Here is a 53,420-nt window from a genome sequence, read left to right on the forward strand (position 1 = left end):
AGACTCCAGCAGGTGCGCGGTCCAGCGTTCACGGCCGAGCCACGGCGTGTGAAGCAGGATCTCGTCGGCCAGCGCGGCCTTCAGGTAGCGCGCGTCGGCCACGTTTTCCAGCTCGAAGCGGGTGCTGTCGCGGCGCGATTCCAGCGACTGCAGCTCCAGCAGGTTTTCCAGGTGGCGGGCCAGTGCCTGCGCCACCAGGTCGGGGTCGGTCTCGCGCGAATCGGCGGTGCGGTCGCGGGCCTTCACGATCTCGTCGTAGAAGGCGCGGAACTGCTTGGTGATGTGGTCGTCGACCGCAAGGTCGGGAAGGGTGCGTGCCATGGTGGTCAGTCCTTGATGAACAGCACGACTTCCTGCGGAGGCTGCGCGGTGGCGCCTTCGTTGGCGTTGGCGATCACCAGCAGTTCGCCGGGCACGGTCAGCGCCGCGCTGGTCTGGATGGCATAGAGCAGGTAGCCCGAGCCGGGGCGCAGGCCCAGCTCGTCGGCCGATTCGATGGAGCGGCGCACCGCGCCCAGCACGCGGCGTTCGCGCAGCGACGGATAGGCCGACTGCGAGCCGACGATGGCGCTGTCCATCCAGGCCAGCAGGTCCTTGTCCGACTGGCCGCGCAGGCCGACCACGATGCGCGCACCCGACAGCCACTGCGGCTGCAGCGTGGTCTCGAAGGCGCCGTGGCGGAAATCGAACTTGTGCTCGCGGTACTCCTGGCTCACTTCGGACACCGCGTCGCGCAGCGCCAGCAGCAGCGGCTGGAACACGAGCGAAGGGTTGGCATGGTCGTAGTCCATCGGCACCGACGGCAGTCCGCCGGGCCGCAGCAGGCTCAGCGAGGCCAGCAGCGCGCACAGCGACCAATACATCGGCAGCGGATGCAGGTGCGGCGTGCGCAGCACGGCTTCCGCATGCGGCAGGCCCGACAAGAGGCTGCGCAGCCGGTCTTTCAGCTCCAGGTGCGCGAGCCGGTCGTCCACGCGCGAGGAAGGCACGGCCGTCTGCTTCGCCACGAAGGCGGCCTTGCCGCGCAACTGGCCCAGCAGGCCGGAAGCCGCTGTCCACAGCGGGTTGTCGCGTGCCACTTCCAGCAGCGGCGGCTGCGCGTCGCCGAGCTTCACCACCTCGTTGTCCTTGAAGACCTGGCCCAGCCGCAGGTGCACGTGCGTGCCGGGCGGCACAGCGCCCGCGCTCAGCGCCAGGCGCGGCAGCATGCGCGGAATGTTCGCGGGCTCGGCGTCGGACACGGCATCTTCCACCGGCGCGCCGGCCACCGAGCGAAAGCGCACGGTCGCGGAGCGGTGCCGTGCGGGCGCGGTCACGGGCAGCGTGAGGTAGATGTCGAGCGGCTCGTTGGCCAGCTGCTCCTGGTGCGGCGCGAGCGAAAGCTCGAGCACGCCGTGCGTGGCTTCGGCGGCCGAGTACTGCACGGCGGTGCCGTCCGGCAGGATGGCTTCTAGCGCGAGCACGCGCAGCATGCCGGCGGGCAGCAGGCCGTGGTCGAACACCAGCCGGCGCACGCCCCAGCTGAAGGGCGCGGCGGCCAGCGTCTGCCAGGCCACGAGGGAATCCATGCGCGCGGAAAACTGCTGGAAGTGCTGCGGCGACAGCAGCATGCCTTCATGCCACTCGACGCGGTCGGTGATGGGGACGGTGTTCACTGTTGAGAGGTCCGGGTTGCTCAACGCGTGGTCGACACGTCGAAGCTTTGGATGTCGAAGCGGGCGATGACGGCGCCCTTGAGGTCTTCCACCCGCACGCGGTTGGCGCCGGGCGTGGTGTAGTTCGCGAAGACGAGCACGGCCGCCACGCGCGGCGAGCCGATGGCGCTGGCAGGCACGCGAATCGTCTGGCCCGGCACCAGCTCCCAGGAGAGGTACGACAGGCTCTGCGGGAAGGTCTTCTGCAGGTCGGCGCGCGCGCCGAACCACTTGGCGGCGGTGAGTTCGGTGACGCGGGCGAGCATGGCCTCGTCCAGCACCATCACCACGTCGACCGCCACCGGGCTGTTCTGGTTGGCGTTGGGCGCGGCAGACAGCGTGAGTTCGCTCCAGTCCACGCGCGTGCCCTTGGGAAAGAGGCTGCCGCATGCGGCCAGCTGCGCGAGCAGCAGCGCGGCGGCGATCCATCTGAAAAGAGTCGAAGTCCGGTTCATCGCGAAATTCCAGGGTTCGCCGCGGCGGAAGTCGCGTATGCGGCGGAGGGCTGCACGGCCTGCCGCGCACCCACGGCAATGCCCATCAGCAGGATCAGCAGGGAAGCCAGCACGCTGCAGCCCGCCAGCAGATAGACGTTGCCGCGCGTGAGCACGAAGCGCAGCGGCTGCGCGGGCGCCGCGTGGGCGGCGGGCGCGGCCACGCGCTCCGACGGCAGGCCGGCCGACACGATGGCGATCAGCGCGCAACTGGCCAGCAGCGTCAGCAGATTGCGCGGGCCTTCGCAGATCAGGTCGATGGCCAGGAACAGCGCCAGCGCCGCCTCGATGGGCAACTGCAGCAGCGACAGCACGATGCCCGCGTAGCCCACGTTGGTCAGGCTGTTGTTGCCGGCCGAGGCAAAGGCCGCCACCGTGGCGCCGGTGCCGATCATTCCGATGTCGGCCGCGCTCAGCGTGCGGTCGTACAGATTGGCCACGAACAGCGCCAGCAGCACGTAGTAGAGCGCCGAGCCCGCGCGCAGGAACACCGAGGCGGTGGGCACCACCAGCTCCACGATGCCGCGGCTGAAGCCCAGGCGCGCGCTCATCGCCTCGATGGTGTGCGGAATGCTGGCGGTGGTGCTCGACGACACAAGGCTCACCAGCATCGGCGTCTTCAGGTGCTGCAGCACCTCGACCAGCGGCTGGTTGCCGCGCCGGTGGATCACCGCGATGGCGGCCATGCCCAGCAGCGCCACCAGCACCACGAAGTGCAGCAGGAAGCCGCTCATGGCGCGGATCGTCACCGCGTCGGTCTGCGAGAACACATGCGCCGACATGCCGAAGGCCACCACCGGCAGCAGGATGTTGGCGCGCGCGATGATGAGTTCGAGCGTGCGGTAGATGCCCTCGAACATGTGGTTGAGCGCGTTGTGCTGCGTGCGCGCCAGCGCCGCGAAGGCCAGGCCGAACAGCAGCGCGCACGACAGGATGCCCAGCGAGCGCCCCTCCACCAGCACGCGGAAGAAGTTGTCGGGCAGCAGCGTGGCGCGCGGGCGCTCCACCGGCGTGGCCTGCACGCCGCTGTCGTACAGCCGCATTTCCATGTCGCCGCCGTCGCCGGCCTTCTGCACCAGTTCGCCGAGGTGCTCGCGCAGGTCGGCGTCGAGATGCGCGCCCGGCGATTTGACCCAGCCCAGCGCCAGGCCCGTGCCCGCGCAGCTCGCCACCAGCAGCAGCGCCAGGCCCGCGATCATGGCGATGCGCCGCCCCGGAAAGGGCAGCCCCATGGTCTGGCGCAGGCCGAAGAAGGTGGCCACCACCAGCAGCGGAATGGCCGCCATGCTCACGATCGACAGGTACACCTGCGCCGCCGTGTACGCCACGTCGCCCAGGGCGGGCACGTAGATGCCCGCGACGCCGCCTGCCGCCATGCACAGCAGCAGGGCGAGCAGGCTGTGGGACATGCGCGTCAGGAAACCCATGTCGGCTTGTTCCATCCCTTGTCGAGCGCGAAGGCTACGGTGGCGCGGGCCAGCTCCAGCGAGCTGTCGATCAGGGTGAGGGCGCTGTGCTCGGCGGCATGCGCGGCATGGGCTGCGATGGGCAGCTCGGTGCAACCCATGATCACCGCCGTGGCACCGGTGGCGGCCAGTGCTTCCAGCGCCAGCTCGAAGGCGGCCGCGCCGGCCTGCACGTCGCCGGCCTTCACGGCGCGGATGCAGGCGTCCACATGGTCCTGGCCGGTCGCGGCGTCGGGCACGAGGAAGTCGATGCCGCGCTCGCGCAGCGCCTCCTGGTAGAAGCCCGAGGCCAGCGCGCCGCGCGTGGCGAGCACCGCCACCCGCACCGCCCGGCCGGCCGGCGCCGTGGCGATGGCGGCCACGCACGACTGCGCGATGTGGATCACCGGCGCCCGGCTGTGCGCCACCATCTGCGCATACCAGTGGTGCGACGAGTTGCAGGGAATCGCGACCACGCCCACGCCGATGCTGTTGAGCACGTCGATGCCCGCGAGCAGCGCGGCCAGCGGGTCGGGCCCGGTGCCCAGAATGGCGCTGGAGCGGTCGGGCACGTGCGGCAGGTTGGCCACGATCACCGGCAGGTGCTCCTGGTCGCGCGTGGCGGGCGTGAGCTGGATGATCTTTTCCATGAAGTCCACCGTGGCCGATGGACCCATGCCGCCTAGAACGCCGATGCGTGACATGAGGCCGTGCTCCCTAGATCTTCAACGGCCGGGGGCACACCACCGCCACGGCCGCGGTGTTGCCGATGACCAGCACCAGCGTGCGCAGCATGTCGCACACCGGGTCCACCGCCAGGAACAGGATGAACGCCGCCTCGAAGGGCAGGCCCAGGTAGGTGCAGGTCATGCCGATGAGCGACACCGTCACCAGCCCCGTCATGCCCGCCGAGGCAAAGCCCGCGAGCACCGACGAGGTGAGCACGATGCCGATTTCCACCGGAGACAGCGAGCGCCCGTAGATCTGCGCGATGAAGAGCGTGGCGCACACGTAGTACACGACCGGCCCGATGCGCAGCAGCGACACCGTGAGCGGCACCAGCAGCTCCACCCGCGAGCGCGCGAAGCCCAGCCGCGTGACCAGGCTCTCGATCATGATCGGCATGCAGGTGGCGCTGCTGCGCGTGGCCAGCGCCAGCGCGAAGGGGCCGCGCAGCGCATTGAGCGTCTGCCCCAGCGTGCCGTTGGAGCGCTTCCAGATGATCACCGCGGCCACCACCAGCAGCAGCACCGACACCACCAGGAAGGCCACCACGAAGGCGCCCATCGCCTTCAGCGGCTCAATGCCCGTCTTGCCAAGCTGCGCCGCGCTCATGCAGAACAGCACCACCGGCAGCGGAAAGCTCAGCCAGCGCATCAGCGTCTGGCAGGCGTGGTAGACCGTCTCCAGCGCCTGCGTCAGGCCGTCGGAGATGCGCGTGGGCACATGCCCCACCGCCAGGCCGAACAGCAGCGCGAACACCAGCGTCTTCAGCGTGTCGCCGTTGGCCAGCGCCGAGAAGATATTGGCCGGCACCAGGCTCACCAGCAGGTCGGCGAAGCTGGCGGTCTTCTTCACTTCGTCCACGCCGCGCAGGTTCATGGCCGTGTCGCTGGCGCTCAGGTCGCCGCCGACGATCTGGCCGAAGGTCTGCATGGTGGTGCTCGGCAGGTTCTCGCCGGGGCGAAGAATCAGCAGCGTGGCAGCGCCGGCAATGGCCACGAAGGCCGAGAACGCCAGGAACACCAGCGCCACGCGCCCCAGCAGGCTGGCGGTGCCGCCGTCGCGGAACAGCCGCTGCAGGCTGAAGATCACGGCCGAGACCATGAAGGGCAGCGTGATCATCTTCAGCAGGTCGACGTAGATGTCGCCCACGAAGCCCAGCGTGGTTGCCAGCGCGGGCGCGAGCATGCCGAAGGCGACGCCTGCGCCCAGGCTGATGATCACGACCCAGGGGTTGAGGACGAAGGCGTAGAACTTGGAGGAATTCATGATGGGTGCGAGTGCGTTGCGGCGGCTCAGCGGTCGAGCGCCTGCAGCACTTTCTGGATGTCCAGCTTTTCTGTGCGCTGGGCGAGGAACTGGTTGACGTAGGCCAGCAGGGTGGTGTCGGTCACGGCCACGCCGATGCCCAGCGTGTCTTCCAGGTCCTTCAGCGTGACGGTGCGCAGCACCAGCGACACGGTCGGGTCGGCCTTGAGCACGCGCTTGACCTCGAACTCGTCGCGGTAGGCGCTCACGATCTCGCCCTTGTACAGGGCCGCGAGCACCTCGTTCCAGGTCGCGAACTCCTGAATCTTGGCATGCGGGAAGTTGGTGCGCGCGTAGTCCGCGAAGGACGATTTCGCGATCACGCCGATGCTGCCGTCGAAGTTGCGGATGACCTCCGGAAGCGGCCGCCCGCGCGAGAGCTGCGCGAACTTCACACGGTTCAGGATCAGCGAGTGGTTCAGCGTGAGGTAAGCGTCGCTGAAAGCGATGGTCTGCGTGCGCGCGAGCGTGCGAGAGAGCTTGCTGATGGCCAGGTCGGCCTGGCCGTTGGCCAGCAGATCGACCACCGCGTTGAAGGTGCCGGCGTCGCGGTTGAAGCGCAGCTTGACGCCCAGCTCCTTGGCCAGCGACTGCGCCAGGCCCACTTCGAGCCCGGTCCACTGGCCGCTGTCGTCGAAGAAGAAGAACGGCGGCGTGTCGACCTTGAGCATGGCGACCACCAGTTCGCCGCGCATCACGATGCGCGCGATGTCGGGCGCCAGCAGCCGGCCGTCGGGCACGCGCACGAGGCCGTTGGTGAGCACCGGCGCGGGGGGCGCGGCTGGCGCGTCGGCCGCGGGCGCCGCAGGCGCCGCCACCGGCGCTGCAACTGCCGCAGCGGTGAGCACGCCCTGCGCCACGGGGCGTTCGCCCGCGGCGCCGGCGGCGCTGCTCGCGCAGAGCCCGGCGAACGCCAGCAAGGCGGGAAGGGCAAGGCGCCGCAGCGCGACGTGCATGCCCGTGAGTTGTCGTGTGTTGTTCGACATGCTTGGAATCACTTTGGTCATTGGGTGGGGGCGGCGGGAGCCGGCGCGGGCGAAGGCGAGGAAGAAGGCAGTGGCGCGGGCGCCGCGAGGGCGGCAGCAGCGGGAGCGGAAGCGGGCGCAGGCGCCAGCAGCTTGCCGATCTCGATGCCCATCAGGAACAGGAGGACGCACAGCAGCACCAGGCAGACCGCCGTGATGGCGACCATGCGGGAGCTCATCGTGAAAACGTATTGCGACATGGGGTGGGGCAGAGATAAGCAGTGGCCGCTTCAGGGAACCATGGAAGTGAATTGCCCCGGCACGACGACCTGGATCACGCCGCCCCAGTTGCAGGCGAGCTTGGAGCTGTCCTGCAGGGCGGGCATGCTGCCCAGCAGCACCGTGGGCGAGCCCGGCGCCCACGGCGCGGCGGGCACCGGAATGCAGGGCATCGGCGTGAAGGCGCCGAGCGCGGCGGCCGTGGCGGCCGCCACCATCGGGTTTGCCATGCTGTTGCAGGTGCCGAAGGGCAGGATGTTGACGAAGGGCTTGTTGTCCATGATGGTGGCCGCCGGCACGCTGCTGGTGACCACGCCGGCCACCGGCAGCACGCAGAGGGAGGAAGGCGCGGCACCGAAGCTGCACTGCAGCGTGGCGCCCATGCACACATGCATTCCCATGGCTCAGCTCCCCCTCACGAGTTTTTCCAGGCTCTTCATGAAGCCCGGTGGCGCGGTGGCGGCCACGATCTCGCGGCCGGCGTCGTCGAAGCGGCGCGGGCTGCCCCAGGGCTTGCCCTGGCGGTAGGCGATTTCTTCCATCAGCTGGCCGTTGGGCCAGAAGCGCCGCAGCGGTCCGTGCAGCACGTTGGCCACGTAGGTGGACGACTGCGCCACGCCGCCGCCCGGCATGTAGTCGAGCACTTCGCCGTCGAGCAGGCCGGCGCGGTAGTTCTCGCGCCGCACCATGCGGCCTTCGTGGAAGTAGCGGGCCTCGCCGTCGAGCCGGCCGGCCACGTAGCGCAACCGCGCGGTGACGTCGCCCGACTCGGCATGGGACACGGCCTCGCCGTGCAGCGCGCCGCGCACATGCGTCTGCGTCTGCATCAGCTTGCCGCTGGGGTAGTAGCCGCGCGTGACGCCTTCGGCCACGCCACCCACGCGCCGGGTTTCCTGCAGCAGCTGGCCGCGCTCGTCGAACAGGCGCATGGCGCCGTGCGGAAGGCCGGCCTGGTAGGCGGCATCCATCGCCGGCTTGCCAGGGGCCGAGAACACCTGCATCGGACCGTGCGGCACGTCGCCCAGGAAGGAAGCGCGCACCACCGTGCGGCCCGCATCGTCCAGGGCCTCGCGCACCACCGCATCGGGCGCGGATGGCAGAGAAGAGGAAGAAGGAATGGCCATGGCGTTCAATTGATCTTCACCAGCCCGCCCTTGAGCGTGACCATGCCGCCGCCTTCGACGGCGTTCATGCCCGATGCCTTGCTGCTGATCGACGGCGCCTCGTTCGACAGCGAGGCGCCGCCCTTGGCCGACAGCGCCACGCCGGCCTCGGCCTTGAAGTTGACGCCGGCATTGGCGCCCAGGTCGGTGCCGGCCTTCAGGTCCAGCGTCTGTGCCGACTTGATGAGCAGCGTGCCCGTCACGTCGATCACCAGGTTGCCGGTGACCTTGAGTTCGTAGTTGCCGGTGACCGTCTGTGTGAAGTCGGCCTTGTTGTCGTGCGTCTCGTTGCCGGTGACTTCCAGCGCGCGCGTGCCCTTGACCGAGTGGGTTTCGTTGCCCGTGTCGACCTTGACGGTGCGATTGCCCTTGGTGACTGTGTGGAGCTCGTTGCCGGCCATCACCGTGGTGGTCAGGTCGTTCTCGATTTCCGCCAGCATGTCTTTCTGCGCATGCAGGTAGAACTGTTCGGAGTCCTTCTTGTCCTCGAAGCGCATCTCGTTGCCTGCTTCGCCGTTCTTGGTCGAGCGCGAGCGGATGGTGCTTTGCGTCGACATGCCCGGCAGGCTTACCGGCGTGGGATTCGTGCCGTTGTAGACGCCGCCCGAGACCAGCGGCCGGTCGGGGTCGCCGTCGACATAGCTCACGATCACCTCCTGCCCGATGCGCGGCAGGAAGAGGGCGCCCCAGCCCTTGCCGGCCCACATCTGCGAGACGCGGATCCAGCAAGAACTCTTGTCGTCCTTCTTGCCCAGCTGGTCCCACGGAAACTGCACCTTGATGCGGCCGTGTTCGTCGGTCCAGATTTCTTCGCCGGGCGGGCCCACCACCTGCGCCGTGTGGTTGCCCGCCACCACCGGACGCGGCGTGAGGCGCTGCGGACGAAAGGGCAGGTCGGGCGGCAGGGTCTCGAAGCTGTTGCTGTAGTGCTCGCGGTCGGCATGGTGCTGCACGCTGTACACCACGTGCTCCACGTTGAAGTCCGCTCGCGGATGCTCCTGCAGCGTGAAGGTGGTGCCCGGCGTCAGGTAGTGGCAACGGCTGTCGCCGCGGCCCGACTGGCTGCCGGCCTGGCGCGCTTCCAGGCGGATGCGCGCACGCGCAGCGCCGGCGGCGGCCGCCACGCGCGAGGGGTATTCGTAGTCGAGGCCCTGGCCGGCCTTGCCGTCCTGCTGTACACGCAGGCTGGTGTCGGGCGTGAGGAAGTCGTAGTCGTCCACCGCCTGGGACTTGGTGACCAGACGGGCGTCGGATTCGAAGCGGGTCACCGTGTGGGTGTGGGCCAGGCCCTCCGCGCCGCTGCGCAACAAGAGCGTGTCGGCGTGGGGGCAGGGCGCATACGCCACCTTGCTGTCGGCCAGCACGAGCTTGTGCTCGCCGTCCGCGAAGGTGAAGAAATAGAAGATGCCTTCCTCTTCCATCAGGCGGGAGACGAAGTCGAAGGCCGTCTCGTCGTAGCGCACGCAGTACTCGCGCTTGGCATAGGTGCCGCCTAACTGAGAGCTGTAGGCCACGCTGAACTCGGTGAACACCTTCTCCATGATCTCCACCGTGCTCAGGTTCTGGTAGATCACGCGGTCGCGGCCCAGCGTGAGCAGCCACATGCGCGGAACGAGCTCGAGCGAGTAGGTCGCGAAATCGCCGTGGCTGCCCAGGTACGAGAAGCGCGAGACGATGCCGTTGAAGAAGCGTGTTTCCTTCTCGGGCCGCTGCATCGCCACAGTGGCCGAGGTGCCGATCAGGTCGGCGCCCTGCAGCGTGCTCAAGGGCGAACGCATGGTGAGCGAGCAGGCGAACAGCCGCGACATCCCCTCGGTGGCCTGGAAGGTGTCGAGCAGCAGGTCGTTAGGCCCGAGCACGGTCTTCACCGTGAGGAACGCGGCGTGCTGGGTGAAGCCTTCGCGCATGTTCATCTGTCAGCTCAGCGTTGCCGGCTCGAAGCCGAAGGCGAAGGCGCCGCCGCCGTCCACGCCCATGTGCACGGCGGTGAACGCGGCGGCCATCGAGATGCGTTCAAGCACCTGGCGCGACAGCTCGGGCAGCACCGCATGGGCCAGGATGTGGTCGATGTTGCGCGCGCCGCTGTCCACCTCGGTGCAGCGCGCGGTAATGGCGTCTTCCACCTGCGCGTCCCAGGTGAAGGCGGCGTGGTGGTTCAGCGCGAAGCGCCGTGCCAGCTTGCCGAGCTTGAGGTTCACGATCGAGCGGATCTGCTCGTCGCCCAGGTGGTGGTAGGGCACCAGCGCCAGCCGGCCAAGGAACGCCGGGCTGAACTGCTTGAGCAGCTCGGGGCGAAGCCGCTCCACCAGCTCCTCGGGGTCGGGCCTGCGGCCGCCTTGCGAAGCCTGCGTGATCACGTCCTGCGCGGCGTTCGAGGTCAGCAGGATCAGCGTGTTCTTGAAGTCGATCTGCACGCCTTCGCCGTCTTCCATGGTGCCCTTGTCGAACACCTGGAAGAACAGCTCCAGCACGTCGGGGTGGGCCTTCTCCATTTCGTCGAGCAGCACCACGCTGTAGGGGCGTCGGCGCACGGCCTCGGTCAGCACGCCGCCGCGCCCGTAGCCCACGTAGCCGGGCGGCGCGCCCTTGAGGCTGGAGACGGTGTGCGCCTCCTGGAACTCCGACATGTTCACGGTGATGACGTTGCGCTCGCCGCCGTACAGCAGGTCGGCCAGCGCGAAGGCGGTCTCTGTCTTGCCCACGCCGCTGGGCCCCACCAGCATGAACACGCCCACGGGCTTGCCCGGGTCGTCGAGGTCGGCGCGGAAGGTGCGCACGCGCCGCGCGATGGCGTCGAGCGCATCGTCTTGTCCGACCACGCGCTCGGCCAGCTTTTCCTTCAGGTTGAGCACCGTGTGCAGCTCGTCGGTCATCATCTTGCCGACCGGAATGCCGGTCCAGCCGGAGATGACTTCGGCCACCATCACGCCGTCGACGCACACGGGCACCATGGGCTCGTCGCTCTGCAGCGCTTCCAGGCCCTTCTCGAGGCGGCGCAGCGCGGCGGTGAGCAGCGCGGGGTCGTTCTCCTCGTCGGGCGGCGGCGCGTCGTCGCGCAGGCTGTCGGCGATCTTGCGGCGCAGCGCGACGATTTCCATCACCGCGTGCTTCTCTTCGTCGAGCTTGTCGGACAGGCGCTTGTGCTTCTGGCGCAGCGTGTCGAGCCGCGCGGTGAGCGTGGCTATGGCGTCCTGATGGTCTTCACCGGTGGCGGTTTCGTGGCGCAGCACGCGCAATTCGCTCTCGGCCGAGGCGATGTCGCGCGCGGCGGATTCGAGCTCGGCCGGCAGCCCGTTCTGCCCGATGGCCACGCGCGCGCAGGCGGTGTCGAGCACGCTGATGGCCTTGTCGGGCAGCTGGCGGCCGGTGATGTAGCGGTGCGATAGCTTGACGGCTTCGCGCACCGCGTCGTCGACGATCTCCACGCCGTGGTGCTTCTCGAGTGTCTCGACCATGCCGCGCAGCATGTCGATGGCCACTTCCTCGCTCGGCTCCTCGACCTTCACCACCTGGAAGCGCCGTGCCAGCGCAGGGTCGCGCTCCACATATTTCTTGTACTCGGCCCAGGTGGTGGCGGCGATGGTGCGCAGTTCGCCGCGCGCGAGCGCAGGCTTGAGCAGGTTGGCCGCGTCGCCCTGGCCTTCGGCACCGCCCGCGCCGATGAGCTGGTGCGCTTCGTCGATGAACAGAATCACCGGCGTGGGCGAGGCCTTGACCTCTGCGATGACCGACTTGAGCCGGTTCTCGAACTCGCCCTTCACCCCCGCGCCGGCCTGCAGCAACGCCAGGTCGAGCGAGCGCACCGACACCTGGCGCAGCGCGGGCGGCACGTCGCCCTGCACCACGCGCTGCGCGAAGCCTTCGACCACGGCCGTCTTGCCGACGCCGGCCTCCCCGGTGAGGATGGGGTTGTTCTGGCGGCGGCGCAGCAGCACGTCGATGATCTGGCGGATCTCGCCGTCGCGCCCGCGAATGGGGTCGATCGCGCCGTCGCGCGCGAGCTGCGTCATGTCGACCGTGTACTGGTCGAGCGAAGGCGTGGCCGAATTGCCGCGTCGCGCGGTGGGCATCTGCAGCGGCGCCGCGCCCGCATCCGCGAGCGATGGCGCGGCCGGCTGGTTCGGTGCGGGTGCCGAAGCTGTCGGCGCGGCGTTCAATGCCGAGGCTGCCGCGTCTTCCGGCGAGGACTGCAGCAGGCCCGCGAGTTCGTCGCGCAGCGCGCCGCGCGGAATCTGCAGCAGCGCGGGCGCGGCGTCGACGAGGCGCCCGCGCAGGCGGTCGACCTCCAGCAGCGCCAGCATCAGCGTGCCCGAGCGGATGTGCTGCTGGCCCAGCAGCATCGAGCTCATGAGCCAGGCTTCCTGGAACAGCGGCGCGAAGTCGGGCGCCAGGCTGGGCGTGCGGCCGTTGCCGCGCTTGAAGGTGTCGAGCGACTTCTGCAGCTGCGCCTGCACCGTGTCGGGCCGGATGCCGAAACGGCCGAACACCAGCCGCAGGTCGGGCGCGTCGTTGTCCACCAGCTTCAGCAGCAGGTGTTCGAGGTCGACGTTGTAGTGCGTCTGCTGCACGCACAGCTCGGCCGCCTGTTCCATGGCGCGCTTGCATTCCGGGTTGAGCCGGCCGAGCAGGGTGCGGATGTCGATGTCCATGAGGAATGTGAGGCTCAGGCGCCGGGCGTGCCGCCGGCATCGCCGGCGTCGCTGGTCAGGGTGTGTTGAACGGGGGGCAGCGCGCCCCGGAAAGAAGGGCCGGCGACCCACGAGGTCCAGCCCAGCCGCATCGGGTTCGCGGCGCCGAGCACGCTGCTGCGCGATTCGGCGGGCGCGAGTTGCAGCTCCATCTCTACCTTCAGGTCCTGCGGGATGAAGCGGCGCACCAGCCATTTGGCGAGCGCATGGTCGGCGCCCCGGGGCAGCAGGTCGCGCAGGCGCTGCTGGCTCAGGTTGCTGAAGGTGAGGCGAATGCCGGCGCCCTGGTCCCACACGCGCTTGCCGAGCACGGCACCGCCGCCCAGCGGCGTGCGCATGTCCAGCCGCGCCGATGCATCGGGCTCCAGCGCCAGCCAGCGGCCACGGAACTGCGTGCCCTGCACCTGCACGCCGAGGCGGTCGCGCAGCAGCGCCAGCAGGGCGGTCATGCCGCGCGGCGCGCCGCCCAGCAGGCCGGCATGGCGCAACCACAGGGCCGAGCCGTCGGGTGCGCGCACGCCGGAGCGCAGGCCCAGCGCGCTGGCGGCATCCAGCGTGGAAGCCAGCGTCGAGCTGGCGGGCGACTGCGGGTTGAGCGCCACATGGTGCTTGCGGCGGCTGCGGTACAGGAAGGCCAGGAAGCGGTGGTTGAAGATGTCGAGAAAGTCGGCCGTCGCATGGTCGCGCCGTTGCCGGCGCTCCAGCAGCATCTCGGTGACGGGCATCGGCAGCGGGCCGCCGCTGCCGCCCAGCGAGAGCGCGGGCGTGGTGAGCGAGAAGGGCTCGCCGGTCGGCGCGTCGGTGCCGACCTCGCGCACGTCGCTGGCCTCGAAGGCCAGCGTGACGAAGGCATGCAGCCGCACCGCCTCGCGTTCGCGCGGGCCCTGCGAGCGGCCCACGGGCACTGCGTCGGGCGCGGCGCGCTCGAGCAGGCTGATGGCCTGGAACAGGTTGAAGTCCTGCGGGCGGGCGCTGAGTTCTTCGATCACAGCACGACCTGCCGGCCCGTCATCGGCGCCCATTGCTTGCGCACCTCGTCGCCGTCGCGCACCACGAGGCGCACGAAGGAGTTCATCGAGGTGTACATGGCGAAGAACCGCGCGAGCACGGCCGACATCATGAGAGGGGAGCCGCCGACGAAGGCGTCGTCGTCGAATTCGAGCGTGACCTGCGTGCCGCGGCAGTAGCCGCGCCAGGCCTCGGTGCCCACGTGGGCGGTGACGCCGCGCGCCGAGAGCCCGGCGATGCCGAGAATCTGGGCGTGGTCGCGCCGGCTGTCGGAGGCGAACAGCGAAAGCATCTCGCGCAGCTGCTTGCGGCCGGTGGAGCCGTCCACCAGCGACTGGTGGTTGAGCGTGAGCAGCGACACCAGCCGCCACAGCGTCTCGCTGCCCAGCGGCGGGTCGCGCTGCGCGGTGGGCTCGTACAGGCAGCGCACGCTGGTGGGCTGCGACGGTCCTTCGGCCACCAGCCGCGCGCCCACCGGCACCTGCTCGGCCAGCCGGCGGTTGGTGCACAGCAGGTGCGCGTAGACCACGGGCTGCGCGGGCCGGCTGTGCGTCTTGCCCTGGTCGACGAAAGACAGGAAGACGTCGGTGCCGGGGATGTTCTGGCGCAGGCAGGGCTCGCGCCGCGCGGCCCAGAACACGGCGCCCTGCGCGCCGTCCACATGGCCGAGCGCGGCGAAGCCCGGCACGTTCACCGGCTTGTCTGCGTCCGGGTCGGAGGCGATCACCGAGACGATGGAATGCACCTCGGTGGTCGCGTCGCGCTGGCGGTCGGGCACCAGCATGTATTCGTAGTGGCGCTGGTCCATCACCAGCGGTTCGCTCACGCGCGGGAACAGGTTGACGATGGGCGTGCAGCCGAGCTTGAAGTTCTCGGCGTCCAGGTGCCGCAGCGCGCGCGTGGGGCGGTCGAGCTGGAACACCAGGTCGCAGCGCTGCCCGCGGCCCAGGCGCGAGCGCAGGTGATGCAGGTCGAAGAAATGGAACTTGCGCGGAAACGCGAAGTACTCCTGCAGCAGGCCGTAGGCGGGCTGCGCGTTGGCGGGCTGCGGCAGCACCTCTTCGCCTTCGGCGAAGCCGACCTCGCGCCAGGCGTCGGGCGGCAGCATCTGCAGCGCGCCGCCTTCGGGCATCACGCCGACCGACTTCACGCCCGACACCAGCGCGTCGTACAGCGGCATGGTGAGCATCCAGTCGCCCTGCAGGTGGATGCGCAGGTTGTCGATCTCGAGTTCGGAGAAGTCGGTGCCGGCCTCGCATTCGAGCGTGAGGCGCAGCACGGCATCGGTGTCGATGGCGGCATGCACGATGCGCAGCGGCCACAGCACCGTGTCCCAGGCGGTGCGGAAGCGGCATTCGCGCGATTGCGGGGCCTGGCCCGGCGCGTGCGAGGAGTGCGCATGCGCGGTGCGCGCATGCAGCATGGTGTGGCGCGGCACGGGAAAGCCGGACGTCACCTTGCCCTGTGCCGGGTCGAGCGCGAACTGCGCCACCGACATCGAGGGCAGCGGCTGCACCAGCGACGGACAGAGGTTGTCGAGCAGCGCGTAGGCGACGTCGGGAAACTCCTGGTCGAGGTCGCGGTGCACGCGCGCGGAAAGAAAGGCGACCGATTCGATCAACCGCTCGGTATGCGGGTCCAGCGATTCGCCGCCGTGCAGCGAGAGCCGGGAGGCGACCTTGGGGTAGCGCTGGGCGAAGTCCGCCCCCTGTCCCCGCAAATAGGACAGTTCGCGCTTGTAGTACTGCAGCAGGTCGCTGTGCTGGATGTCGGACACGTCAGGCGACTTTCATCAGGCTGTCCGGCGTGCCGAGCAGCATTTCGAAGTCGACGCGGCGCAGCGCGAGCCCGGCGCGCGCCTGCGCACCGATGCGCACCCGCGCGACTTCATGCCGGTTGGGCGTGGCGCTCAGCTGCACGCTCACGTCAGACAGGCGCGGCTCGTAGCGCTGCACCGCCTGGCGCAGCACGGCGGCCAGCTGTTGCAGGTCGGCGGCGTTCTGCGCGCTGAGCGAGGAAAAATCGGGAATGCCGTACTCCAGCACCGTGCCGCTGCCCTGCGCGTAGTCGGCAACCGACAGCGGCGAGCGCGTGTTGAACAGCTGGCGCAGCTCACGGCCGATGGAGTCCTGCACGGACTCCATCGTCTCCAGATGAACACCATGGGCGTGCTCGGGCAGCGCCGACGCCAGCCGGTCGAACAGGGGCAGGACGCCCCCTTTGACAAGTTCGGACACGGTGGGCGCCGGACGTCAGCGTCGGGCCGTCACGCGACCGCGGTGTTCTTCGACAGATCCCAGCCGAACGGTGCGACGCCTTCCTGGCCGCCTTCTTCCTTCTGCTTGGTGTATTCGACCTTGATGGCCGCGTAGTTCAGCGAGATGCTTTCCTGCGGCAGGTCGCCGCCGCTGGACACCGAGAAGCCGCTGAGGATCACGTCGGTCAGGGTCACGACCATCAGGGGCAGCAGGCCGCTCTTGTCTTCGCGCGGGAAGGTGATGATGGTGTCGCCCGCGAACACCTCGCCGCCGGCGAGCTTCTGCATCAGCTGGGGCGTGGCGGAGTCGGTGGTGCGGGTCACCGTGATTTCGGAGAAGCTGGGCTTGCCCGCGGTGCGCTCCTGGTTGGAGGTGCCCGAGGTCACGGCGAGGCCGGCGCCGAACTGGAAGCTCTGGACTTCCATTTCGTCCTTGTGGCCCTCGATCTGGGTCTGTCCGGTAACGCCGGGCATCTTGAGGTAGATAGGCATGTGAAAGCTCTTTCAGTCTGTCTGTAGGTAGACGTGGATGTCGGGGTGGTCAGGCGGCCGCGGCCGGCAGGTCGGCCACCAGGCGGATCGAGGCCGAGAGCTCCTCGAGCTGGAAGTGCGGCTTCAGGAAGGCGATGGCGCGGTACGAGCCCGGCTTGCCCGGCACTTCGGTCACGTCCACGCGGGCCTGGCTCAGCGGGTACTTGGCCTTCATGGCCTGCGGCGCCGAGGGGCTCACCAGCACGTAGTTGGCCACCCAGTTGTTCAGGTGCTTCTGCATGTCGGCCTGCGTCTGGAAGCTGCCGATCTTGTCGCGCACGATCACCTTCAGGTAATGCGCGAAACGCGAGGCGGCCAGGATGTAGGGCAGGCGGGCCGAGACGGCCGCGTTGGCGTTGGCCGCGTCCTTGTCGTACACCTTGGGCTTGTTCACGGTCTGGCCGCCGAAGAAGGCGGCGGTGTTCGAACCCTTGGAATTGACGATGGCGATGAAGCCCAGGTCGCTCAGTTCCTTCTCGCGGCGGTCGGTGATGGTCACTTCCGTCGGCGGCTTCAGGGCGATGTCGCCTTCGTCCGTCTTGTAGGCGTGGGCCACCATGCCGTCGACCTTGCCGCCGCCTTCGACGCCGCGGATGGCCGTGGTCCAGCCGTACAGCGAGTGCGCCTGCGTGATGCGAAGGCCCAGCTGGTAGGCCGCGTTGGCCCACAGGTACTTGCCGTGGTCGCTGCCGTCCACGTCTTCTTCGTAGTTGAAGTTCTCGACCGGGTTGGTCTTGGCGCCGTAGGGCAGGCGGGCGGCGTAGCTGGGCAGCACCAGCGACACGTAGCGCGAGTCTTCCGATTCGCGGAAGCTGCGCCACGAGGCGAGCTCGGCGCTCTCGAAGGTCTTGGACAGGTCGCGCGGAATGCCGAGTTCGGTGAACGACTTGAAGTCGAACAGCGCGGGCGCGGCGGCGGCGATGAAGGGCGCGTGCGCGGCGGCGGCCACGCGGGAGACGCGCTCCAGCAGAGCGATGTCCTGCGGGTGGCGGCCGAAGTAGTAGTCGCCGATCAGCAGCGAGTAGGGGTGGCCGCCGTAGGTGCCGTATTCCTCTTCGTAGATCTTCTTGAAGAGCACGCTGGTGTCGTGGTCGACGGCGGTCTCCAGGTCCTTCAGCAGGTCCTTCTTGCTCACGTTGAGCAGGCGCAGCTTCAGGTTGCTGCCGGTCTCGGTGCCGAACACCATGTCGCGCAGGCCGCGCCAGGAGCCTTCGAGGGCCTGGAACTCGGGGGCGTGCAGGATCGCGTTGAGCTGGTCGGTCAGCAGGCGGTCGATTTCGGCGACGCGCTCGTTGATCAGCGTGACCACGCCCTTGTCGGGGCTGGTCTTCATGCCTTCGTCGAGGATCTGCGAGGCGAGCTGACCGATCAGCTTCTTCGCGTAGGCGCCCTGCGACGGCTCGGTCGTCATCTTGCCTTCGTAGACGATCTTGTCGAGCAGGCTCATGTCACTGGTCGTGACGGTGGTCGCTGCGCTGCCGGCTTCGGCGGCTTTGGATTTGTTGGCCATCTCTATCACCATTCAAGAATTGCCGGTTCGCGCCCGTGGGCCGCGGCCGGCGTGGTTGATCACGCAGCCGGTGCTTCGGCTTCGGGGGACGTCTGGGTTTCCGCGGCGGCTGCCTGCGGGGCTGCTGCGGCGGGAGCGGCTTCGGCCTTGGCCTGGCTCTGGACGGCCTTGAGGTCTTCGGTGTTCTTCAGCACGTTCTCGAGCAGGTCGTCGAGTTCGTCGTTGCCGTCGAGCTTGGCCAGCAGGTCGCGCAGTTGCTGGCGGGCTTCGAGCAGCTTGGCCAGGCGGGGCACCTGGCTCACGATGGCTTCGGGGTGGAAGTCGCCGAATTCCTTGAAGTTCAGTTCGATCTTCAGGTTGCCGTCGCCCTTCATGGTGTCTGGCACCGACAGGTCGAGGCGGGGCGAGATGTTGCCGAGCACTTCGTCGAAGTTGTCGCGGTCGACCTCGACGAAGCGGCGCTCCTTGAGCTTCGGCAGGGGCTGCACCGGCTGGCCCGACAGGTCGGCCAGCAGGCCCACGACCAGCGGCAGCTCCTTCTTTTCGACGGCGTCGCCGATCTCGACGTCATAGGTGATCTGGACGCGCGGCGGGCGATTGCGGCCGACCCATTTTTGCAAGCTATTCGACATTTTTCGCTCTCAGAAAAGGTTGAATTGACAGGAACACACGTTGAAGTTTTCGGCGCCCTTCGCCCCGTTCGGCGGCGCGCTGTCCGTTGCCGTTACCGTCCCGGCATGCATCAAAGACGAACGGAAGATACAAATCGAGATATTTGCTAACAATCCCCAGAATTAGGGAGGGGGCCTGTTTCCAAGGGACAAAGCTCAATGAAAACAAGCATGTAGTGCTGGAAAAGTTACATATATGAGAGCTTTGTCACATAAATAAGTGACCAAATGCTAGGCCGCCGGGGCGTGCGGCGCATCGGACCAAAGTCCAATGACAGCCACATGGAAGCGGCGCTATCGCGCGCGGGAGGAAATGGCGTGAAACCGGTTGGCGACCTCTTTTGGGGCGGAAATTGGCCTCGGAGGCATTTCGCGTGCACCTGAAAGGGGTTTTGAGCCTCGAATTGGTTCATGAATCATGCAAAATGCAAGATTCGCATAAGGTTATGCACCAATTTGAAAAGAGAAGGACTGGAATGAAGCACGCATCCGTCGGGGGTTTCCTGGCACATGTCGCCCAACGCAACCCCGGACAGCCCGAGTACCTGCAAGCCGTGACCGAGGTCATGGAAAGCCTCTGGCCCTACATCGAGCAGCACCCGAAGTACACCGCCCACAGCCTGCTGGAGCGGCTGGTCGAACCCGAGCGGGTGGTGATGTTCCGCGTGTCCTGGGTCGACGACCACGGCGAGGTGCAGGTCAACCGGGGCTTCCGCATCCAGCACAGCCTGGCCATCGGCCCGTACAAGGGCGGCCTGCGCTTCCACCCGTCGGTGAACCTGTCGATCCTCAAGTTCCTGGCCTTCGAGCAGACCTTGAAGAACGCGCTGACCACGCTGCCCATGGGCGGCGGCAAGGGCGGCGCCGACTTCGACCCCAAGGGCAAGAGCCAGGGCGAGGTGATGCGCTTCTGCCAGGCTTTCGTGAGCGAGCTGTTCCGCCACATCGGCTCCGACACCGACGTGCCGGCTGGCGACGTGGGCGTGGGCGGCCGCGAGGTCGGCTTCATGGCCGGCATGGTCAAGAAGCTCACCAACCGCGCCGACTGCGTCTTCACCGGCAAGGGCCTGAGCTTCGGCGGCTCGCTGATCCGCCCCGAGGCCACCGGCTACGGCAACGTCTACTTCGCGCAGGAAATGCTCAAGCGCAAGGGCCGCGGCTTCGAGGGCATGCGGGTGAGCGTCTCGGGTGCCGGCAACGTCGCGCAGTACACCATCGAAAAGGCGATGGCGCTGGGCGCCAAGGTGGTGACGGTTTCGGATTCGAGCGGCACCGTGGTCGACGAAGACGGCTTCACGCCCGAGAAGCTCGCGGTGCTGATGGACGTCAAGAACCACCTCTACGGCCGCGTCAGCGACTATGCGCAGCGCACCGGCGCGCGCTTCGTGGCCGGTGCCACGCCGTGGCACGTGCCGGTGGACGTCGCGCTGCCGAGCGCCACGCAGAACGAACTCAATGAGGAAGACGCACGCGTGCTCGTGAAGAACGGCGTGGTCTGCGTGGCCGAAGGCGCCAACATGCCCTCGACCATGGACGCGGTGAAGGTGTTCGAAGGCCACGGCGTGCTGTACGCGCCGGGCAAGGCGAGCAACGCCGGCGGCGTGGCGACCTCGGGGCTGGAGATGAGCCAGAACGCCGCGCGCCTGTCATGGACGCGCGACGAGGTCGACGCCCGCCTGCTGCAGATCATGCAGGGCATCCACGAGTCGTGCCTGCACTACGGCGCGCGCAAGGACGGCAGCGTGAGCTACGTCGACGGGGCGAACATCGCCGGCTTCGTGCGCGTGGCCGACGCGATGCTGGCGCAGGGCGTGGTCTGACGCTACCCTGCCGGCCATGCGTCGGAAGTTGTTGCTTGCCTGTGCCGTGCTCGGGGCGGCGTTCGCCCCGGGCGTTCATGCCGCCGGAGGCGCGGGCAGCTACGAACTGCCCTGGCGCACGCGCGGCGAAGTGCTCGAGTACCGCTCCTGCGGCTGCGCCGATTCATGCTGGGTGGCGGAAGTGCGCGACACCCGCACCAAGGCCCTGAGGGGTCGGCTGCGCTGCGACTGCGAGCGCCTGTTCTACATGCCCGGCCCGCATGGGCCGGAGCGCGTGCAGGCGCAGAGCTGCGAATTCGCGGAAGGTGCTGCAGACAAGCCCCAGGCCATCGCCAAGACGCTGGAGCGCCTCCTGCTCAGAGCTCGATGAATGCCGACGTGGCTTTGTTGAGTGCCAGCTTGCCCTTGGCGGTGATCGATTCGACCTGGGCCAACTGACGGATGGCGCGCGCGTCGGGTGCGCGGTCCGACGGGGGAATGAAGGCAGTTACCAGTTCGGCCGCACGCAGCACGCGCAACCTGTCGATGTCCGCGGGCGTGTGGATGACAAATGGCAATCTCTGTTCGGCGATAACCCGAAGAAATTCCATGGACATGAGCCGTCTCCTTTTGGGTTGAGGCGTTGACCGCACATTTTGCGCACAAACAATTAGCCCTGTCTAAACCCTGCGCCGCGCATGCCTTTCAGTGCGTGTACCGAAGTGTTCCTTTGGTGCGTGGCGTTCGACGAAGGTGCCAGTTTGTTTCCGGCTCGCAACCGCTCGTCAGTTCAGCGCTTGCGCCGGCCATGCCGTGGTGTCGGGCATCACCAGATGCCAGCGCGCCGGATCGATGCCATCGAAGGTCGCGCGATAGCGCTCGCTGGTGTGGCCTTCGCCGGTCACGTCGCGTATCACGATGCTGTCGATGCGTGCCTGGTGCGCGCGAAAAACCTGCGCATAGATCTCGGGGTCGGCCTCGCCCGAGTCGCCCACCAGCACGAAGCGGCGCTGCGGAAACTCCGCCAGCAGCCGCTCGATCGTGCCGAGCTTGTGCGTGCGCGAATCCTCGTCGCCGGGAACCAGCGTGCGCCATGTCGTGCTCTCGCGCAGATGCATGCTGCCTGCGGGAAAGCCGGCGCTGCGGATGAAATCCGAGAGCGCCGGGTAAAGCTGTATCGGGCTTGCCGAGAGATAGTGAAAGCGCGTGTCGGGCTTCTGCGCAAGCGCGCGATACCAGTCGGCCATGCGCGGCGCGGCCTCGAAGCGCCGCGCGAAAGTGTTGAGCAGCATCTCGCGCCGCTCGCGAACCTGCGTGCGCTTGATGGTGTCGTCGATGTCCGAGATGACCGACACGCCTTCTGCCGGCACCACCAGTGCTTCGCCCCGGAAGCGGTGCAGCAGTTCGCCCGGCCCGGTCACGCCGTGAAAGCGCACCCACTCGCGCGATACGCGCGATTCGCGCGGCGCGTCGATCACGATGCGCAGGTTAGTGCGACCGTCCTTGCCCGAAGCCGGCATGGTGACGCGCGTGGGGCTGCCGTCGAAGACGACGTCGATGACCTTGTCTTCTTCCGACTCGGCATGGAACAGCGCGGTGCGCTGGCTGAAGCGCAGCCTTGCCGCCGGCGAGAGCTTTCGCAGGGGCGAGGGCGGCCAGGAGAGCCGCGCCTGCCAACAACGACCGGCGCCGCAAGGCGGGCGTGGCTGTCGTCGGATGCGAGGCGCCGTCGCTCATGTATTGCTGGTGGTGGCGCGTTCGTAGGTGACGAAGTCGAAGGCGATGCCTTCCTTGGCGGAGACCTGCGATTCGCGCTGTGTCTCGCGCCATGCGGCCGCATCGAGCACGGGCGCGTGGGCGTCGCCTTCGTAGTCGCGCGCAAGCTCGGTGACGACCGCGCGTTGTGCCAGCGGCTCGGCCTCGACATAGATCTGCGCGCCGCCGATGACCCAAACCTCGGCGGGCGATGACGCCTCGCAGAGCGCGAATGCATCGCGCAGGCTGCTCGCCTGCAGGGCGCCGTCGGCGCGCCAGCCGGCCTGCCGCGTCACCACGATGTTCTGCCGGCCCGGCAGCGGCCGGAAGCGCGGCGGCAGTGAGTCCCAGGTCTTGCGCCCCATGATCACAGGCGCGCCCGCGGTCTGCTGCTTGAAGTGCGCCATGTCCTCGGGCAGGTGCCAGGGGATGGTGTTGTTCGCGCCGATCACGCCGTTGGCGGCGCGCGCGAAGATGAGGTTGATGCGCGGCTTGCCCATGCCGTTCATACCGCCACAGGCGCCTTGATGGCCGCGTGATGCTGATAGTCCAGCACCTCGAAGTCTTCGTACTGGTAGTCGAAGATCGAATCGGGCTTGCGCTTGATGTGCAGCGTCGGGTACGGGTAGGGCGCGCGGCTCAGTTGCAGCGCCACCTGCTCGGCGTGGTTGTTGTAGATGTGGCAGTCGCCGCCGGTCCAGATGAAGTCGCCCACGTCGAGGTCGCACTGCTGCGCCACCATGTGCGTGAGCAGCGCGTAGCTCGCGATGTTGAAGGGCACGCCCAAGAAGATGTCTGCGCTGCGCTGGTAGAGCTGGCAGCTGAGCTTGCCGCGTTCGCCCTCGGCCTGCGGGGGCGCCACGTAGAACTGGAAGAACGCGTGGCAGGGCATGAGCGCCATCTTCGACAGTTCGGCCACGTTCCATGCGCTCACGATGATGCGGCGCGAATCGGGGTTGGTCTTCAGCGTCTTGATGACGTCGGCGATCTGGTCGATGTGGCCGCCGTCGGGCGTGGGCCAGCTGCGCCATTGCACGCCGTACACCGGGCCCAGGTCGCCGTCTTCGCGCGCCCATTCGTCCCAGATGGTCACGCCGCGTTCCTTGAGCCAGTTGTTGTTGCTCGAGCCGGTCAGGAACCACAGCAGTTCCTGGATGATGGACTTCAGGTGCACCTTCTTGGTGGTGACCAGCGGGAAGCCCTCGTTCAGGTCGAAGCGCATCTGGTGGCCGAACACGCTCTTGGTGCCGGTGCCCGTGCGGTCGCTCTTGAACACGCCGTGGGTGTCCACGTGGCGCATGAAATCTTCGTACTGGGAGCGGACGGGGCGGGTAGGCGAGGTCATGTTGGGAATTTTACGGGGCGGCGCTAGCATTGGCCGATGACCGGTCATGACCACTCCCACGAACACAGCGAACTCGGCGAGATGGACCTGCGCGTGCGCGCGCTCGAAAGCGTGCTGGCGCAGAAGGGCTACATCGACCCCGCCGCGCTCGATGCGCTGATCGACACCTACCAGACCCGCATCGGCCCGCGCAACGGCGCGCGCGTGGTGGCGCGGGCCTGGGTCGATCCGGCCTTTCGCGAATGGCTGCTGGCCGACGCCACCGCGGCCATCGCCTCGCTCGGCTACACGGGCCGGCAGGGCGAGCACATGGTCGCGGTCGAGAACACCGACGAACTGCATCACATGGTGGTCTGCACGCTGTGCAGCTGCTACCCGTGGCCGGTGCTGGGCCTGCCGCCTACCTGGTACAAGAGCGCGCCGTATCGCTCGAGGGTCGTCAAGGACCCGCGCGGCGTGCTCGCCGACTTCGGCGTGACGCTGCCCGGCAGCACACGCATCCGCGTCTGGGATTCGACCGCCGAGGTGCGCTACCTCGTGATTCCGCAGCGACCGCCGGGCACCGACGGGCTCGGCGAAGACGAACTGGCCGCGCTGGTCTCGCGCGATTCGATGATCGGCACGCGGCTGGTCGAGCCGCCTGCCAGGCAGGAGCACGCCGCATGAGCTACGTCACCAGGGCCGACCTGGGTGGGCTGCCGGGCTTCGGGCCGGTGACGCCCGAGCCCGAAGGCGAGTTGTTCCACGCGGCATGGGAGCCGCGCGCGCTGGCGCTCACGCTGGCCATGGGCGCCACAGGATCTTGGAACATCGACGCGAGCCGCGCCGTGCGCGAGACCTTGCCCGACTACCGCAACCTGAGCTACTACCAGATATGGCTTGCCGCGCTCGAACAGCTGATGCTGCAGCGCGGGCAGATCTTTCCGGACGAGATCGCGGCCGGCGAGATGCGCCACGCGCCGACGCCCGTCGCCCGTGTGCTGCAGGCGGCGAACGTGCCGGCCGTCCTGGCCAGGGGCTCGGCGACCGAACGGCCCGCGGCGGGACCGGCGCGCTTTGCAATCGGCCAGCCGGTGCGCATGCGCATGGGCAAGGTCGACCATCACACGCGGCTGCCCGGCTACGTGCAGGGCAAGCAGGGCGTGATCGCGCATCTGCATGGCGCGCACGTCTTCGCCGACGCCAATGCGCAGGGCCTGGGAGAGCAACCGCAGTGGCTGTACACCGTGGCTTTCGACGAAGCCGAACTGTGGGGCGACGAGGCCCCGAGCCAGAACCTCTCGGTGTCCGTCGATGCGTGGGAAAGCTACCTGGAGGCGGTCGCGTGAAGGGCGGCAACATGCCGCTGGCACCCGGCATGCCTCGCGACGCCGACGGCCCGGTGTTCAGCGCGCCCTGGGAGGCGCAGGCCTTTGCAATGACCCTGGCTTTGCATGAAGGCGGCCTGTTCACCTGGCCCGAATGGGCCGAGGCATTGGCCGCGCAGATTTCAGCTGCGCAGGCCGCGGGTGACCCGGACACCGGCGAAACCTACTACCGCCACTGGCTCGCCGCGCTGGAGCATCTGGTCGCGCACAAGGGAGCCAGCTCCGGCGACGAACTTGCGCGCTACCGCCATGCGTGGGACCACGCGGCGGAGCGCACGCCGCACGGGCAGCCCATCGAACTGCGCGGCGAGGATTTTTCCTGACTAGACCCGGATCACGCGTCCCGGGTTGAGCGTGTTCTTGGGATCGAGCCCGCGCTTGATCGCCCGCATCATCTCCAGCGCCACCGGCGACTTGTGCTTCTCCAGCTTGTCGACCTTGAGTGAGCCCACGCCGTGCTCCGCGGAGAACGAGCCGCCGAACTTCTCCACCGCGTCGTACACCAGCGTGTTGATGCGCTCTTCCTCGTTCTTCAGGAACGCCTTGGTGTCGATGTTCTCCGGCGCCTGCACGTTGTAGTGCAGGTTGCCGTCGCCCAGGTGCCCGAAGTTCACGAGGCGCACGCCCTCGATCTCCCGCTTCAGCAAGGCATCGGTTTCTTCCACGAAGGCAGGAATGCGCGACACGGGAATCGAGATGTCGTGCTTGATGTTCAGGCCTTCCTCGGCCTGCGCCAGCGGAATGCTCTCGCGGATGTGCCACAGCTGGTGGGCCTGCGCGAGGTTCTCGGCCACCACCGCGTCGGTGACGCAGCCGTCCTCGAAAGCGGTTTCCAGCAGGGCCTCGAAGCGCGCGCGGGCGTGGTCTTCGGATTCGCTGTCGGAATTTTCCAGCAGCACGCAGTAAGGCACCGCCTCATCCTTGATGAAGGGCACGCGCAGCTGCGGCATGTGCTTGTCGACCAGGCTCAGCGCGAACTTGCCCATCACCTCGAAGCCGGTCAGGCCCGGGCCCAGGTGCTTGTGCGCCAGGCCCAGCAGCGTGACCGCATGGTCCAGCGAAGGCACCGCCGCCCAGGCCGTCAGTTGTGCGGCCGGCAGCGGATACAGCTTCATCGTCGCGGCGGTGATGATGCCCAGCGTGCCCTCGCTGCCGACGAACAGGTCGCGCAGGTCGTAGCCGGTGTTGTCCTTGCGCAGGCCGCTGGTGCCTTCCCAGATCTCGCCTTGTGGCGTGACCACTTCCAGCCCCAGGCACAGTTCGCGCGTATTGCCGTAGCGGACCACCTGGGTGCCGCCGGCATTGGTGGCCAGGTTGCCGCCGATGGTGCAGCTGCCCTCCGCGGCCAGGCTCAGCGGGAACAGGAAGCCGGCCTTCTCGGCGGTTTCCTGCAGGGTCTGCAGGATGCAGCCGGCCTCCACCGTCATGGTGAGGTTGGCGGCGTCGATGGTGCGAATGGCGTTCAGGCGCTGCAGGCTCAGCACCACCTGGGTGCCGCTGTCGTCGGGGATGGAGCCGACCGCCAGGCCGGTGTTGCCGCCCTGCGGCACGATGGCCGTGCCGGCAGCGGCGCAGGCCTTGACCACGTCGGCCACCTGCTGCGTGTTGGCCGGGCGCACCACGGCCAGCGACTTGCCGCGTGCGCGCTTGCGCCAGTCCTGTTCGTAGGCAGTGAGGTCGCCTTCGTTGAGCACGTGCCGGGCGCCGACGATGGCGCGCAATTGTTCGATCAGGTTGGAAGAAGAAGTCATTGGGTGGAAGCCTCCAGTGGGCGCGCGGTGGCGGCAAGGGCCTTGGCGTGGCGCAGGCGCAGCCGCACATGCCATGCGCAGGCCGCGAAGAGCACGAGGCACAGCAGCACCTCGACCAGCGCGAGCACCTGGCCCACGCCGTTGGTGTCGCTCCATGCGCGCACCACGCCCTCGGTGAAATAAAGCCAGATCATCAGGCTGACCCAGCGGTAGGTGTACATGCGGTTCTTCCACAGCCCCGCCAGCGGAATGACCAGCGGCAGTACCTTCAGCGCCAGCAGCGAGCCGCCCGGGCGCAGCGGCGCCAGCCACAGCTCCCAGGCCAGGCCCAGCACGATGAGGCCGACGAGGCTGCCCACGGCGGCCCAGCGGGTCGCGCGAACGGAGGAGGGCGGGAGCGGCAAGTTGGCATTCATTGGCGGGATACCGCGGAACCGGCTTTGCCGGGCCGCTGGTATCGCCCCCGGTGAGGGGGTTGGCGCAGCGACACGAAGTGCGCGGAGACTGGGGGGAGAGTTCAACTCCTATGATACCGGCCATGAATCGTCGGCAGCTTTGGAGGGATCTTTCGCGTTTTCCGTGGCGCAACACCGCGGCAGTGTTGGGCGAGCGTTTCCGCGAAGACAAGCTCGGCCTCACGGCCAGCAGCCTCACCTTCACCACCACCATCGCGATGGTGCCGTTCTTCACGGTTGCGCTGGCGCTGTTCACCGTGTTCCCGATGTTCGCCAAGATGCAGGGCCGGCTGCAGCGCTGGCTGATCGAGAGCCTGATTCCGGACAACATCGCGCGCCAGGTGCTCGGCTACCTCAACCAGTTCGCGAGCAAGGCCAGCGGGCTGGGCATCGCGGGCCTGATCGTGCTGCTGATCACCGCCATCGCGCTGATCCTCACCATCGACAAGACGCTCAACAACATCTGGCGCGTGCGCTCGCCGCGCCCGTTCGCGCAGCGGGTGCTTATTTACTGGGCCACCATCACGCTGGGGCCGCTGATTCTGGCGGTGAGCCTGTCGACCACGTCCTATGTGTTCTCGGCCTCGCGCGACGTGGTGGGCGGCACCATGGTCAAGCTGGCGTTCGACAGCCTCGAGTTCATGCTGCTCGCGGCCGGCATGGCCTCGCTCTACCACTACGTGCCCAACACCAACGTGCGCTGGTCGCATGCATGGGCCGGCGGCATCTTCGTGGCGGCGGCCATCGAGATCGCCAAGCGCGTGCTGGGCTATTACCTGAGCCTGGTGCCGACTTATTCGGTGCTGTACGGCGCCTTCGCCACCTTCCCGATTCTGCTGGTGTGGATCTACGTGGCCTGGGTGATCGTGCTGCTGGGCGCGGTCATCGCGGCCTATTTGCCCAGCCTGCTGACGGGCGTGGCGCGGCGCGGCGGCACCGCCGGCTGGCCGCTGCAGCTGGCCATGGAATCGCTGCAGCACCTGGCCCGCGCGCGCGCCACGCCGGCCAAGGGCATGGGCGCGGCCGAACTGGTGACGCGCATGCGGGTCGACTCGCTGCAACTCGCGCCGGTGCTCGAGACACTGGTGGCGCTCGACTGGATCGCACCGCTGGCAGAAGAGCCCGCCAACGAAGATCCGCGCTACGTGCTTCTTGCCGACCCCTCGACCCCCATCGAGCCGCTGCTGAAGGAGCTGCTGATGCCCCGGGCCGAGCCGCTCGAAGACCTCTGGCAAAAGGGCCCGCTGCGCTCCCTGAGGCTGGGCGATGTGCTCCTGATCTAGTAGAGCTAGATCTTCACCCGGCCCAGCCAGATGTCGCGGTACATCGCCCAGTCGCCCATGAACGAATAGAGCGGCCGCTTGAACGAGGCCGGCTTGTTCTTCTCGAAGCCGAAGTGCCCGAGCCATGCGAAGCCGTAGCCCGCCACCAGCCCGGCCAGCAGCCACAGCGGGTTGAGCGTGACCACCAGCGCCACAAGGCACAGCAGCGAGATCGTCGAGCCTGCGAAGTGCAGCCGGCGGCAGGTGAGGTTGGCGTGCTCGGTCAGGTAGAAGGGGTAGAACTGCGCGAAGCTCTTGAATTGGCGCGGATCGACGGCAGATCCCGTGGCAGTCGTGGTGTTCATCGTGCGAGTCTCCTGTGACCCTGAAACCCGGTAAGGGAGGGCTTTGTCCATAATAGCCACGACCTTCCGGCCGCACCACCCCGGCCTTTCGATCACACCTTCGACGCATCAGCCTTGAGCGCCCTTCCAAGCACCCCCGAATCCGCCGAGCCCGCCAGCGATGCGCCGTGGGTCGTGTGCCTGTGCGCCGAATGGTGCGGCACCTGCCGCGACTACCGGCCGCTGCTCCAGCAGGTGGCGCGGGCGCACCCTGAGTTCCGCTTTGCGTGGGTCGACATCGAAGACCACGCCGACATCGCCGATGCCTTCGACGTGGAGACCTTCCCGACCCTGCTGGTGGCCGGTGCAGATGGCACGCGCTTCCTCGGCCCGCTGCTGCCGCACGCCGAAACGCTCTCGCGCATGCTCTCCGCACTGCAGCCGCCCAAGCCCTCGAGCCTGGACGTCGACCTGCTGCTCGCGGTGCTGAACAAGAAGCCCGCCGTCTTCACGGTCTGACCGGAACCCCTTCCATGAAAATCCTGATCTTCGGCGCCACCGGCATGGTGGGGCAGGGCGTGCTGCGCGAGTGCCTGCTCGCGCCCGACGTCGAAAGCGTGGTGGCAGTGGGCCGCAGCGCCACCGGGCAGCAGCACCCGAAGCTGCGCGACCTGGTGCACAAGGACATGTACGACTACAGCGCCATCGAGCCTCAGCTGCAGGGCTTCGATGCCTGCTTCTTCTGCCTGGGCGTGTCGTCGGTCGGCATGAAGGAGCCGGAGTACAAGCGCATCACCTACGACCTGACGCTGGCCGCCGCCACCGTGCTCGCCAGGCTGAACCCCGGCATGACATTCACCTACGTGACCGGCGTCGGCACCGACAGCAGCGAGCGCGGCAGCAGCATGTGGGCCCGCGTGAAGGGCGCCACCGAAAACGCCTTGCTGCGCCTGCCGTTCAAGGCGGCCTACATGTTCCGCCCCGGCATGATCCAGCCGATGCACGGCGTGCGCTCGAAGACGCCGCTCTACGACGGCGCCATCCGCGTGCTCGGCCCGGTGCTCGGCCTGGCCTACCGGCTCTGGCCGAACCGGGTGACGACCACCGAGAAGGTCGGCCGCGCGATGCTCGCGGTGGCGCGTCACGGCGCGCCCAAGGTGGTGCTCGACCCGGCCGACATCAACGCGCTGGGCTGAGCCTTCTCAGGCCGGCCTGGCGGCGCCCGCGCGTGCCCGCCCGAGCTTGCGCCGGCCCGCGCTGGCGATCGCAGCCACCAGGTGCCCGACGAATTCCTGCGCCAGCGGCGGCAAGGTGCGGCCTTCGAGCGCCAGCACCTGCAACTGCCGCTGCTGCAGCGGCGCTTCCGCGAACGGCCGCGCCACCACCGTGCCCGCGTCGATCAGGTGCATCACCGTGAGGTGGCCCGACAGCATCACGTCGGGCGTGCGCAGCAGCGGCAGCAGCACCGACGAGAAATTGCTCACGAAGATCGCGTGGTAGCGCAGCCCCTGCAGGCTGCATGCCTGGTCGAACAGCTGGCGCGCGGTGACGCCCTTGTCGCCCACCGCCAGCGGGTAGCGCACCGCGTCGGCCACCGACACCACGCGCTGCCGTGCCAGGGGATGGTCGGGCCGCAGCACGGCGTACACCGGCGCGGTGGCCGTGTGCGCGATCGCCAGGCCGGGTTCCGGCGCCACCACGTATTTGACGGCGATGTCGGTCTCGCCGCGCGCCAGCAGCGCGCTCACGCCATCGGGCGAGCCCACGTGCAGCTCGAGCTGGCAGCCCGGGTGCGCCTGCTCGAAGCTGCGCATCACCAGCGGCATGAAGTGCCCAGCGAAGCCCTCGGTGCACGCCATGCGGATGCGCCGCGCCCCCTGGCCGCCGAGGTCGCGCACCTGCTCGACTACCTGTTCGATGTCGAGCTGCGCATTGCGCAGGTGCGCCGCCAGCCGCTCGCCTGCCGCCGTGAGCGCCATGCCGCGCGCATGCCGCTCGAACAGCGGCGTGCCCAGGCTGTCTTCGAGCTTGGCGATCTGCCGGCTCACCGCTGAAGACGCAACGTAGAGACGCGCCGCCGCCTGGTTGACCGAGCCGCTGCGCGCCACTTCGAGGAAGTGCCGCATCGGGATGCTGAGAAGCGGAAGGGTCATCTGCGCAGGATGGGTATTGCCTTGAAGGCAATGGTAGCTTGCCAAAACGATGCTGGAAGCATCGGCCTTCAGGCCTTGTACTTGCTCCACCCCACGCAAGGACAAGGACACCCTTCATGCAACGCACCGACAGCCTGGCCGCTGCCACAGCCTATTTCGACGGCGGCGGCTTCTTCGCCGACCTCCAGCGCCGCGTCGCCTTTCGCACCGAAAGCGACACCGGCGCCGCCACGCCCGCGCTCGAGGCCTACCTGCGCGAAGAGATGATTCCGCCGCTCGCGGCGCTCGGCTTCGGCTGCGAGGTCGTCGCCAACCCGGTGCCCGGCGGGGGGCCTTTTCTCATCGCGCGCCGCATCGAGGACGCGTCCCTGCCCACGGTCATGACCTACGGCCACGGCGACGTGGTCAGCGGGCAGGACGCGCAGTGGGAAGAGGGCCTCGCACCGTGGGCGCTCACGGTGCGCGGCGAGCGCTGGTACGGACGCGGCACGGCCGACAACAAGGGCCAGCACAGCATCAACCTGGGTGGCCTCGCGGCCGCGCTCGAGGCCCGCGGCGGGCGCCTCGGCTACAACATGACGTGGCTCGTCGAGATGGGCGAGGAGGCCGCTTCTCCCGGCCTGCACGCGGTGTGCGCGCGTGAACGCGACAAGCTGCGCGCCGACCTGTTCATCGCCAGCGACGGCCCGCGCGTGAGCGCCATGCGGCCCACGCTGTTCCTCGGTTCGCGCGGCGCGGTCAACTTCAGCCTGCGGCTGCGAGCCCGGCCGCGCGGCTACCACTCGGGCAACTGGGGCGGTGTGCTGGTCAACCCGGGCACGGTGCTCAGCCATGCGGTGGCATCGCTGGTGGATGCGCGCGGCCGCATCCTCGTCGAGGCCCTGCGCCCGCCGCCGGTCACGCAGGCGGTGCGCGATGCGCTGGCCGACATCGCCATCGGCGGCGGCGCGGACGACCCCGCCGTCGACGAGGGCTGGGGCGAACCCGGCCTGAGCCCCGCCGAGCGGCTGGTGGCCTGGAACACCATCGAGGTGCTGGCGCTCGGCGCCGGCTCCGCCACGCGGCCGGTCAACGCGATTCCTTCCGAGGCCGTGGCGCATTGCCAGTTGCGCTTCGTGGTCGGCACGCCCTGGCAGGACCTGCGGCAGATCGTGCGCGCGCACCTCGATGCCCACGGATTCGGGCAGGTCGAGGTGGCGATCACGCTGACCGGCGCGGCCACGCGGCTCGACGTGGAGAACCCGTGGGTCGGCTGGGCCCGGCAGTCCATCGAGCGCAGCAGCGGGCATCGCCTGGACCTGCTGCCCAACCTCGCGGGCTCGCTGCCGAACGACGTGTTCGCCGACCTGCTGGGCCTGCCGACGCTGTGGGTGCCGCATTCGTACCCCGCCTGCGCGCAGCACGCGCCCAACGAGCACCTGCTCGCGCCGCTGGCCCGCGAAGGCCTGCAGATCATGGCCGGCCTGTACTGGGACCTGGGCGAGCCGGGGCTCGCGCCCTGGGCCGCCGGCCGGCTTCCGCAATCCGCCTCTTCCTTTTCCTGATACGCACCATGGATCTCGCCATCTCACGCCGCCGCTTCGGCCTGCTGCTTTCCGCTTCCGCCGCGCTGGGCACCCATGCACCCGTGTTCGCCCAGGACGCCTGGCCCGACCGTGCCATCAAGCTCGTCGTACCCTTTCCGCCGGGCGGCGGCACCGACCTCGTGGCGCGTGCGATGGGGCAGGCGCTGTCGGAGCGGCTCGGGCAGCCCATCGTGGTCGACAACCGGCCCGGCGCCTCCACCATCATCGGCACCGACGCGGTCGCCAAGGCCGCGCCCGACGGCTACACGCTGCTGCTCTCGGGCTCGACCAGCTACAGCGTGAACCCGGCGCTGCGCGCGAAGCTGCCATACGACCCGGTGCGCGACCTGGCGCCCATCGCCATCGTGGCGCGCACGCCGCTGGTGCTGGTGGTGGGCAAGGGCACGCCGTGGCATTCGGTGCCGGAACTCATTGCGGCAGCCAAGGCCAGGCCCAAGAGCATCCGCTACGCCACCTTCGGATCGGGCTCGGGGCCGCATCTCGCGGGCGAGTTGTTCGCGCTGGCGGCCGGCATCCAGCTGCAGGACATTCCGTACAAGGGCAGCAGCCAGGGTTCGATGGCCGTGATCGGCGGCGAGATCGAAGTGGGCATCGACACCGTGGCGGCCGTGGCGCCGCATGTGCGCTCTGGCAAGCTGCGTGCGCTGGGCATCGTGGGGGCAGCGCGCTCCAGCATGCTGCCCGAGGTGCGCACGCTCGCCGAGCAGGGCCTGCCCGATGCCACCTTCGATGCCTGGTATGGCTTTGCCGCGCCGGCGCGTACCCCGGCACCGGTGATCGACAAGCTGGCCCGCGCGGTCGCGGCCACGATGTCCAATGCCTCGCTGCAGGCACAGTTGCGCGCGCAGGGCATGGAGCCGGTGGCCGTCGGCTCGGCCGCCTTCCGCACGCAGATGGAGGGCGAGATCTCGCGCTACCGTGCGCTGGCGCACCGCGCGGGCATTGCCGCCGAGTAAGTAGGACAGGGGCGCGAACTCAGCCCGTCGGGCTGCACGGATGGATGGCATGGGGCAAACTGGAAATCCGTGGTTGCCTTTGTGGCGACAGGCCGGGCCGCTCGCCCGGCCCGATGCAGATCCCATGACTCAGCTTTCGTCCCGCACCCCTGGCGTCTTTCGCGCCCTGCACGTCCTTCGACGTTGGGGGCGGGGCGTGCTTCTGTGCCTGGCCGCGGTGTCGGGCGCCCATGCGCAAACGGCCCCGAATGGCGAATGGCCGCAAAGGCCGATCCGCATGGTGGTGCCGTTCACGGCCGGCGGCGGCAGCGACATCGTGGCCCGTGCCTTCGCGCGCCCGCTGTCCGAGCAACTGGGCCAGCCAGTCTTCATCGACAACAGGCCCGGCGCGGCCACCGTCATCGGCACCCAGTACGTCGTGCGTTCGGTTCCTGACGGCCACACGCTGCTGCTGTCGGGCTCGACCAGCTTCAGCATCAACCCGGCGCTGCGCAAGAAGCTGCCTTACGACCCGACGCGCGACCTGGCGCCGATCGCCATCGTCGCGCGCAGCTCGCTTGCGCTCGTGGTGGGCAAGGACACGCCCTGGCATTCGCTGCCCGAGCTCATCGCGGCGGCCAAGGCGCACCCGGGGCGCATTCGCTATGGCACCTTCGGCCCGGGGTCGGGCCCGCACCTGGCGGGCGAGATGCTCGCAGCGGCTGCCGGCATCCGGCTGCAGGCCGTGCCGTACCGCAACACGGGCCAGCTTGCCGTGGCCCTGAGTGCCGGCGAAGTCGACCTGGGCATCGAGGTGGCCGGCGCGCTGGCACCGCTCGTGAATGCGGGCCGGCTGCGTGCGCTGGCCGTGTTCGGCGCCGGCCGCTCCGGCGCGCTGCCCGGGGTGCGCACGCTGGCGGAACAGGGCCTGCCCGAGGCCACGTTCGAAGCATGGTTCGGGCTGGCCGCCCCGGCGCGCACGCCGGCGCCGGTGCTCGACGCGCTTTCCCGGGCGGTCACGCAGGCCATGGACGACGCGGCCCTGCAGGCGAGCCTGCGCGCGCAGGGCATGGAGCCCGTGGCGGTCGGCCCGGAGGCCTTCCGCAAGGAGGCTGCAAGCGAAATCTCGCGCTACCGCGTGCAGGCCGACCGGGCGGGCATCTCGCTGGACTGATGGACTGAGCCACCAGTGCGGCGGCTTCAGGCGGCAGGCGCCGCGTTCAAAAAGTCGCGCAGCGCGAACAGCACCGCGTCGGGTGCCTCGCTCATCAGCGCATGGCCTGCGTGCACCGTCACCACCTTGGCGTTGCGGGCCTTGCCCACCAGCGCCTTGGTGGCGCGCGGCGGCGTCATCTGGTCGGCGTCGCCGAGCAGGAACAGCACCGGGCATTGCACCTTTTCCATCGCCGCTTCGCCGTTGGCGTAGTCGTTGCAGGCCTTGAAGCCGATATGGAACACGTTGGCCTCGCGGTTGCTCGCGAGCACGCGGCGCATCAGCGCGCGCGAACTGCCGTAGAGCCAGGTGCCCGGGCCGAGCGCGGACGGCGGCGGCGCCAGCAGCGCATGCGAGAAGGTGTTGACCATGGCAATGGCGCGTTGCGGGTCGTTGAGAGCGCCGTCCAGCAGCGCGGGCGACACCGTCATCGGGTAGGCCGTGCCCACCATCGCCAGGTGCGACACGCGCCCGGGCGCGCGCGCCGCGGTCTCCAGCGCAATGAGCGAGCCGAAGCTGTGCCCGACCAGCGCGGCTTTCTCCACGCCCGCCGCGTCGAGCAGGGCGATGACGAACTGCGCCGCCTCTTCCACGCTGGCGGGCGGCGGGCCTTCGCTCTTGCAATGGCCGGGCAGGTCGACCGCCAGCACGTTCCAGCCGTGGTTGGCGAACCAGCGGGTCTGCAGGATCCACACGCTGTGGTCGTTCAGCACGCCGTGGATGAACACGGCCGTGGGCTTGGCCGGATCGAGGGGCTTGCCGCCGGTATAGCAGTAGGTGCCGTTGCCGTTGACTTGAAGGATGCTCATGGCGTCTCTTTCTTGGGTCTTGTTTGTCTTGTGTTCGAGGATGTAGCGGGTCAGCGCGCAGACGCGGCCTCCGCTTGCGCGGGCTGCGCCCAGCCGCGGACCGCGCTCGGCAGGATCTCGCCCGTCTCGTGCCTGAAATGCATCAGCGTGCCGTCGAGTTCCAGGTCCGAGCCGTCTCGCAGCAGGAAGCCGAGAAAGTCGCCGCCGTCGTCTTGCGCGACCAGCAGCGCACGCGCGGCTTCCGGGTGGCTGGCCACCCAGTCGCCGTCGTCGCCGATGTCGTCCAGCATGCGCAGGCGTTCGCGCGGGAACCAGTGCCACTGGCGCGGGTCTTGCGGGTCGAGGTCGTCGTCGGCATGCGTCGGCAGGCCGGTGCGCAGCAGCTCGGCATAGGCCGCGGGCAGCACCAGCTGCGTGACACCGATCGACTGCCGGGCCAGCGCCTGCCGCCGGACCTGGAGCGCAGCAAAGACCTGTATCGATTGCTCGCTGGGGTCTGCATCTTGCGAGGCTGCGACTCGCGACAGCAGCGCGCCGCGCTCCGCACGCAACGCCGGGCCGTGCATCTCGGCGGGCTGGACGAACGCCGTGCGCCATTCCTTGCCGAAGCGCATGCCGGTGAAGCCGCCGCTCACCAGCGCCTGTCGCAGGTCGTCGCTGACCAGCGGGGCGCCTTCATCGGGCAGCCAGAGCAGGTCGAGTGGCTGGAGGTGAACGGGCCAATGGGCCGATGCCATGTCGAGCACCGCCCGCCCGTGGCGGGACACGCCGGCAGGCTGAAACGCCTCGGCCATGACGTGGGCCGCGTGCTCGAGCGCGCGCTCCGGCGCGACGTAGCCGGGCGTGCGTGGCAGCTCTTTCTCGAAGTCGGCTGCGGCCTGCGCGACCTGGGCCGCCGTCTCGAAGCTGCCCGCCGCGAAGACGCGGTGGTAGCGCGGCCGGTCTCTCTGCAGCCGCACCGTGATGCGCAGCGCGGTGCGCGCCAGGTCGAGGCTGTCGAGCCACTGTCCGTCGCCTAGCCAATGCATCAGCCGGTACGTGGCGCGCTGGTCGCCGAAGCGTGCGTGCTGATGCGCTGGAAAGCGGGCTTCCACGTCGTACGCGCGGTGGGCCGGCAGCCTGAATTGCGTCAACAGCGCGTGCAGCCTCAGGCTGACGAGCAGGCATTTGGCGTGCGGCGAACCGTCGCCCGACCAGCCGGCCAGGTCGGGAAATCGCGGCGGATGGCCCCAGCCCTGCGACATCTCGATGCGCTGCGGCGCGTCCCAGAAATGCTCGCGGGCGATCGGAGGCGCATCGCCACGGCCGCTGTAGGTCTCGCGGTCGCGCGTGCCGTCGGGGTGCGCGGCAAAGAAATGCGGCGCCACGCCGAGCGCGTCCGGGCCCTTCAGCCATTCGAAGAAGGGTGTCGGCTCCATCGGCGCGGTCAGGCTTTCTCCGCCGCCTTCAGCGCGCGCTTGAGGTCGTCGATCAGGTCGGCCGCATCCTCCAGGCCGATCGACAGGCGGATCGTGCCTTGCGAGATGCCCGCGCCGGCCAGCGCCTCGTCGGTCATGCGGAAGTGGGTGGTGCTGGCCGGGTGGATCACCAGGCTGCGGCAGTCGCCCACGTTGGCCAGGTGGCTGAACAGCTTGAGTGCCTCGATGAAGGCCTTGCCCTGCGCGCGGCTGCCCTTGATGTCGAAGCTGAACACCGCGCCGGCGCCGCGCGCACCGTGGCGCAGCAGCTTCTGCGCGAGCGCGTGGCTCGGGTGCGACTCGATCAGCGGGTGTCCCACGCGCGACACGAACGGGTGCGCGGCCAGGAACTCGACCACCTTCTGCGTGTTGTCGATGTGGCGCTCCATGCGCAGCGGCAGCGTCTCGATGCCCTGGAGGATGAGCCAGGCCGTGTGCGGGCTCATCGACGCGCCGAAGTCGCGCAGGCCTTCGCGGCGCGCGCGCAGCAGGAAGGCGCCGACGGTGCTTTCCTCGCTGAACACCATGTTGTGGAAGCCGTCGTAGGCCTGCGTCAGCTCGGCGAACTTGCCCGCGCTGCCATCGGCAGCGCTTCGTGATGCCTTCTCCCAGTCGAAGCTGCCGCCGTCGACCACCACCCCGCCGATCACGGTGCCGTGGCCCGACAGGAACTTGGTGGCCGAGTGGTAGACCAGGTCGGCGCCCCAGTCGAAGGGCTTGATGAGGTAGGGCGAGGTGAGCGTGGAGTCGACCAGCAGCGGCACGCCGGCTTCGTGGGCGATGTCGCTCACCGCCGGGATGTCGAGCACGTCGAGCCCGGGGTTGCCCACGGTTTCGCCGAAGAACAGCTTGGTCTCGGGCCGCACGGCGTTGCGCCAGCCGTCGAGGTCGCCGGGCTTGACGAAGGTGGTCTCGATGCCGAAGCGGCGCATCGTGTAGTGCAGCAGGTTCTGCGAGCCGCCGTACAGCGCCGTGCTGGCCACGATGTGCGAGCCCGCGCCCATCAGCGTGGCCACCGACAGGTGCAGCGCGGCCTGTCCGCTGGCCGTGGCGATGGCGCCGATGCCGCCTTCGAGCGCCGACACGCGCTGCTCCAGCACCGCGTTGGTCGGGTTGCTGATGCGCGAATAGACGTGGCCGGCGCGCTCCAGGTTGAACAGCGCGGCGGCGTGGTCGCTCGACTCGAAGACGAAAGAGGTGGTGAGGTGGATCGGCACGGCCCGCGCGCCGGTGGCGGGGTCGGGCGAGGCGCCGGCGTGCAGCGCGAGGGTGTCGAAACCGGGGTCGGAATAACCGGGCATGAAGGCCTTTCTGTGTCTGAGCGTTGTCTCCTGGCAATGCCCCGTTACGTCTGCAATTCATGCGTCCGCGACATGGACGCTCAGGTCGGCGTCGATTGTGGGCTATATTCAAAAACGGCAGGCCCGCCCAGATACACCAGAGATAGCCGAGATTGAGTCCCGAGAGGAGCACACGATGAAAGTCAGCGACATCCTTCGCGTCAAGGGCAACACGCTCTTCACCATCACGCCAGACGACCCGCTGGCAGACGCCGCCAACACCATGGCGGAAAAGGACATCGGTTCGCTGGTGGTCATGGAGCACGGCGACCTGGTCGGCATGCTCACCTTCCGGGAAGTGATCGTCGCCATCGTCAACAACGGCGGCCAGGTCGGCACCACGCTGGTCCGCAAGGCCATGGACGACGCCCCCGTCACCTGCACCCTGGAAACCGACCTCGACGAAATCCGCCGCATCATGCTGGAGCGCCACGCGCGCTACATGCCCGTCATGGACAAGCGCATGCTGATGGGCGTGATCAGCTTCTACGACGTGGCCAAGGCCGTGGTGGACAGCCAGAACTTCGAGAACAAGATGCTCAAGGCTTACATCCGCGACTGGCCCGCGGAAGACGAAAAGACCGGCTGACCGGCCATTGCGGAAACACCGAGGAACCGGCTACGCCGGGCCTCGGGTGTTGCCCCCGGCAGGGGGTAGGCGAAGCGGACACGAAGTGCCGCGCAGCCTGGGGGCGAGCTCTTACTCTTTGATGTTCGCGGTCTGCACGATCTTCTGGTTGCGTGCGTATTCCGCCTGCACGAACTTGCCGAACGCTTCCGGCGTGCCGCTGCCCGGCAGCGCGCCTTGCTCCATCAGCTTGGAGCGCACGCCTTCTTCCTGCAGCACCGCATTGAGTTCCTGGTTGATCTGCGCGACCACCGCCGGCGGCGTTTTCGCGGGCGCGAAGATGCCGGTCCAGCTCACCATGTCGAAGCCCTTGAGGCCGGGCATCTCGTCGAAGGTAGGCACATTGGGCAGCGTGGGCAGCCGCTTGCTGCTGGTGATGCCGAGTGCCTTCAGGCGCTTGCCGTTCACGTGCGGGATGGCGCTGGTGCTCACCAGCATGGCCAGGTCGACCTGGTCGCCGATCACGTCGGTGGCAATCTGCGCGCCGCCGCGGTAGGGCACGTGGGTGACGAAGATGCCGCTGCGCTCCTTCAGCAGCTCCATGGCCAGCTGCAGCACCGTGCCCACGCCCGAGGTCGCGTAGTTGTATTTGCCGGGCTTGGCCTTCGCGAGCTTCACGAAGTCGGAGAAAGTCTGGGCCTCCAGGCCGGGCCGCGCCACCAGCACCATCGGCGCGGTGTTGAGCAGGCCGACCGGCGCCAGGTCTTTGAGCGGGTCGAAGCGGAAAGCGGTCGGGTTGACCAGCTTGCCGATGGCGATGGCGCTGTCGGGGCCCACCACCAGCGTGTAGCCGTCGGGCGTGGCGTTCACCGCCTTTGCCACGCCGATGGCGCCGCCCGCGCCGCTCAGGTTCTCGATGATCACCGACTGCTTGAGCCGCTCGCCGAGCCGCTGGGCGACGAGCCGGGCGTTCACGTCCACGCTGCCTCCGGCGGTGTATGGAACGATCAGCGTGATGGGCTTGGCCGTGGGCCAGGCCTGTGCGAGGGCCACGGTGGGGAGCGCCGCGCAGAGTGCGGCGGCAAGGAGCAGGCGGCGGGGCGTGTTCATGGCGGGGGTCATCCTTGGTGATCTTGGGAAGGGGTGGGCTCGTCGGCCAGGCGGGCGCGCAGCGTGTCGAACGCATCGCTCCACTGCGTGCGCCATTCGCGGCGCTGCGTGTCGTCGATCCATGCGCCGTCCAGGCCGTTGTGCATGAAGCCGCGCAGGTCGTCCAGGCCGAAGCCGAAGTCGCGCACCATCATCAGCCAGGCCTGCGTGGGCGTGACCTTGTGCAGCGTCGGGTCGTCGGTGTTGGGGTGTACGCGCAGGCCCAGGCCGGGCATCTTGCGGATCGGATGGTCCAGCGCCCAGCGCTCCGGCGGCAGCGTGCGCAGGTAGTACGAATTGGTGGGCACCACGGTGAAGATCACGCCGCGCTCGGCGCACTGGCGCGCGTAGTCGGGCTGGTCGACCACCGTGTAGCCGTGATCGATGCGGTCGACCTGCAGCACGTCGAGCGCGGTACGCACGTTGGTCCAGGGCATGCCGAACTCGCCCGCGTGCGCGGTGGTCTTGAGGCCGGCTTTCTTCGCGTCGGCATAGGCCTGGGTGAACAGCTCGGGCGGGCGGTCGTTCTCGCGGTAGTCGATGCCGATGCCGATCACCTCGTCGCAGCGGTGCGCCTTGACCCACTCCACCATTTCCACTGCGGCCTGCGGGCTGGCTTCGCGGTCGATGGCGGCGATGAGCCGGCCGGTGATGCCGAAATCCTGCTGCGCGTCGTGGATGGCGCGCACGATGGCCGCCTGCGCCATCGGATAGGCAATGCCCGATTCATGCACCGTGCCGGTGGGGTTCCAGAAGAACTCGGCATAGCGCACGTTGTGCGAGGCCGCGTCCTGCAGGTATTCGAGCGTGAGCTGGTAGAGGTCGCCGGCGCTGCGCACCAGCTGGGCGTCGAGCGCGCGCAGCACGCGCAGCACGCCGACCGGCTTTTCTCCGCGCGTGTAGAAGCCCTCGATCTCGTCGGCCGCCAGCGGCGCGCCGGCACGCAGGTTGAGCTGCTTGAAGGTCTCGTGGCGCACCGTGCCGAACAGGTGGCAGTGCAGCTCGGCCTTGGGCATGGCCCGCAGCATCGATTCCAGCGTGAAGGGGACGGGGGTGGGGCTGGTCATGCTGACCAGTCTAGTAATTGCCTCCTCATAAAGAAAATTTTGAATTTCTATAATTTGATTCACTGAATCAATAACCGAGGATGCGTCCATGGCCGCCTTGCCCCTGCGTGCGCTCACGCTGCGTCAGTTGCAATTCTTTTCCGTGCTGGTGGAAGAAGGCCAGTTCGGCCGCGCTGCCAAGCGGCTTTCCATCACGCAGCCGGCCTTGAGCAACGCCATCAAGCAGATGGAAAAGCTGCTGGGCGCCGAGTTGCTGACCCGCTCCACCCACCGGCTGGAACTCACGCCCGTGGGTGCCGAAGTGCTGGCGCGCACCGATTTCCTGGTCAACACCTTCGACGTGGCGCTGCGCGACATCGAAAGCACGGTGCAGCGCGGCCGGGCCTTCGTGCGTATCGGCGTCATTCCCTCGGCCAGCGCGCGCGTGGCGGCCGCGGCCAGCGAGTTCCTGCAGAGCGGCCAGCGCGAGGTGGAGCTGGCCTGGCGCGACGCACCGTCGAACACGCTGCTGGCCGAGTTGCGCAGCGGGCAGATCGACATGGCGGTGGCCGCCATCACCGAACCGCCCGGGGGCCTGACCTGCATCGACCTGTTCCGCGACCCGCTGGTGCTGGTGGTGCGGCGCGACCATGCGCTGGCGGCAGCCGGCGACGCGAACTGGGAGGCCATCGGCAAGGAGCGGCTGGTGCTGTTCGAAAGCGGCAGCATGCCCGCGCTGGGCAACCCTGCTCGCGCGCAGTTCGCGCAGGGCGCGGAGCCCTACCGCGTGAGCTATTCGGAGACGCTCTATGCGCTGGTGCGCAGCGGGCAGGCGCTGGGGCTGATGCCGCGCCTGTACACCTCTTCGCTGCGCGACCCCGAACTGGCCGTGGTGCCGCTGCTGAAGCCGCGCGTCGAGCGCCGCGTGGTGCTGGCCTACCTGCCCGGGCCGATGCGCAACGTGGTGGCGCAGGAGCTGATCGCGTTCCTGCGCGACAGGCTTCCGCAGGCCGGCGAGGCGACCGTGCGGCGCGTGAGCAAGGCGCCGCGCGCGCGGCGCTGAGCGCTTCAGGCCATCTGCGTTTCGCGCCGGAAGCGCTCCAGCGTCCAGCCCTCGCCGAGCAGGAACATGCGCGTGTGCAGCTCGGCGAGCGTGGCGTGCTCGACCTCGCGGCCCAGGTAGCTCAGCTGCTTGTTGCGCAAGTCGGCAAAGCCTGCCTCGCAGTGGCGCGACAGGCTCTGCCAGAGCGCATGCGCGCCCGGCGACTGCCGCGCGCCGCTCATGAGGCAGATGCCCCGGCGCAGCGCCCAGCGGTACACGGCGGAGGCCAGCCCGCGCCGCTGCCAGGCCGGGTCGTACTGCGAATGCGGCGCGCGGATGTGGCGGTCGGCCCTGCGGTTCAGCTCGATCAGCCGGTTGAACACGGTGTAGCCGACCAGGCTGTCGCGGCGCGTGTCCTCGATGTAGACGTACAGCTCGCCGTCGGCCTCGCGAAAGCGTGCGCGCAGGCCGGGGTCGCCCGGCACGAGCCGCGGCATGTCGCGCAGGCGGTCGCCCATCGCGCGCATGCGTTCGTGCACCGGTGCCAGCGTGTCGACAGGCTTGGCCTTGCGCGGATCGACGTCGATGCGCAGCTCGGCCGGCCTGAAGCGCCACCAGACCGGCAGCATCGGAAGGAATGTCAGTGCCGGCGTCATGCCGCACCCCGCTGCGCCAGCGCCGCGGGGTGCTGGCCCTGGCGGGCCGCAAGCGCGCAGTGCGGCACCACCAGCACGTCGCCCGTGGACCAGCGCAGCACGCGCAGTGCCACGCTGCCGAAAAGAAAGTCCATCAGCGCGGAGCGCCTGCGCTTGCCCACCACCAGCAGATCGGCCTTCGAGTACTGCTGCTGCACGGCAGCCTGCCGCGCAGGGTCGCCGCGCCCTATCGACGACACCACGCGATTGCGGCGTGCGATAGATGCATCGGACAGCCACAGCATGCGTTCGCGCGCATGGCGGGCGCAGGCGTGGCGGTAGGCGTCGATCACGTGCGTTGACACGTCGGCGTAGCGCAGCTTGCCTTCGTGCATGGGCGTGAAGGCGTGGAACAGCTCGATGTCGGCCTGGCCGTCGAAGGCGCAGGCCAGGTCGACCAGGGGGCGCGACTCTTCCATGAGATCGACGGCGACGAGGATGCGGCCGTAGCGGCCGGCCCGCGCATCGAGCCGCGCCACCAGCACCGGCCGCTGTGTCGCCCGCACCAGCTGTTCGGCCGGCTGGCCGTGGAAGAAGGCCGCGAGCGAGCGGTCGGGCTCGTCGCCTATCACCACGAGGTCGCACCACTGCGCCTCGTGCGCGGCGCCGTCGAGGCGCCCGCGCGTGTCGTCGATCTTCTTGACGAGGATGCCGAAGCGCTCGGCCACCTCCAGGCACACGGCGCCCAGGCCGCTGGCCGCATCGGCATCCGCCGGGCCGGCGAAGGCGGCGGGCGCGTACATGATCTTCAGCAGCGCGCCGTGCGCCGCCGCGATGGAGGCCGCGCGCACCACCGTGCGCAGGCCGTGCGCCGACAGGTCCGTCACCGCCAGGATCGATTGGATGTTCATCGTCAGTGTTCTTTCCGCATGACAAAGCCGGCCGCCGGCCACGGCGAAGCGGCTGGCAGCGAGCAGGAGAATCAGCTGGGGAAAGCGCGGCGTGCCCGTGCGGGCGCGCTACCGCGCGGGGCTTGGGCCCGGCGGTCGATGAAAGGTGCTGAAGAAAGGGGAGGGAGGCTGACCGCCGGGCTCAGAGATCTGCGAGGGTCGGATGCGACCCTGCAGCCGTGCACGCAGTGAAGACTGCGCGCGGCGTGCTGCGGATGAAAGCCTGGCGTTGCATGGGGCCCGAGTGTAGGAAGCCCCGCGCGCAAGGGCAAACAATGGCCTCACGCCCTTTGCCGGATTGGCGCGATGCCCCTCAGCCGTTCAGCTCGGCCGCCGCGTGGATGGTTTCGCGCACGCGCGGGTAGATCTGTGCATTCCACTTGCTGCCGCTGAACACGCCGTAGTGCCCCACGCCGGCTTGCAGGTGATGTGCCTTGAGGTAGGGGCGGATGCCGGTGCACAGGTCTTGCGCCGCCACCGTCTGGCCCACGGCGCAGATGTCGTCGCGCTCGCCTTCCACCGTCAGCAGCGCGGTGCGGCGGATGGCGGCGGGGTTCACGGTGCGCTCGCCCACGGTGAGCTTGCCGCGCGGCAGGTCGTAGGTCTGGAACACGCGCTCCACCGTCTCCAGGTAGAACTCGGCCGGCAGGTCGTTCACGGCCAGGTATTCGTCGTAGAAGCTGCCGATGGTGCGGGCCTTGTCGATGTCGCCTTCCACCAGGTGGGTGTACATGTCCTCGAACTGCTTCTTGTGGCGCTCCGGGTTCATGCTCATGAAGGCCGACAGCTGCAGGAAGCCCGGGTACACGCGCCGCATGGCGCCCGCGTGCGGCCACGGCACATGGCTGATGAGGTTGCGGCGGAACCAGTCGATCGGCCGGTCGGTCGCGAGCTTGTTGACTGTGGTCGGGTTGATGCGGCAGTCGACCGGGCCGGCCATCAGCGTGAGGCTGCGCGGCGTGGCGGGGTTGTCGTCCTCGGCCATCAGCGCGGTGGCGGCCAGCGCGGCCACGCAGGGCTGGCAGACCGCCACCATGTGCACGCCCGGGCCCACGGCCTCCAGGAAGCGCATGAGCTGCAGCGTGTAGTCGTCCAGGCCGAAGCGGCCCTCCCAGAGCGGCACGTCGCGCGCGTTGTGCCAGTCGGTCAGGTACACGTCGTGGTCGCGCAGCAGCGTGCGCACGGTTTCGCGCAGCAGGGTCGCAAAATGGCCCGAGAGTGGTGCGACCAGCAGCACGGGCGGGTGCACCGCTTCGGTGTCTTTCCTGAACTGCAGCAGGGTGCCGAAGGGCGAGACCAGGGTTTTTTCCTCGTGCACGGCCACTTCGGCGCCGTTGACCGGCACGCTGGCAATGCCGTAGGGCGGCCGCGTGTGGGTCAGCCGCATGCGCGAGAACACCTCGAACTGCGCGGCCATGCGCCGCAACATGGTGCGCTCGGTGCCGTCTTTCCACAGTGCCTGGCCCAGGTACTGCGCGGCGAGCCTGGCGGGCGACAGCATGTCGGCTTGGTTCTGGTAGGCCCGGTACAGCATGGCTTCGGTGCAGGCAAGTTGCGGGCCAGCCGTATGGCATGGCGCTTGCACGCAATGCAGCAACGCCCAAGGAGCTTCAAGATGGCCAAACCCGTTCTCACCATCAGCAGCAAGAACTACGGCGCGTGGTCGCTGCGCGGCTGGCTGATGTGCAGGCTGGCCGGGCTGGACTTCAGCGAGAAGGTCATTCCGCCCGACGACCCGGCCATGAAGGCCGAGATGCTGCTGCTGTCTTCGTCGATGCTGGTGCCCTCGCTGCAGCACGGCGGCGTGAAGGTGTGGGACACGCTGGCCATCGGCGAATACCTCAACGAGATCAAGCCCAAGGCCGGCCTGCTGCCCGACGACATCGCAGCCCGCGCCCACTGCCGCGCCATCTGCGGCGAGATGCATTCGGGCTTTTCGTCGATGCGCGGCGCGCTGCCGATGAACATCAAGGCTCATTTCAAGCACTTCAAGGTGTGGTCGCGCGCGCAGGCCGACATCGACCGCATCGTCGCCATCTGGCGCGAATGCTTCAAGGCCTATGGCGGCCCTTTCCTGTTCGGCAAGCAGCCGGGCATGGCCGACGCGATGTACGCGCCGGTGGTCACGCGCTTCCTGAGCTACGACGTGGCGCTGGACAGCGCGTGCGCTGCCTATTGCAAGCGGGTGATGGAGCTGCCGGCCATGAAGGAATGGGTGGCAGCGGCAAAACAGGAGCCCGAAGAAATCGACGAGCTCGACGCGGAGTTCTGACCGGCGGCGCCCCTGCCTAGTGCCGGAACATCCGCAGGTCGAGCGCGCTTTCCTCGCCCAGCCACATGGCATGCGCCGTGTGGTCCGCGAAGTCGTCGCCGGTCGCGCCGTGCACGAACACGTCGAGCCCGTTGCGGTTGGCTTCGAGCCAGCCGATGACCTGGTCGAATTCGGCGGCGTCGAAGGCGAGCTGGCAGCTCCAGTGCGGATGCGGGCCCACCAGCCGCTCGTGCACCCGGCCGACCACCACCATCAGTTCGTGGCCGGCGCGCTCGCAGAGACTGCGGGCCTGCGCCAGCGTGTCGGGTCCGAAGTAGACGTGGGCGTGGTACTGGGCGTTGAGGTTTTCGGGGCGGCGTGGCATGGTGCGCTCATTGTGGACCCAGGCGCGGGCCCAGGTGAAAACGCCCGCTGTAGCGGAACACGTCGCCGAACCAGCGGTGGCGCAGCAGCATCTTCATGGTGAAGCGGTCGGCGTCCTGCGGGTCGGGCCGCTCTTCCACGTAGGCAGTGCCCAGGAAGAGCCCGAGCGGCAGCGGAATGCGCAGCCCCGCCACGCGCCAGATGTAGCCCCGGTCGCGGAACACCACCGCGCCTTCTTCCGCGCTCACGGCCAGCCGCATGCCGATGCCGAAGCGCACGTACTCGATCACCTCGCCGCCCCGGCGCGCGTCGTGCTCCATGTGCGATCGGAAATGAAAGGGCGGCCTGCCCGGGAAGCGGAAGACCCGGTCCCAGTGGAGCGTGGCGTTGTCGGGGCGGCAGCGGTAGTGCACTTCGATCGGCACGTCCTTGCCCTGGTGCGGCACCAGCGCGCCGAACAGCCGGCCGAGGGGCATCAGCAGTGCGGCCCAGGGGGCGTGCCAGACCTCGCTCATGGTGCCGCGCACGCACACGTGGTCGTCGGAGAACGGCACCATCGTGTAGTGGCGGCGGATGACGTCGCCGAGCCGCTCCCAGGCGGGGCCGAGCGCCTGCTGGAAGACCGGTGCGGTGGGCGGCATCGTCGTCATCCGGCCACCGCCGTGCCGGCCGTGGCTTCGGCGCGTGCCTTGTAGAAGCGCAGGATGTTTTCCGAGGCGTCGGCCAGCAGCAGGTGCATGACGCGGTCCGCATACCAGTTGAAGCTGGTGCTCATGCGCCACGACACCGCAACGCGCAGTTCGGTGCCGCCGTCGCGCGGCGTCAGCGTGTAGGTGGCGTCGCGCAGGTCGAAGTACTGGCCGCCGATCATCACGTGGTCGTCGAGCGCCCCGGCCGGAAAGGAGTCGGGCGAGAAGCGGAAGCGCCACTTCAGCAGGCGGTCGGGCTGCCACTCGGTGATGACTTCCTCGAAGTGCACGTTCTTCTGCCACTGCACCTGGCGCACGCGGCCCTCGGGCGTGTCGACCGTGACGCCCGACACCGGCATCGGCACGCCGATGCGGTAGGCCCAGGCGTCGCCGACTTCTGCGGGGCGGATGTCGCGCGCGGCGTTCAGCTCGTGCCACACGCGTTCGGCGGGCGCGGCGATGAAGAGCGTGCGCGATGTGTTCGACAGCCGGTCCGGGTTGGGCAGCTGCGGCTCGATGGCGCCGAGCACCAGCGGCAGCATTGCGAAGCTGTAGATGGCCTGCTTGGGCCAGTTGGTGATGCGGCACACGATGCCCATCGCCAGTCCGCCGACGCTGCCCATCACCGCGAACAGCGGCACGATGACGATGGCGCAGATCAGCCCCTCGATGAACACCGCCAGCGTGCCGCCGACGAAGAGCGCGGTCGCCACCCACGGCGCCCAGAGGTAGTAGCCCCAGCTGCGGCGCTCGATGCGCTCGGCCATGTACACGGTGACGGCGCCGCACAGCGCAGGCACGAAGTACACGAAGGAGCCGAGCATCGGCGAGAAGCGCTGGCCCGGGCCGCCGCTGAAGACGATGCGAAGCACCAGCGCGATGGCCGCGCCCGCCAGCATCGGCCAGAACCACGCGAAGGGCATGGCGCCTCGGGACTGGGGCGGCAGTTCGTCGGGTGCCTGGTCTGGCGCGAGTGCGGCGAGCCGGCTTTCCTGGTTGTTGTCTTGCATGCGAAGCTTTCTGCTGGTTGTTTTTTCTCGTGTTCGCTCAGCCGGCACTGCGCGTGGCCGTGACCATGCAGTAGTCGAAGTCGCGCCAGAACATGCCCAGCGCCAGCGCGCAGTAGCTGGCCACGATGTGCTTGCGCCGCCACGGGCCGAGCTTGCCGCGCGCCTTCCAGAGTTCGGCCAGGGTGAAGCGCGTGGCCAGCACCGGAATGTGCAGCGCGCTGGGCGCGACGCGCCAGCGCAGCGACGTGCACTCGATGTCCTCGAAGCCGTTGTCGCGCAGGGCGGCGATGAAGTCGTCTCGCACGGCCAGCGTGGGCACGGCCCAGCTGTCGGCCCACAGGCGATGCAGCCAGCCGGCCACGCGGCCGGGCTTGCGGCGCAGCAGGAAGCCGTCGGCCACCGCCAGCCGCGCGCCGGGCTTGAGCAGGCGCGCGGCCTCGCGGATGAAGTCGGCCTTGGCGGTGCCGTCGGCATAGCAGGCGCTTTCCAGGGCCCAGGCGCCGTCGGCCTGCGCGGCGGGCAGGCCGGTGCGGGTGTAGTCGGCCTCCACGTGGGCCATGCGGTCGGCCACCCCCGCCGCGGCATCCAGCCTGGCGGCGATGCTGTTCTGCACTGCCACGTTGGTCACGGTGACGGCGTACAGCGACGGGTTGTCGCCCACCAGCGTGCGCGCGGTGGCGCCGGCGCCACAGCCCATGTCGATCACGCAGCGGCGGGGCGCGGCGCCGGGTTGCGCGTCGGCAAGCCGCAGCGCGCGGCCGACCACGCGGTTCATCTCGACCAGCATGCCTTCGCGCCGAAACGGGTTCAGCCCGGCGCGCCAGAAGCCGAAGTGCATGTTGTAGCTGGGGCTCCAGGCGCTGTAGTCGAACGCGACTTCGGTGAAGTAGACCTGGGTGTCTTCGGTGGTGATTGGGGCACCGGCCGACGCCTGCGCGGGCGCTTCGAGCGGCAGGCGGAAGTCGGGCTGGAAAACGGTAGGCATGGCTATTCCCTCGCGTGGTTGTCCGATGGTTTTTCTTCAGAGGCGGCAGTTGCCGTCGTTGCAGGAAGGCGCGATGCGCCCCGCCAGCCGTGTCGCCAGCCAGCGCGGAATGCGGTAGCGGTTGCGCGCCAGCAGGGCGTAGGCGCGGTCGGCCAGCGGCGCGACCAACGGCAGGTCGAGCAGGCCGCCGCCGCTGGGCAGGCCCACCGCCGCGCGGCTTGCGCGGATGGCCGGCATGCCGACCAGCACCCTGCCTGTGGCGTCCACCACGTGGATCGCGGCCATCAGCGCGTCGCGCGGTGCCGGCCCGTCGCTGAACGATGCGGGCGAGCAATCGACGAAGCGCAGCCGGCCCGCCGTGTCGTGCGCCCCCAGGTTGCCCATTTCGGCCGAGCAGATGGCGCAGCTTGCGTCGAAGTACACGGTCAGCGGATAGATGGGGAGGGCGGCTTGGCTCATGGCATCCTTTGTTCTCGATATTTCTGTCAAAACAGAAACAAACGGGCAAAAAAAGAGAGGGCTCAGATCATCGGCAGGCTGGCGTGATGGGCATCGGGATCTTCGTCCTTGCCGCCCTTGTCGCCGCGCACGAACTTCTGCACGCTGGCGCCCAGCGTCAGCACCTTGTCGAGCGTGCCGGGCGACAGCCGCAGCATTTCGTCGGCCCAGGTGGCGAGCTTGTTCATGAGGTCCATGGTGGAGCGGATGCGGTCCTGCGCATCGGGCGGTTCCTTCTGGAAATCGGGGCTCGAGACCAGTTCGCGCAGCACGCGGATGGTCGGGTCAAACTCGCGTTCCTTGCGCTCGCGCACCACGGTGCGAAACAGCTCCCACACGTCGATGCTGGTCTCGAAGTAGTCGCGGCGGTCGCCCAGCGTGTGGGTGACGCGCACGAGGTTCCAGGCCTGCAACTCCTTCAGGCTGTTGCTGACGTTGGAGCGCGCGACGCCCAGCGTTTCGGACAGTTCCTCGGCATGCATCGGCTTGCCGTGGGCGAAGAGCAGGGCGTGGATTTGCGAGACGGTGCGGTTGACGCCCCACATGGACCCCATTTCGCCCCAGTGCAGGACGAACTTGCGTTGAATGTCTGTGAGTTCCATGGCGCCGAGTTTAGGATTTACGAAATTTCTGTCAAGAAAGAAATGTAAAAAGCGGACGGTCCTGAAGAAACAGTGAAATACTGTACAAATACACAGTAACTGCAGCCGAGGACCAGCCATGCCAGCAGCCCGCATCCCCATTCATGCCATCAAGGGCCGCGGCGCGGCCACGCAGCTCGCGCATCGTTTCTCCAAGGACGAGCGCAATGCTTTCGACGACGGCTGGGGCACGCTAGAAGAGGGCGTGGCCGAGGCCCAGGAGCTTGAGCCCATCGCCACCGAGGTGCGCTTCGAAGACGTCAAGTCGGCGCTCAACGAGAACGACTCGCCCGACATCTACTTCGACCGCTCGCTCAACCCCTACCGCGGATGCGAGCACGGATGCATCTACTGCTTCGCGCGGCCCACGCACAGCTACCTCAACCTGTCGCCTGGCCTCGACTTCGAGACCAAGCTGATCGCCAAGCGAAACATCGCCGAGATGCTGCGTACGGAACTTGGGCGCAAGAGCTACCGGCCCAGCTACATCGCCATCGGCACCGCCACCGACTGCTACCAGCCCATCGAACGCGACTTGAGGCTCACCCGCTCGGTCATCGAACTGCTGCAGGAAGCGCGGCATCCGTTCGCGCTGGTCACCAAGTCGAGCGCCATCGAGCGCGACCTCGACGTGATCGCGCCGATGGCAGCCGACCGTCTCGCGGCCGTGTACGTGACCGTGACCACGCTCGACGGCGAACTTGCCCGCAAGCTGGAGCCGCGCGCCGCCGCGCCGTATCGCCGGCTGCGCACCATCCGCACGCTGACCGAGGCGGGCGTGCCGGTGGGCGTGAGCGTGGCGCCGCAGATTCCCTTCGTGACCGAGGACATGGAACAGGTGCTCGAGGCCGCATGGGAAGCCGGCGCGCGCAGCGCCTTCTACACGGTGGTGAGGCTGCCTTGGGAGGTGGCGCCGCTCTTCAAGGAATGGCTGGCGCTGCACTACCCCCAACGCGCCGACCGCATCATGGCGCGCATCCACGAGATGCGCGGCGGCAAGGACTACGACGCCGACTTCGCCACGCGCATGAAGGGCTCGGGCCTGTGGGCCGACCTGATCCACCAGCGCTTCGAGAAGGCGACGAACCGCCTGGGCTACAACCGCGAGCGCATTCCGCTGGACATCACGGCGTTCCGGCCACCTGGTGCCGCGGGGCAGGGCAGCCTGTTCTGAACGGCGGCGGGGCTGCTTCGCGAATCTTCTACACGTAGCCCAGCGGCAATGCCGTGGTCTGCTTCAGTTCCTGCATGGCGAAGCTGGAGCTGACGTCGTGCAGGTTCGTGCCCGAGATCAGTCGCTTGTAGACGGCGTCGTAGGCGGCGATGTCCGGCACCACCACCCGCAGCAGGTAGTCCACCTCGCCACTCATCCGGTAGAACTCGACCACTTCCGGAATGGCATGGACCGTGGCCGTGAAGCGATCGAACCACTCCTGGGAGTGCGTGCTGGTTCGCACCGACACGAAGACCGTCACCGCCACGTTGACCTTGCGCGGGTCGAGCAGGGCCACCGAGCGCGTGATGACGCCCGCCTCCTTCAGCCGCTGGATGCGCCTCCAGCATGGCGTGGCGGACAGGCCCACCTGCTCGGCGATCTGGGCTACCTGCAGCTCGGCGTCTTGCTGCAGGAGATCAAGAATCTTGATATCTATGGAATCCAGTTTCATCAAATCTCTTTGAAAGAGTATTGGATTCCAATCTTATCGACATGGGCAGCACAAAACGCAAGCCGCTGCTCACCCCCGGCCGGCAGACTCCTCCAGGTGCGCGGCGCCGTCGCCCGCAACGCCTGCAACGCTTCTCCCCGGAATCACCTGAATGGACATCTACCTCGACGCCAACGCCACCACGCCCGTGCTGCCTCGCGCACGGGCCGCGGCACTTGCAGCCATGGCCGACGACTTCGGCAACCCCAGCAGCGTCCACAGCACCGGGCTGAAGGCGCGCGCGCTGATGGATTCGGTGCGCTCCCGCGCGCGGCGCCTGCTGGGCGCTCCCACGGGCGACCTGCTCTTTCTCAGCGGCGCCACCGAGGGCATCCAGACTGCGGTGCTGTCGGCGTTGAGCTCGCTGCGCGGCCGCGAGGACGTCGACTGCCTGCTGTACGGCGCGACGGAGCACAAGGCGGTGCCGGAAGCGATCAGGCACTGGAACAAATTGCTGGGCCTGAACCTGCGCGTGCAGCCCATCCCGGTCGGCCGCGATGGCCGCCATGACCTGCAGTGGCTGCGCGCGCATGCCGGCCGGGCCGGCCTGGTCTGCACCATGGCCGCCAACAACGAGACCGGCGTCGTCAGCGACCTGGAGGGCATCGCCCAGGCGCTCGACGGGAGCCCGGCCTTGTGGATGGTGGACAGCGTGCAGGCGCTGGGCAAGCTCGAGCTCCGGCTCGAGGCCCACCGCATCGACTACGCGCCGTTCTCTGGGCACAAGCTCTATGCCCCCAAGGGCATCGGCCTGCTGTATGTGCGCGCCGGCGCGCCGTTCACGCCGCTGATGGCGGGCGGCGGCCAGGAGGGCGCGCTGCGCTCGGGAACCGAGAACATGTCCGGCATCGCCGCGCTCGGCACCGTGCTGGAAGCGCTCGAGGACGGCCAGACCTTCCGGGACGGCCGCACGCTGGAGGCGTACCGCGACCGTATCGCCGCCGCGCTGAAGAATGCGTTCCCCGGCGTGGTGTTCAACGCGCCCTTCGAGCTGAGCTTGCCGACGACCCTCAATTTCTCGGTGCCCGGCCTTGACTCGAAGCTCCTGCAGGACCTGTTCGACGCGGCCGACGTGCGGGTGAGCGGTGGCTCGGCCTGCGGCGCGTCGAAGGCGCTGCCGAGCCATGTGCTGCAAGCCATGGGGTTGCCCGCCTGGCAGGCGGCCTCGGCCGTGCGCCTGTCGTTCGGGCCGGCCAGCGACGCGGCCTTCATCGACGAAGCCTGCGAAAGGATCGGCTCCTGTGGCGCTTCGCTGCGCGCAAGCTGCCTGAACACCGCTGCCGACACCTCCCGCCCGGGCGACGCGCTCGACGGCCTGACCCGCTTCGTGGTCGGAGGTGCGTGCTGCTACCTCCTGGCCGATGCGCACAGCCGGCGCTGTGTCGTCATCGATCCGCTGCCCGAGTTGACCGGCCGCATCGCGCAACTGCTTCGCTGTCAGGACTACACGCTGGCCGCCGTGCTCGACACGCACAGCCATGGCGACCATGTTTCCTCTGTTGGCGAACTTCGCGCCGCACTGCCGGAACGCCTTCTTCAGCAAGGCGAGGTCGATGCCC

The 53,420-nt window shown here is 68.5% G+C and carries 58 protein-coding genes (2 of these 58 running past the window's edge); 17 read left to right on the top strand and 41 right to left on the bottom strand.

Annotation, left to right across the window (positions count from 1 at the left end):
• From ACQY8B_RS04910 to tssB, 18 genes are all read right to left on the bottom strand, one after another.
• Window positions 1-321, bottom strand: partial view of a DotU family type IV/VI secretion system protein gene (locus tag ACQY8B_RS04910; RefSeq protein WP_422085667.1) — the start only. 441 nt of this gene lie to the left of the window's left edge; 321 of the gene's 762 nt are visible here — the first part of the coding sequence; its start codon is at window positions 319-321; its stop codon lies off the left edge, out of view.
• Between the two features lie 5 nt (window positions 322-326).
• Window positions 327-1,610, bottom strand: coding sequence for a type VI secretion system baseplate subunit TssK (gene tssK, locus ACQY8B_RS04915; RefSeq protein ID WP_422089152.1), 1,284 nt, complete (start codon window positions 1,608-1,610; stop codon window positions 327-329).
• A gap of 65 nt (window positions 1,611-1,675) precedes the next feature.
• Window positions 1,676-2,149 (bottom strand): hypothetical protein, encoded by a 474-nt coding sequence (locus ACQY8B_RS04920; RefSeq protein WP_422085668.1) that lies wholly within the window; start codon window positions 2,147-2,149, stop codon window positions 1,676-1,678.
• On the bottom strand, window positions 2,146-3,630 hold the full coding sequence (locus tag ACQY8B_RS04925; protein WP_422085669.1) for a dicarboxylate/amino acid:cation symporter: 1,485 nt from the start codon (window positions 3,628-3,630) through the stop codon (window positions 2,146-2,148). Before ACQY8B_RS04925 ends, ACQY8B_RS04920 begins: the two co-directional genes overlap by 4 nt.
• On the bottom strand, window positions 3,603-4,337 hold the full coding sequence (locus ACQY8B_RS04930; protein ID WP_422085670.1) for an aspartate/glutamate racemase family protein: 735 nt from the start codon (window positions 4,335-4,337) through the stop codon (window positions 3,603-3,605). The genes ACQY8B_RS04925 and ACQY8B_RS04930 overlap by 28 nt, the downstream gene beginning before the upstream one ends.
• A 13-nt stretch (window positions 4,338-4,350) precedes the next feature.
• A complete protein-coding gene (locus ACQY8B_RS04935) occupies window positions 4,351-5,625 on the bottom strand; it encodes a dicarboxylate/amino acid:cation symporter (RefSeq protein ID WP_422085671.1) in 1,275 nt (424 codons plus the stop codon).
• A gap of 26 nt (window positions 5,626-5,651) precedes the next feature.
• Window positions 5,652-6,650, bottom strand: coding sequence for an ABC transporter substrate-binding protein (locus tag ACQY8B_RS04940; RefSeq protein ID WP_422085672.1), 999 nt, complete (start codon window positions 6,648-6,650; stop codon window positions 5,652-5,654).
• A 17-nt stretch (window positions 6,651-6,667) separates the two neighbouring features.
• Complete coding sequence (locus ACQY8B_RS04945) at window positions 6,668-6,889, bottom strand: hypothetical protein (RefSeq protein ID WP_422085673.1); 222 nt, start codon at window positions 6,887-6,889, stop codon at window positions 6,668-6,670.
• Between the two features lie 30 nt (window positions 6,890-6,919).
• On the bottom strand, window positions 6,920-7,309 hold the full coding sequence (locus ACQY8B_RS04950) for a DUF4280 domain-containing protein (protein ID WP_422085674.1): 390 nt from the start codon (window positions 7,307-7,309) through the stop codon (window positions 6,920-6,922).
• A gap of 3 nt (window positions 7,310-7,312) precedes the next feature.
• Window positions 7,313-8,032 (bottom strand): toxin-antitoxin system YwqK family antitoxin, encoded by a 720-nt coding sequence (locus tag ACQY8B_RS04955; protein WP_422085675.1) that lies wholly within the window; start codon window positions 8,030-8,032, stop codon window positions 7,313-7,315.
• Window positions 8,033-8,037: 5 nt separating this feature from the next.
• Window positions 8,038-9,984: a type VI secretion system Vgr family protein gene (locus tag ACQY8B_RS04960; protein ID WP_422085676.1), complete on the bottom strand. Its 1,947-nt coding sequence runs from the start codon at window positions 9,982-9,984 to the stop codon at window positions 8,038-8,040.
• Between the two features lie 3 nt (window positions 9,985-9,987).
• On the bottom strand, window positions 9,988-12,720 hold the full coding sequence (gene tssH / locus ACQY8B_RS04965; RefSeq protein ID WP_422085677.1) for a type VI secretion system ATPase TssH: 2,733 nt from the start codon (window positions 12,718-12,720) through the stop codon (window positions 9,988-9,990).
• Window positions 12,721-12,734: 14 nt separating this feature from the next.
• Window positions 12,735-13,781 carry a type VI secretion system baseplate subunit TssG gene (gene tssG / locus ACQY8B_RS04970; protein WP_422085678.1) on the bottom strand — a complete coding sequence of 349 codons (1,047 nt, stop codon included), beginning with the start codon at window positions 13,779-13,781 and terminating at the stop codon, window positions 12,735-12,737.
• Window positions 13,745-15,535 carry a type VI secretion system baseplate subunit TssF gene (gene tssF, locus ACQY8B_RS04975; protein WP_422089153.1) on the bottom strand — a complete coding sequence of 597 codons (1,791 nt, stop codon included), beginning with the start codon at window positions 15,533-15,535 and terminating at the stop codon, window positions 13,745-13,747. The genes tssG and tssF overlap by 37 nt, the downstream gene beginning before the upstream one ends.
• A 10-nt stretch (window positions 15,536-15,545) precedes the next feature.
• Window positions 15,546-16,004, bottom strand: a complete 459-nt coding sequence (tssE, locus tag ACQY8B_RS04980) for a type VI secretion system baseplate subunit TssE (protein WP_422085679.1) — start codon at window positions 16,002-16,004, stop codon at window positions 15,546-15,548.
• A 29-nt stretch (window positions 16,005-16,033) separates the two neighbouring features.
• Entirely contained in the window at window positions 16,034-16,516 is a 483-nt protein-coding gene (locus tag ACQY8B_RS04985; protein ID WP_081270798.1) for an Hcp family type VI secretion system effector, read from the bottom strand.
• 49 nt (window positions 16,517-16,565) lie between these two features.
• Window positions 16,566-18,065: a type VI secretion system contractile sheath large subunit gene (gene tssC, locus ACQY8B_RS04990; RefSeq protein WP_422085680.1), complete on the bottom strand. Its 1,500-nt coding sequence runs from the start codon at window positions 18,063-18,065 to the stop codon at window positions 16,566-16,568.
• Window positions 18,066-18,124: 59 nt separating this feature from the next.
• Window positions 18,125-18,697, bottom strand: coding sequence for a type VI secretion system contractile sheath small subunit (gene tssB, locus ACQY8B_RS04995; RefSeq protein ID WP_081270796.1), 573 nt, complete (start codon window positions 18,695-18,697; stop codon window positions 18,125-18,127).
• 515 nt (window positions 18,698-19,212) lie between these two features.
• On the opposite strand from tssB, the gene gdhA reads away from it, so the two are divergent.
• Complete coding sequence (gene gdhA, locus ACQY8B_RS05000; protein ID WP_422085681.1) at window positions 19,213-20,556, top strand: NADP-specific glutamate dehydrogenase; 1,344 nt, start codon at window positions 19,213-19,215, stop codon at window positions 20,554-20,556.
• Between the two features lie 16 nt (window positions 20,557-20,572).
• Window positions 20,573-20,926, top strand: a complete 354-nt coding sequence (locus ACQY8B_RS05005; RefSeq protein WP_422085682.1) for a hypothetical protein — start codon at window positions 20,573-20,575, stop codon at window positions 20,924-20,926.
• Here the strand turns inward: ACQY8B_RS05005 and ACQY8B_RS05010 are convergent.
• Window positions 20,913-21,152 (bottom strand): hypothetical protein, encoded by a 240-nt coding sequence (locus tag ACQY8B_RS05010; RefSeq protein ID WP_422085683.1) that lies wholly within the window; start codon window positions 21,150-21,152, stop codon window positions 20,913-20,915. The genes ACQY8B_RS05005 and ACQY8B_RS05010 overlap by 14 nt on opposite strands.
• Before the next feature lie 168 nt (window positions 21,153-21,320).
• Window positions 21,321-22,055: a phosphatidate phosphatase App1 family protein gene (locus tag ACQY8B_RS05015; RefSeq protein ID WP_422085684.1), complete on the bottom strand. Its 735-nt coding sequence runs from the start codon at window positions 22,053-22,055 to the stop codon at window positions 21,321-21,323.
• Between ACQY8B_RS05015 and ACQY8B_RS05020 the strand changes: the two genes are divergently transcribed.
• Entirely contained in the window at window positions 22,054-22,299 is a 246-nt protein-coding gene (locus ACQY8B_RS05020; RefSeq protein WP_422085685.1) for a hypothetical protein, read from the top strand. The genes ACQY8B_RS05015 and ACQY8B_RS05020 overlap by 2 nt on opposite strands.
• On the opposite strand, the gene ACQY8B_RS05025 is transcribed toward ACQY8B_RS05020, so the two are convergent.
• Window positions 22,269-22,790, bottom strand: a complete 522-nt coding sequence (locus ACQY8B_RS05025) for a dihydrofolate reductase (RefSeq protein ID WP_422089154.1) — start codon at window positions 22,788-22,790, stop codon at window positions 22,269-22,271. The genes ACQY8B_RS05020 and ACQY8B_RS05025 overlap by 31 nt on opposite strands.
• A 5-nt stretch (window positions 22,791-22,795) precedes the next feature.
• Window positions 22,796-23,635: a thymidylate synthase gene (locus ACQY8B_RS05030; RefSeq protein WP_422085686.1), complete on the bottom strand. Its 840-nt coding sequence runs from the start codon at window positions 23,633-23,635 to the stop codon at window positions 22,796-22,798.
• Between the two features lie 36 nt (window positions 23,636-23,671).
• On the opposite strand from ACQY8B_RS05030, the gene nthA reads away from it, so the two are divergent.
• Genes nthA through ACQY8B_RS05045 form a run of 3 tightly spaced genes read left to right on the top strand, consistent with a single transcriptional unit; the run spans window position 23,672 to window position 25,325 of the window.
• A complete protein-coding gene (nthA, locus tag ACQY8B_RS05035) occupies window positions 23,672-24,301 on the top strand; it encodes a nitrile hydratase subunit alpha (RefSeq protein ID WP_422085687.1) in 630 nt (209 codons plus the stop codon).
• Complete coding sequence (nthB, locus tag ACQY8B_RS05040; RefSeq protein ID WP_422085688.1) at window positions 24,298-24,963, top strand: nitrile hydratase subunit beta; 666 nt, start codon at window positions 24,298-24,300, stop codon at window positions 24,961-24,963. The genes nthA and nthB overlap by 4 nt, the downstream gene beginning before the upstream one ends.
• A gap of 11 nt (window positions 24,964-24,974) precedes the next feature.
• Window positions 24,975-25,325: a nitrile hydratase accessory protein gene (locus ACQY8B_RS05045; RefSeq protein ID WP_422089155.1), complete on the top strand. Its 351-nt coding sequence runs from the start codon at window positions 24,975-24,977 to the stop codon at window positions 25,323-25,325.
• Here ACQY8B_RS05045 and ACQY8B_RS05050 read toward each other — a convergent pair whose 3' ends face one another.
• The gene (locus ACQY8B_RS05050; RefSeq protein WP_422085689.1) at window positions 25,326-26,753 is read right to left on the bottom strand and encodes an FAD-binding oxidoreductase; all 1,428 of its coding nucleotides are present in this window, start codon (window positions 26,751-26,753) and stop codon (window positions 25,326-25,328) included.
• Window positions 26,750-27,169, bottom strand: coding sequence for a DUF2069 domain-containing protein (locus tag ACQY8B_RS05055; protein ID WP_409195953.1), 420 nt, complete (start codon window positions 27,167-27,169; stop codon window positions 26,750-26,752). Before ACQY8B_RS05055 ends, ACQY8B_RS05050 begins: the two co-directional genes overlap by 4 nt.
• Window positions 27,170-27,279: 110 nt before the next feature.
• Between ACQY8B_RS05055 and ACQY8B_RS05060 the strand changes: the two genes are divergently transcribed.
• The gene (locus ACQY8B_RS05060) at window positions 27,280-28,491 is read left to right on the top strand and encodes a YihY family inner membrane protein (protein ID WP_422085690.1); all 1,212 of its coding nucleotides are present in this window, start codon (window positions 27,280-27,282) and stop codon (window positions 28,489-28,491) included.
• A 5-nt stretch (window positions 28,492-28,496) separates the two neighbouring features.
• Here ACQY8B_RS05060 and ACQY8B_RS05065 read toward each other — a convergent pair whose 3' ends face one another.
• The gene (locus ACQY8B_RS05065) at window positions 28,497-28,835 is read right to left on the bottom strand and encodes an Mpo1-like protein (RefSeq protein ID WP_422085691.1); all 339 of its coding nucleotides are present in this window, start codon (window positions 28,833-28,835) and stop codon (window positions 28,497-28,499) included.
• A gap of 114 nt (window positions 28,836-28,949) precedes the next feature.
• On the opposite strand from ACQY8B_RS05065, the gene ACQY8B_RS05070 reads away from it, so the two are divergent.
• On the top strand, window positions 28,950-29,333 hold the full coding sequence (locus tag ACQY8B_RS05070) for a thioredoxin family protein (protein WP_409195951.1): 384 nt from the start codon (window positions 28,950-28,952) through the stop codon (window positions 29,331-29,333).
• A 14-nt stretch (window positions 29,334-29,347) separates the two neighbouring features.
• A complete protein-coding gene (locus ACQY8B_RS05075) occupies window positions 29,348-30,010 on the top strand; it encodes an NAD-dependent epimerase/dehydratase family protein (RefSeq protein ID WP_422085692.1) in 663 nt (220 codons plus the stop codon).
• A gap of 6 nt (window positions 30,011-30,016) precedes the next feature.
• Here the strand turns inward: ACQY8B_RS05075 and ACQY8B_RS05080 are convergent, their stop codons facing one another.
• Window positions 30,017-30,967 (bottom strand): LysR family transcriptional regulator, encoded by a 951-nt coding sequence (locus tag ACQY8B_RS05080; RefSeq protein ID WP_422085693.1) that lies wholly within the window; start codon window positions 30,965-30,967, stop codon window positions 30,017-30,019.
• A 116-nt stretch (window positions 30,968-31,083) separates the two neighbouring features.
• Here ACQY8B_RS05080 and ACQY8B_RS05085 point away from each other — a divergent pair, with 116 nt between their 5' ends.
• The 3 genes from ACQY8B_RS05085 to ACQY8B_RS05095 all read left to right on the top strand — a co-directional run bounded on the left by ACQY8B_RS05085 (window position 31,084) and on the right by ACQY8B_RS05095 (window position 34,662).
• Window positions 31,084-32,511 (top strand): M20 family metallopeptidase, encoded by a 1,428-nt coding sequence (locus ACQY8B_RS05085; protein WP_422085694.1) that lies wholly within the window; start codon window positions 31,084-31,086, stop codon window positions 32,509-32,511.
• Window positions 32,512-32,519: 8 nt separating this feature from the next.
• Complete coding sequence (locus ACQY8B_RS05090) at window positions 32,520-33,509, top strand: Bug family tripartite tricarboxylate transporter substrate binding protein (protein WP_422085695.1); 990 nt, start codon at window positions 32,520-32,522, stop codon at window positions 33,507-33,509.
• Window positions 33,510-33,786: 277 nt separating this feature from the next.
• A complete protein-coding gene (locus ACQY8B_RS05095; protein ID WP_422085696.1) occupies window positions 33,787-34,662 on the top strand; it encodes a Bug family tripartite tricarboxylate transporter substrate binding protein in 876 nt (291 codons plus the stop codon).
• A 26-nt stretch (window positions 34,663-34,688) separates the two neighbouring features.
• Here ACQY8B_RS05095 and ACQY8B_RS05100 read toward each other — a convergent pair whose 3' ends face one another.
• The 3 genes from ACQY8B_RS05100 to ACQY8B_RS05110 are packed head-to-tail and all read right to left on the bottom strand — an operon-like array spanning window position 34,689 to window position 38,268.
• Window positions 34,689-35,510 carry an alpha/beta fold hydrolase gene (locus ACQY8B_RS05100; protein ID WP_422085697.1) on the bottom strand — a complete coding sequence of 274 codons (822 nt, stop codon included), beginning with the start codon at window positions 35,508-35,510 and terminating at the stop codon, window positions 34,689-34,691.
• A gap of 50 nt (window positions 35,511-35,560) precedes the next feature.
• Complete coding sequence (locus tag ACQY8B_RS05105) at window positions 35,561-36,928, bottom strand: hypothetical protein (protein ID WP_422085698.1); 1,368 nt, start codon at window positions 36,926-36,928, stop codon at window positions 35,561-35,563.
• A gap of 8 nt (window positions 36,929-36,936) precedes the next feature.
• Window positions 36,937-38,268 (bottom strand): O-acetylhomoserine aminocarboxypropyltransferase, encoded by a 1,332-nt coding sequence (locus ACQY8B_RS05110; RefSeq protein WP_422085699.1) that lies wholly within the window; start codon window positions 38,266-38,268, stop codon window positions 36,937-36,939.
• A 175-nt stretch (window positions 38,269-38,443) separates the two neighbouring features.
• Between ACQY8B_RS05110 and ACQY8B_RS05115 the strand changes: the two genes are divergently transcribed.
• The gene (locus ACQY8B_RS05115; protein ID WP_081270267.1) at window positions 38,444-38,896 is read left to right on the top strand and encodes a CBS domain-containing protein; all 453 of its coding nucleotides are present in this window, start codon (window positions 38,444-38,446) and stop codon (window positions 38,894-38,896) included.
• Window positions 38,897-39,007: 111 nt separating this feature from the next.
• Here the strand turns inward: ACQY8B_RS05115 and ACQY8B_RS05120 are convergent, their stop codons facing one another.
• Window positions 39,008-39,985: a Bug family tripartite tricarboxylate transporter substrate binding protein gene (locus tag ACQY8B_RS05120; protein ID WP_422085700.1), complete on the bottom strand. Its 978-nt coding sequence runs from the start codon at window positions 39,983-39,985 to the stop codon at window positions 39,008-39,010.
• Window positions 39,986-39,993: 8 nt separating this feature from the next.
• Entirely contained in the window at window positions 39,994-41,091 is a 1,098-nt protein-coding gene (gene add / locus ACQY8B_RS05125) for an adenosine deaminase (RefSeq protein WP_422085701.1), read from the bottom strand.
• An 88-nt stretch (window positions 41,092-41,179) separates the two neighbouring features.
• Between add and ACQY8B_RS05130 the strand changes: the two genes are divergently transcribed.
• Window positions 41,180-42,133, top strand: a complete 954-nt coding sequence (locus tag ACQY8B_RS05130) for a LysR family transcriptional regulator (protein ID WP_422085702.1) — start codon at window positions 41,180-41,182, stop codon at window positions 42,131-42,133.
• Window positions 42,134-42,138: 5 nt separating this feature from the next.
• Here ACQY8B_RS05130 and ACQY8B_RS05135 read toward each other — a convergent pair whose 3' ends face one another.
• The 3 genes from ACQY8B_RS05135 to ACQY8B_RS05145 form a co-directional block, all read right to left on the bottom strand.
• Complete coding sequence (locus tag ACQY8B_RS05135) at window positions 42,139-42,741, bottom strand: N-acetyltransferase (protein ID WP_428745005.1); 603 nt, start codon at window positions 42,739-42,741, stop codon at window positions 42,139-42,141.
• Window positions 42,742-42,764: 23 nt separating this feature from the next.
• Window positions 42,765-43,658 (bottom strand): universal stress protein, encoded by an 894-nt coding sequence (locus tag ACQY8B_RS05140; RefSeq protein ID WP_422085704.1) that lies wholly within the window; start codon window positions 43,656-43,658, stop codon window positions 42,765-42,767.
• 352 nt (window positions 43,659-44,010) lie between these two features.
• Complete coding sequence (locus ACQY8B_RS05145) at window positions 44,011-45,231, bottom strand: polyhydroxyalkanoate depolymerase (RefSeq protein ID WP_422085705.1); 1,221 nt, start codon at window positions 45,229-45,231, stop codon at window positions 44,011-44,013.
• Window positions 45,232-45,312: 81 nt separating this feature from the next.
• On the opposite strand from ACQY8B_RS05145, the gene ACQY8B_RS05150 reads away from it, so the two are divergent.
• On the top strand, window positions 45,313-45,969 hold the full coding sequence (locus tag ACQY8B_RS05150) for a glutathione S-transferase family protein (protein ID WP_422085706.1): 657 nt from the start codon (window positions 45,313-45,315) through the stop codon (window positions 45,967-45,969).
• A 16-nt stretch (window positions 45,970-45,985) separates the two neighbouring features.
• On the opposite strand, the gene ACQY8B_RS05155 is transcribed toward ACQY8B_RS05150, so the two are convergent.
• The 6 genes from ACQY8B_RS05155 to ACQY8B_RS05180 form a co-directional block, all read right to left on the bottom strand.
• Window positions 45,986-46,333, bottom strand: coding sequence for a DOPA 4,5-dioxygenase family protein (locus tag ACQY8B_RS05155; RefSeq protein ID WP_422085707.1), 348 nt, complete (start codon window positions 46,331-46,333; stop codon window positions 45,986-45,988).
• A gap of 7 nt (window positions 46,334-46,340) precedes the next feature.
• A complete protein-coding gene (locus ACQY8B_RS05160) occupies window positions 46,341-46,982 on the bottom strand; it encodes a DUF4166 domain-containing protein (RefSeq protein WP_422085708.1) in 642 nt (213 codons plus the stop codon).
• The gene (locus tag ACQY8B_RS05165) at window positions 46,979-48,031 is read right to left on the bottom strand and encodes an SRPBCC domain-containing protein (RefSeq protein WP_422085709.1); all 1,053 of its coding nucleotides are present in this window, start codon (window positions 48,029-48,031) and stop codon (window positions 46,979-46,981) included. Before ACQY8B_RS05165 ends, ACQY8B_RS05160 begins: the two co-directional genes overlap by 4 nt.
• Window positions 48,032-48,068: 37 nt before the next feature.
• Entirely contained in the window at window positions 48,069-49,016 is a 948-nt protein-coding gene (locus tag ACQY8B_RS05170) for an SAM-dependent methyltransferase (protein WP_422085710.1), read from the bottom strand.
• A 36-nt stretch (window positions 49,017-49,052) separates the two neighbouring features.
• Entirely contained in the window at window positions 49,053-49,475 is a 423-nt protein-coding gene (locus ACQY8B_RS05175; protein WP_422085711.1) for a thiol-disulfide oxidoreductase DCC family protein, read from the bottom strand.
• Between the two features lie 62 nt (window positions 49,476-49,537).
• The gene (locus tag ACQY8B_RS05180; RefSeq protein ID WP_422085712.1) at window positions 49,538-50,116 is read right to left on the bottom strand and encodes a GbsR/MarR family transcriptional regulator; all 579 of its coding nucleotides are present in this window, start codon (window positions 50,114-50,116) and stop codon (window positions 49,538-49,540) included.
• A gap of 118 nt (window positions 50,117-50,234) precedes the next feature.
• Here ACQY8B_RS05180 and ACQY8B_RS05185 point away from each other — a divergent pair, with 118 nt between their 5' ends.
• Complete coding sequence (locus ACQY8B_RS05185) at window positions 50,235-51,329, top strand: PA0069 family radical SAM protein (RefSeq protein ID WP_422085713.1); 1,095 nt, start codon at window positions 50,235-50,237, stop codon at window positions 51,327-51,329.
• 28 nt (window positions 51,330-51,357) lie between these two features.
• Here ACQY8B_RS05185 and ACQY8B_RS05190 read toward each other — a convergent pair whose 3' ends face one another.
• The gene (locus tag ACQY8B_RS05190) at window positions 51,358-51,822 is read right to left on the bottom strand and encodes an Lrp/AsnC family transcriptional regulator (protein WP_422085714.1); all 465 of its coding nucleotides are present in this window, start codon (window positions 51,820-51,822) and stop codon (window positions 51,358-51,360) included.
• A 151-nt stretch (window positions 51,823-51,973) separates the two neighbouring features.
• On the opposite strand from ACQY8B_RS05190, the gene ACQY8B_RS05195 reads away from it, so the two are divergent.
• On the top strand, window positions 51,974-53,420 hold the 5' portion of the coding sequence (locus tag ACQY8B_RS05195; protein ID WP_422085715.1) for an aminotransferase class V-fold PLP-dependent enzyme. Its footprint extends 815 nt past the window's final position; the window shows 1,447 of its 2,262 coding nt (coding positions 1-1,447); it begins with the start codon at window positions 51,974-51,976; its stop codon lies off the right edge, out of view.

It is taken from the genome of Variovorax sp. (genome assembly GCF_965279555.1).
Classification (GTDB): domain Bacteria; phylum Pseudomonadota; class Gammaproteobacteria; order Burkholderiales; family Burkholderiaceae_C; genus Variovorax.

Coding starts and splice junctions, on each gene's coding strand:
- tssK (WP_422089152.1), bottom strand. CDS start 1,610: ATGCTGCTGTCGCCGCAGCACTTCCAGCAGTTTTCCGCGCGCATGGAT.
- ACQY8B_RS04920 (WP_422085668.1), bottom strand. CDS start 2,149: ATGAACCGGACTTCGACTCTTTTCAGATGGATCGCCGCCGCGCTGCTG.
- ACQY8B_RS04925 (WP_422085669.1), bottom strand. CDS start 3,630: ATGGAACAAGCCGACATGGGTTTCCTGACGCGCATGTCCCACAGCCTG.
- ACQY8B_RS04930 (WP_422085670.1), bottom strand. CDS start 4,337: ATGTCACGCATCGGCGTTCTAGGCGGCATGGGTCCATCGGCCACGGTG.
- ACQY8B_RS04935 (WP_422085671.1), bottom strand. CDS start 5,625: ATGAATTCCTCCAAGTTCTACGCCTTCGTCCTCAACCCCTGGGTCGTG.
- ACQY8B_RS04940 (WP_422085672.1), bottom strand. CDS start 6,650: ATGTCGAACAACACACGACAACTCACGGGCATGCACGTCGCGCTGCGG.
- ACQY8B_RS04945 (WP_422085673.1), bottom strand. CDS start 6,889: ATGTCGCAATACGTTTTCACGATGAGCTCCCGCATGGTCGCCATCACG.
- ACQY8B_RS04950 (WP_422085674.1), bottom strand. CDS start 7,309: ATGGGAATGCATGTGTGCATGGGCGCCACGCTGCAGTGCAGCTTCGGT.
- ACQY8B_RS04955 (WP_422085675.1), bottom strand. CDS start 8,032: ATGGCCATTCCTTCTTCCTCTTCTCTGCCATCCGCGCCCGATGCGGTG.
- ACQY8B_RS04960 (WP_422085676.1), bottom strand. CDS start 9,984: ATGAACATGCGCGAAGGCTTCACCCAGCACGCCGCGTTCCTCACGGTG.
- tssH (WP_422085677.1), bottom strand. CDS start 12,720: ATGGACATCGACATCCGCACCCTGCTCGGCCGGCTCAACCCGGAATGC.
- tssG (WP_422085678.1), bottom strand. CDS start 13,781: ATGGGCGCCGATGACGGGCCGGCAGGTCGTGCTGTGATCGAAGAACTC.
- ACQY8B_RS04985 (WP_081270798.1), bottom strand. CDS start 16,516: ATGCCTATCTACCTCAAGATGCCCGGCGTTACCGGACAGACCCAGATC.
- tssC (WP_422085680.1), bottom strand. CDS start 18,065: ATGGCCAACAAATCCAAAGCCGCCGAAGCCGGCAGCGCAGCGACCACC.
- tssB (WP_081270796.1), bottom strand. CDS start 18,697: ATGTCGAATAGCTTGCAAAAATGGGTCGGCCGCAATCGCCCGCCGCGC.
- gdhA (WP_422085681.1), top strand. CDS start 19,213: ATGAAGCACGCATCCGTCGGGGGTTTCCTGGCACATGTCGCCCAACGC.
- ACQY8B_RS05005 (WP_422085682.1), top strand. CDS start 20,573: ATGCGTCGGAAGTTGTTGCTTGCCTGTGCCGTGCTCGGGGCGGCGTTC.
- ACQY8B_RS05010 (WP_422085683.1), bottom strand. CDS start 21,152: ATGTCCATGGAATTTCTTCGGGTTATCGCCGAACAGAGATTGCCATTT.
- ACQY8B_RS05020 (WP_422085685.1), top strand. CDS start 22,054: ATGGTGACGCGCGTGGGGCTGCCGTCGAAGACGACGTCGATGACCTTG.
- ACQY8B_RS05015 (WP_422085684.1), bottom strand. CDS start 22,055: ATGCCGGCTTCGGGCAAGGACGGTCGCACTAACCTGCGCATCGTGATC.
- ACQY8B_RS05025 (WP_422089154.1), bottom strand. CDS start 22,790: ATGGGCAAGCCGCGCATCAACCTCATCTTCGCGCGCGCCGCCAACGGC.
- ACQY8B_RS05030 (WP_422085686.1), bottom strand. CDS start 23,635: ATGACCTCGCCTACCCGCCCCGTCCGCTCCCAGTACGAAGATTTCATG.
- nthA (WP_422085687.1), top strand. CDS start 23,672: ATGACCGGTCATGACCACTCCCACGAACACAGCGAACTCGGCGAGATG.
- nthB (WP_422085688.1), top strand. CDS start 24,298: ATGAGCTACGTCACCAGGGCCGACCTGGGTGGGCTGCCGGGCTTCGGG.
- ACQY8B_RS05045 (WP_422089155.1), top strand. CDS start 24,975: ATGCCGCTGGCACCCGGCATGCCTCGCGACGCCGACGGCCCGGTGTTC.
- ACQY8B_RS05050 (WP_422085689.1), bottom strand. CDS start 26,753: ATGACTTCTTCTTCCAACCTGATCGAACAATTGCGCGCCATCGTCGGC.
- ACQY8B_RS05055 (WP_409195953.1), bottom strand. CDS start 27,169: ATGAATGCCAACTTGCCGCTCCCGCCCTCCTCCGTTCGCGCGACCCGC.
- ACQY8B_RS05060 (WP_422085690.1), top strand. CDS start 27,280: ATGATACCGGCCATGAATCGTCGGCAGCTTTGGAGGGATCTTTCGCGT.
- ACQY8B_RS05065 (WP_422085691.1), bottom strand. CDS start 28,835: ATGAACACCACGACTGCCACGGGATCTGCCGTCGATCCGCGCCAATTC.
- ACQY8B_RS05075 (WP_422085692.1), top strand. CDS start 29,348: ATGAAAATCCTGATCTTCGGCGCCACCGGCATGGTGGGGCAGGGCGTG.
- ACQY8B_RS05080 (WP_422085693.1), bottom strand. CDS start 30,967: ATGACCCTTCCGCTTCTCAGCATCCCGATGCGGCACTTCCTCGAAGTG.
- ACQY8B_RS05085 (WP_422085694.1), top strand. CDS start 31,084: ATGCAACGCACCGACAGCCTGGCCGCTGCCACAGCCTATTTCGACGGC.
- ACQY8B_RS05090 (WP_422085695.1), top strand. CDS start 32,520: ATGGATCTCGCCATCTCACGCCGCCGCTTCGGCCTGCTGCTTTCCGCT.
- ACQY8B_RS05095 (WP_422085696.1), top strand. CDS start 33,787: ATGGTGGTGCCGTTCACGGCCGGCGGCGGCAGCGACATCGTGGCCCGT.
- ACQY8B_RS05100 (WP_422085697.1), bottom strand. CDS start 35,510: ATGAGCATCCTTCAAGTCAACGGCAACGGCACCTACTGCTATACCGGC.
- ACQY8B_RS05105 (WP_422085698.1), bottom strand. CDS start 36,928: ATGGAGCCGACACCCTTCTTCGAATGGCTGAAGGGCCCGGACGCGCTC.
- ACQY8B_RS05110 (WP_422085699.1), bottom strand. CDS start 38,268: ATGCCCGGTTATTCCGACCCCGGTTTCGACACCCTCGCGCTGCACGCC.
- ACQY8B_RS05115 (WP_081270267.1), top strand. CDS start 38,444: ATGAAAGTCAGCGACATCCTTCGCGTCAAGGGCAACACGCTCTTCACC.
- ACQY8B_RS05120 (WP_422085700.1), bottom strand. CDS start 39,985: ATGAACACGCCCCGCCGCCTGCTCCTTGCCGCCGCACTCTGCGCGGCG.
- add (WP_422085701.1), bottom strand. CDS start 41,091: ATGACCAGCCCCACCCCCGTCCCCTTCACGCTGGAATCGATGCTGCGG.
- ACQY8B_RS05130 (WP_422085702.1), top strand. CDS start 41,180: ATGGCCGCCTTGCCCCTGCGTGCGCTCACGCTGCGTCAGTTGCAATTC.
- ACQY8B_RS05135 (WP_428745005.1), bottom strand. CDS start 42,741: ATGCTGCCGGTCTGGTGGCGCTTCAGGCCGGCCGAGCTGCGCATCGAC.
- ACQY8B_RS05140 (WP_422085704.1), bottom strand. CDS start 43,658: ATGAACATCCAATCGATCCTGGCGGTGACGGACCTGTCGGCGCACGGC.
- ACQY8B_RS05145 (WP_422085705.1), bottom strand. CDS start 45,231: ATGCTGTACCGGGCCTACCAGAACCAAGCCGACATGCTGTCGCCCGCC.
- ACQY8B_RS05150 (WP_422085706.1), top strand. CDS start 45,313: ATGGCCAAACCCGTTCTCACCATCAGCAGCAAGAACTACGGCGCGTGG.
- ACQY8B_RS05155 (WP_422085707.1), bottom strand. CDS start 46,333: ATGCCACGCCGCCCCGAAAACCTCAACGCCCAGTACCACGCCCACGTC.
- ACQY8B_RS05160 (WP_422085708.1), bottom strand. CDS start 46,982: ATGACGACGATGCCGCCCACCGCACCGGTCTTCCAGCAGGCGCTCGGC.
- ACQY8B_RS05165 (WP_422085709.1), bottom strand. CDS start 48,031: ATGCAAGACAACAACCAGGAAAGCCGGCTCGCCGCACTCGCGCCAGAC.
- ACQY8B_RS05170 (WP_422085710.1), bottom strand. CDS start 49,016: ATGCCTACCGTTTTCCAGCCCGACTTCCGCCTGCCGCTCGAAGCGCCC.
- ACQY8B_RS05175 (WP_422085711.1), bottom strand. CDS start 49,475: ATGAGCCAAGCCGCCCTCCCCATCTATCCGCTGACCGTGTACTTCGAC.
- ACQY8B_RS05180 (WP_422085712.1), bottom strand. CDS start 50,116: ATGGAACTCACAGACATTCAACGCAAGTTCGTCCTGCACTGGGGCGAA.
- ACQY8B_RS05185 (WP_422085713.1), top strand. CDS start 50,235: ATGCCAGCAGCCCGCATCCCCATTCATGCCATCAAGGGCCGCGGCGCG.
- ACQY8B_RS05190 (WP_422085714.1), bottom strand. CDS start 51,822: ATGAAACTGGATTCCATAGATATCAAGATTCTTGATCTCCTGCAGCAA.